Annotated in this window: 53 protein-coding genes and 1 pseudogene (1 of these 54 running past the window's edge); 21 read left to right on the forward strand and 33 right to left on the reverse strand. The window is 67.9% G+C overall.

Features of this window, described 5'->3' with window-relative positions; genetic code table 11:
• Together A5708_RS25995 and A5708_RS06145 are read right to left on the reverse strand one after the other, a co-directional pair.
• Positions 1–442 (reverse strand): annotated as a pseudogene (locus tag A5708_RS25995) (hypothetical protein); the annotation flags it as partial.
• 153 nt (positions 443–595) lie between these two features.
• Positions 596–1825, reverse strand: coding sequence for a hypothetical protein (locus A5708_RS06145; protein ID WP_065027765.1), 1230 nt, complete (start codon positions 1823–1825; stop codon positions 596–598).
• 38 nt (positions 1826–1863) lie between these two features.
• Between A5708_RS06145 and A5708_RS06150 the strand changes: the two genes are divergently transcribed.
• Together A5708_RS06150 and A5708_RS06155 are read left to right on the forward strand one after the other, a co-directional pair.
• Positions 1864–2508, forward strand: a complete 645-nt coding sequence (locus tag A5708_RS06150; RefSeq protein ID WP_065027766.1) for a TetR/AcrR family transcriptional regulator — start codon at positions 1864–1866, stop codon at positions 2506–2508.
• A gap of 107 nt (positions 2509–2615) precedes the next feature.
• Complete coding sequence (locus A5708_RS06155) at positions 2616–3101, forward strand: nuclear transport factor 2 family protein (protein ID WP_155765910.1); 486 nt, start codon at positions 2616–2618, stop codon at positions 3099–3101.
• A 3-nt stretch (positions 3102–3104) separates the two neighbouring features.
• On the opposite strand, the gene A5708_RS06160 is transcribed toward A5708_RS06155, so the two are convergent.
• Both A5708_RS06160 and A5708_RS06165 read right to left on the reverse strand, forming a co-directional pair.
• Positions 3105–3764: a L,D-transpeptidase family protein gene (locus A5708_RS06160; protein ID WP_065027840.1), complete on the reverse strand. Its 660-nt coding sequence runs from the start codon at positions 3762–3764 to the stop codon at positions 3105–3107.
• Between the two features lie 99 nt (positions 3765–3863).
• On the reverse strand, positions 3864–4541 hold the full coding sequence (locus tag A5708_RS06165; protein WP_065027768.1) for a phosphatase PAP2 family protein: 678 nt from the start codon (positions 4539–4541) through the stop codon (positions 3864–3866).
• Positions 4542–4596: 55 nt separating this feature from the next.
• Between A5708_RS06165 and A5708_RS06170 the strand changes: the two genes are divergently transcribed.
• Positions 4597–5079, forward strand: coding sequence for a hypothetical protein (locus A5708_RS06170; protein WP_065027769.1), 483 nt, complete (start codon positions 4597–4599; stop codon positions 5077–5079).
• On the opposite strand, the gene A5708_RS06175 is transcribed toward A5708_RS06170, so the two are convergent.
• Complete coding sequence (locus tag A5708_RS06175) at positions 5063–5344, reverse strand: hypothetical protein (protein WP_065027770.1); 282 nt, start codon at positions 5342–5344, stop codon at positions 5063–5065. The two genes, A5708_RS06170 and A5708_RS06175, sit on opposite strands and share 17 nt — an antisense overlap.
• A 77-nt stretch (positions 5345–5421) precedes the next feature.
• Here A5708_RS06175 and bluB point away from each other — a divergent pair, with 77 nt between their 5' ends.
• Together bluB and A5708_RS06185 are read left to right on the forward strand one after the other, a co-directional pair.
• The gene (bluB, locus tag A5708_RS06180; RefSeq protein WP_065027771.1) at positions 5422–6090 is read left to right on the forward strand and encodes a 5,6-dimethylbenzimidazole synthase; all 669 of its coding nucleotides are present in this window, start codon (positions 5422–5424) and stop codon (positions 6088–6090) included.
• A 92-nt stretch (positions 6091–6182) separates the two neighbouring features.
• Entirely contained in the window at positions 6183–7586 is a 1404-nt protein-coding gene (locus tag A5708_RS06185; RefSeq protein ID WP_065027772.1) for a sulfatase, read from the forward strand.
• A gap of 102 nt (positions 7587–7688) precedes the next feature.
• On the opposite strand, the gene A5708_RS06190 is transcribed toward A5708_RS06185, so the two are convergent.
• Positions 7689–8474, reverse strand: a complete 786-nt coding sequence (locus A5708_RS06190; protein WP_065027773.1) for a trans-aconitate 2-methyltransferase — start codon at positions 8472–8474, stop codon at positions 7689–7691.
• A gap of 164 nt (positions 8475–8638) precedes the next feature.
• Here A5708_RS06190 and A5708_RS06195 point away from each other — a divergent pair, with 164 nt between their 5' ends.
• Complete coding sequence (locus A5708_RS06195) at positions 8639–9838, forward strand: alpha/beta hydrolase family protein (protein WP_065027841.1); 1200 nt, start codon at positions 8639–8641, stop codon at positions 9836–9838.
• Here A5708_RS06195 and eccE read toward each other — a convergent pair.
• The 13 genes from eccE to A5708_RS06260 all read right to left on the reverse strand — a co-directional run bounded on the left by eccE (position 9828) and on the right by A5708_RS06260 (position 27576).
• Positions 9828–10856, reverse strand: coding sequence for a type VII secretion protein EccE (eccE, locus tag A5708_RS06200; RefSeq protein WP_065027774.1), 1029 nt, complete (start codon positions 10854–10856; stop codon positions 9828–9830). The two genes, A5708_RS06195 and eccE, sit on opposite strands and share 11 nt — an antisense overlap.
• Positions 10853–12262, reverse strand: coding sequence for a type VII secretion-associated serine protease mycosin (gene mycP / locus A5708_RS06205; protein WP_065027775.1), 1410 nt, complete (start codon positions 12260–12262; stop codon positions 10853–10855). The genes eccE and mycP overlap by 4 nt, the downstream gene beginning before the upstream one ends.
• Positions 12259–13683, reverse strand: a complete 1425-nt coding sequence (gene eccD / locus A5708_RS06210; RefSeq protein ID WP_155765911.1) for a type VII secretion integral membrane protein EccD — start codon at positions 13681–13683, stop codon at positions 12259–12261. Before eccD ends, mycP begins: the two co-directional genes overlap by 4 nt.
• Before the next feature lie 14 nt (positions 13684–13697).
• Positions 13698–14654 carry an ESX secretion-associated protein EspG gene (locus A5708_RS06215; RefSeq protein ID WP_065027777.1) on the reverse strand — a complete coding sequence of 319 codons (957 nt, stop codon included), beginning with the start codon at positions 14652–14654 and terminating at the stop codon, positions 13698–13700.
• 11 nt (positions 14655–14665) lie between these two features.
• Positions 14666–14956, reverse strand: a complete 291-nt coding sequence (locus A5708_RS06220) for a WXG100 family type VII secretion target (protein ID WP_007768835.1) — start codon at positions 14954–14956, stop codon at positions 14666–14668.
• 32 nt (positions 14957–14988) lie between these two features.
• Positions 14989–15282: a type VII secretion system protein EsxG gene (gene esxG, locus A5708_RS06225; RefSeq protein ID WP_007768837.1), complete on the reverse strand. Its 294-nt coding sequence runs from the start codon at positions 15280–15282 to the stop codon at positions 14989–14991.
• Positions 15283–15345: 63 nt separating this feature from the next.
• On the reverse strand, positions 15346–16839 hold the full coding sequence (locus A5708_RS06230) for a PPE family protein (protein ID WP_065027778.1): 1494 nt from the start codon (positions 16837–16839) through the stop codon (positions 15346–15348).
• Between the two features lie 2 nt (positions 16840–16841).
• Positions 16842–17150: a PE family protein gene (locus A5708_RS06235; protein ID WP_065027779.1), complete on the reverse strand. Its 309-nt coding sequence runs from the start codon at positions 17148–17150 to the stop codon at positions 16842–16844.
• A gap of 40 nt (positions 17151–17190) precedes the next feature.
• Positions 17191–21183: a type VII secretion protein EccCa gene (gene eccCa, locus A5708_RS06240; protein ID WP_065027780.1), complete on the reverse strand. Its 3993-nt coding sequence runs from the start codon at positions 21181–21183 to the stop codon at positions 17191–17193.
• The gene (gene eccB, locus A5708_RS06245) at positions 21180–22802 is read right to left on the reverse strand and encodes a type VII secretion protein EccB (RefSeq protein ID WP_065027781.1); all 1623 of its coding nucleotides are present in this window, start codon (positions 22800–22802) and stop codon (positions 21180–21182) included. The genes eccCa and eccB overlap by 4 nt, the downstream gene beginning before the upstream one ends.
• Positions 22799–24652 (reverse strand): type VII secretion system ESX-3 AAA family ATPase EccA3, encoded by a 1854-nt coding sequence (gene eccA3 / locus A5708_RS06250; RefSeq protein WP_065027782.1) that lies wholly within the window; start codon positions 24650–24652, stop codon positions 22799–22801. Before eccA3 ends, eccB begins: the two co-directional genes overlap by 4 nt.
• A gap of 330 nt (positions 24653–24982) precedes the next feature.
• Positions 24983–26437: a PPE domain-containing protein gene (locus A5708_RS06255; protein ID WP_065027783.1), complete on the reverse strand. Its 1455-nt coding sequence runs from the start codon at positions 26435–26437 to the stop codon at positions 24983–24985.
• 233 nt (positions 26438–26670) lie between these two features.
• Positions 26671–27576 (reverse strand): class I SAM-dependent methyltransferase, encoded by a 906-nt coding sequence (locus A5708_RS06260; protein ID WP_065027842.1) that lies wholly within the window; start codon positions 27574–27576, stop codon positions 26671–26673.
• 248 nt (positions 27577–27824) lie between these two features.
• Here A5708_RS06260 and A5708_RS06265 point away from each other — a divergent pair, with 248 nt between their 5' ends.
• Both A5708_RS06265 and A5708_RS06270 read left to right on the forward strand, forming a co-directional pair.
• Positions 27825–29000 carry a cupin domain-containing protein gene (locus A5708_RS06265; protein WP_231117828.1) on the forward strand — a complete coding sequence of 392 codons (1176 nt, stop codon included), beginning with the start codon at positions 27825–27827 and terminating at the stop codon, positions 28998–29000.
• Positions 28987–29940: a hypothetical protein gene (locus tag A5708_RS06270; protein ID WP_065027784.1), complete on the forward strand. Its 954-nt coding sequence runs from the start codon at positions 28987–28989 to the stop codon at positions 29938–29940. The genes A5708_RS06265 and A5708_RS06270 overlap by 14 nt, the downstream gene beginning before the upstream one ends.
• Before the next feature lie 5 nt (positions 29941–29945).
• Here the strand turns inward: A5708_RS06270 and A5708_RS06275 are convergent, their stop codons facing one another.
• Both A5708_RS06275 and mrf read right to left on the reverse strand, forming a co-directional pair.
• Entirely contained in the window at positions 29946–30200 is a 255-nt protein-coding gene (locus A5708_RS06275; protein ID WP_065027785.1) for a type B 50S ribosomal protein L31, read from the reverse strand.
• On the reverse strand, positions 30197–31396 hold the full coding sequence (gene mrf, locus A5708_RS06280; RefSeq protein ID WP_065027786.1) for a ribosome hibernation factor-recruiting GTPase MRF: 1200 nt from the start codon (positions 31394–31396) through the stop codon (positions 30197–30199). Before mrf ends, A5708_RS06275 begins: the two co-directional genes overlap by 4 nt.
• Before the next feature lie 105 nt (positions 31397–31501).
• On the opposite strand from mrf, the gene rpmB reads away from it, so the two are divergent.
• The 5 genes from rpmB to A5708_RS06305 are packed head-to-tail and all read left to right on the forward strand — an operon-like array spanning position 31502 to position 32859.
• Positions 31502–31738 (forward strand): 50S ribosomal protein L28, encoded by a 237-nt coding sequence (gene rpmB, locus A5708_RS06285; RefSeq protein WP_065027844.1) that lies wholly within the window; start codon positions 31502–31504, stop codon positions 31736–31738.
• Positions 31738–31902 carry a 50S ribosomal protein L33 gene (rpmG, locus tag A5708_RS06290; RefSeq protein WP_065027787.1) on the forward strand — a complete coding sequence of 55 codons (165 nt, stop codon included), beginning with the start codon at positions 31738–31740 and terminating at the stop codon, positions 31900–31902. Before rpmB ends, rpmG begins: the two co-directional genes overlap by 1 nt.
• Positions 31903–31904: 2 nt before the next feature.
• Positions 31905–32210 carry a 30S ribosomal protein S14 gene (gene rpsN / locus A5708_RS06295; protein ID WP_065027788.1) on the forward strand — a complete coding sequence of 102 codons (306 nt, stop codon included), beginning with the start codon at positions 31905–31907 and terminating at the stop codon, positions 32208–32210.
• The gene (gene rpsR / locus A5708_RS06300; protein WP_065027789.1) at positions 32210–32476 is read left to right on the forward strand and encodes a 30S ribosomal protein S18; all 267 of its coding nucleotides are present in this window, start codon (positions 32210–32212) and stop codon (positions 32474–32476) included. Before rpsN ends, rpsR begins: the two co-directional genes overlap by 1 nt.
• The gene (locus tag A5708_RS06305; protein ID WP_065027790.1) at positions 32473–32859 is read left to right on the forward strand and encodes a hypothetical protein; all 387 of its coding nucleotides are present in this window, start codon (positions 32473–32475) and stop codon (positions 32857–32859) included. Before rpsR ends, A5708_RS06305 begins: the two co-directional genes overlap by 4 nt.
• A gap of 4 nt (positions 32860–32863) precedes the next feature.
• Here A5708_RS06305 and A5708_RS06310 read toward each other — a convergent pair whose 3' ends face one another.
• From A5708_RS06310 to A5708_RS06325, 4 genes are all read right to left on the reverse strand, one after another.
• On the reverse strand, positions 32864–33601 hold the full coding sequence (locus A5708_RS06310; protein ID WP_065027791.1) for a TIGR03943 family putative permease subunit: 738 nt from the start codon (positions 33599–33601) through the stop codon (positions 32864–32866).
• A complete protein-coding gene (locus tag A5708_RS06315) occupies positions 33601–34593 on the reverse strand; it encodes a permease (protein ID WP_065027792.1) in 993 nt (330 codons plus the stop codon). The genes A5708_RS06310 and A5708_RS06315 overlap by 1 nt, the downstream gene beginning before the upstream one ends.
• 74 nt (positions 34594–34667) lie before the next feature.
• Complete coding sequence (locus A5708_RS06320) at positions 34668–36230, reverse strand: PPE family protein (protein WP_065027793.1); 1563 nt, start codon at positions 36228–36230, stop codon at positions 34668–34670.
• Between the two features lie 92 nt (positions 36231–36322).
• Positions 36323–37231, reverse strand: a complete 909-nt coding sequence (locus A5708_RS06325) for an oxygenase MpaB family protein (RefSeq protein ID WP_065027794.1) — start codon at positions 37229–37231, stop codon at positions 36323–36325.
• A gap of 81 nt (positions 37232–37312) precedes the next feature.
• Between A5708_RS06325 and A5708_RS06330 the strand changes: the two genes are divergently transcribed.
• The gene (locus A5708_RS06330; RefSeq protein ID WP_065027795.1) at positions 37313–37975 is read left to right on the forward strand and encodes a TetR/AcrR family transcriptional regulator; all 663 of its coding nucleotides are present in this window, start codon (positions 37313–37315) and stop codon (positions 37973–37975) included.
• Between the two features lie 15 nt (positions 37976–37990).
• On the opposite strand, the gene A5708_RS06335 is transcribed toward A5708_RS06330, so the two are convergent.
• The 6 genes from A5708_RS06335 to A5708_RS06360 all read right to left on the reverse strand — a co-directional run bounded on the left by A5708_RS06335 (position 37991) and on the right by A5708_RS06360 (position 45640).
• Positions 37991–39343, reverse strand: coding sequence for a hypothetical protein (locus tag A5708_RS06335; RefSeq protein WP_065027796.1), 1353 nt, complete (start codon positions 39341–39343; stop codon positions 37991–37993).
• A gap of 2 nt (positions 39344–39345) precedes the next feature.
• Positions 39346–40821 (reverse strand): condensation domain-containing protein, encoded by a 1476-nt coding sequence (locus tag A5708_RS06340; RefSeq protein WP_065027797.1) that lies wholly within the window; start codon positions 40819–40821, stop codon positions 39346–39348.
• 386 nt (positions 40822–41207) lie between these two features.
• Positions 41208–42557 carry a hypothetical protein gene (locus tag A5708_RS06345; RefSeq protein WP_065027798.1) on the reverse strand — a complete coding sequence of 450 codons (1350 nt, stop codon included), beginning with the start codon at positions 42555–42557 and terminating at the stop codon, positions 41208–41210.
• Between the two features lie 2 nt (positions 42558–42559).
• A complete protein-coding gene (locus A5708_RS06350) occupies positions 42560–44035 on the reverse strand; it encodes a condensation domain-containing protein (protein ID WP_065027799.1) in 1476 nt (491 codons plus the stop codon).
• Between the two features lie 444 nt (positions 44036–44479).
• Positions 44480–45028, reverse strand: coding sequence for a hypothetical protein (locus A5708_RS06355; RefSeq protein ID WP_065027800.1), 549 nt, complete (start codon positions 45026–45028; stop codon positions 44480–44482).
• A gap of 30 nt (positions 45029–45058) precedes the next feature.
• Positions 45059–45640: a VOC family protein gene (locus A5708_RS06360; protein WP_065027801.1), complete on the reverse strand. Its 582-nt coding sequence runs from the start codon at positions 45638–45640 to the stop codon at positions 45059–45061.
• Positions 45641–45826: 186 nt separating this feature from the next.
• Here A5708_RS06360 and A5708_RS06365 point away from each other — a divergent pair, with 186 nt between their 5' ends.
• The 4 genes from A5708_RS06365 (at position 45827) to A5708_RS06380 (ending at position 51211) form a co-directional block, all read left to right on the forward strand.
• Positions 45827–46372, forward strand: coding sequence for a TetR/AcrR family transcriptional regulator (locus tag A5708_RS06365; protein WP_196772549.1), 546 nt, complete (start codon positions 45827–45829; stop codon positions 46370–46372).
• A 14-nt stretch (positions 46373–46386) separates the two neighbouring features.
• Positions 46387–47517 (forward strand): alpha/beta hydrolase, encoded by a 1131-nt coding sequence (locus A5708_RS06370; protein WP_155765912.1) that lies wholly within the window; start codon positions 46387–46389, stop codon positions 47515–47517.
• Positions 47518–47648: 131 nt separating this feature from the next.
• The gene (locus A5708_RS06375; RefSeq protein ID WP_065027804.1) at positions 47649–49850 is read left to right on the forward strand and encodes an acyl-CoA dehydrogenase; all 2202 of its coding nucleotides are present in this window, start codon (positions 47649–47651) and stop codon (positions 49848–49850) included.
• 1001 nt (positions 49851–50851) lie between these two features.
• The gene (locus A5708_RS06380) at positions 50852–51211 is read left to right on the forward strand and encodes an ATPase (RefSeq protein ID WP_065027805.1); all 360 of its coding nucleotides are present in this window, start codon (positions 50852–50854) and stop codon (positions 51209–51211) included.
• Between the two features lie 37 nt (positions 51212–51248).
• Here the strand turns inward: A5708_RS06380 and fadD2 are convergent, their stop codons facing one another.
• Positions 51249–52928 carry a long-chain-fatty-acid--CoA ligase FadD2 gene (gene fadD2 / locus A5708_RS06385; RefSeq protein ID WP_065027845.1) on the reverse strand — a complete coding sequence of 560 codons (1680 nt, stop codon included), beginning with the start codon at positions 52926–52928 and terminating at the stop codon, positions 51249–51251.
• Positions 52929–52985: 57 nt separating this feature from the next.
• Here fadD2 and A5708_RS06390 point away from each other — a divergent pair, with 57 nt between their 5' ends.
• A complete protein-coding gene (locus A5708_RS06390; protein ID WP_065027806.1) occupies positions 52986–54263 on the forward strand; it encodes a DNA polymerase domain-containing protein in 1278 nt (425 codons plus the stop codon).
• Between the two features lie 13 nt (positions 54264–54276).
• Here A5708_RS06390 and A5708_RS06395 read toward each other — a convergent pair whose 3' ends face one another.
• Positions 54277–55668 carry a NarK family nitrate/nitrite MFS transporter gene (locus A5708_RS06395; protein ID WP_065027807.1) on the reverse strand — a complete coding sequence of 464 codons (1392 nt, stop codon included), beginning with the start codon at positions 55666–55668 and terminating at the stop codon, positions 54277–54279.
• Positions 55669–55864: 196 nt separating this feature from the next.
• Here A5708_RS06395 and A5708_RS06400 point away from each other — a divergent pair, with 196 nt between their 5' ends.
• Both A5708_RS06400 and A5708_RS06405 read left to right on the forward strand, forming a co-directional pair.
• On the forward strand, positions 55865–56449 hold the full coding sequence (locus tag A5708_RS06400) for a TetR family transcriptional regulator (protein WP_065027808.1): 585 nt from the start codon (positions 55865–55867) through the stop codon (positions 56447–56449).
• Between the two features lie 57 nt (positions 56450–56506).
• A protein-coding gene (locus A5708_RS06405) for an ABC transporter substrate-binding protein (protein WP_065027809.1) crosses the window boundary here: on the forward strand, positions 56507–56669 show its 5' portion. It continues 842 nt past the right edge of the window; the window shows 163 of its 1005 coding nt (coding positions 1–163); its start codon is at positions 56507–56509; its stop codon lies off the right edge, out of view.

Here is a 56669-nt window from a genome sequence, read left to right on the forward strand (position 1 = left end):
CGGTCAGCGACGCGATCGCGTCCGACACCAACCGCGGCGCCATGCCGCTTCGCACGAAGCCCAGATGCGTCCGCAAGGCGTCCCGCAACGCCTGCACCGTCGCGGGCTTCCAATGCGCCGGCACGGCGATGGAAATCTCCGAGCACGCCGCATCAGCACCGGCGGCAAGCACCATCGCGTCCAGCGCCTCCACCGTCAGCAGCTCCGGATCATGCGCGGAACCGTCGGGTGACACCAGCGCGACGGAATCACCGATGCGCTCGATAAAGCCCTTCATCGGTACGCCAGGCTCAGCTAGGTACGGGTTCTCTTCGGGTGCACCGATTTTCGGTGCACAGTGCGGGTAGAGGGTAAGCACGGACCGGCGGCTAACCGGTGGGCTTCCGTTACGCGCAGCGACCAGGTTCGTGGTCCCGATCGACAACCCGAGTGGGTCGTACATAGAGCGAAAACCTCGTCTATAGGGGTCGGTGGCCAGCGTTAACGATAGCCGTGGACACGCGGAAAGCCGATGCTTCGCAATGTCATTGGTATCCGCTCGATGCGCTTGCGTCACCGAAGCGGTACCGAAAACCCCTTGACAAAAAGCTTTGTGTTACAACACCGTCAGCGGCAGCGAACGCCTGGGCTCGAACTGAAACGTCGCTCCCCCACTGACTCTCACCACCGAAACCTCTGGCAGTTCGTCGGTCGGAGCGTCGGTTTCGACCAGTTCGGCCGTCCAGTCGGCGGCCGTACCGCTAACTCGGACCTTGATGCGCGGTTCCACCGCGGTGGCGATCGCCTGAAGCGGCTGCACGGATTCCGGCGAGCACAGCGAGATCCAGGATTTGTCGTCATGGGCCGGCGACGGGTGGACGTGCAGCCGGTTCGATTCCGTCTCGGCCACAACGTAGCCCGCGGGGTTGAGCAGCGGGTGCAGCTCGAGGACGCGCAGGACGCCGTCGGTGCCGCCCGGGAGTTTCAGCGCGCGGTGAATGCGCTCGGCGGCCAGACCCGCGATGCCGATCAGGCCGCGGGTGCACACGCCGATCGCCTCGTCGTCGTCGGCGGCACGCGCGCGCACCGCGATCGCGAACGACAGGTACAGCAGGTGCATCTGCAGGCACACCTCGTCGGCCATCCGGACCAGCGCCGAATGCGAGAAGGCGGCGAAGTCGAAATCGGACAGCAGCGGGCCGGAGTAATCCGCCTGTCCCTCGTCCGAGGGGTCGATGGGGTCGAGTTCCCATGCCGCAGCGCGGGTTCGGCTCACAATGTCCAGGGCAGGGATGCTCTGCGCCTCGGGGTAGGACTCGTCGATGATGACGGTCCACGCGCAATGCGGATGCCGGTCCGCCGGCGTCCTCGGCGGGCGATGAATGGGGCGCACCTGGGCGCGCGGGTTGGTCGCGATCGCGGTGGCGTCGAAGGTCGGGTCCTCGATGGTGTGGCACATGCCGAACACGTACTGCTCGCCCATCGGCTCGACGTCGAGCAGGGCGCCGCAGTGGTCGAGGTGGAATTCGCCGTGCCACCGGTCGTGCACGGTGTACCGGAAGTCCATGAATTGCGGCGGGGCACCGATGTCGAGCTGCAGGCCCTTGAAGATCGTCAGCACGTCGTTGCCCTCATAGTTCAGCGCCTTCTGCATGCGCCGGGTGTAGATCGGGCTGGAGCCCGCCCACTCCTCGATGGCGATCTGCACCATCTCGTCGCGGCCGAATGAGGAGATGCACCAGGCCATCCCGGATCGGTCGATCAGCTGCCCGATCAGCAGCAGTTCGGGAACCAGGACGACGAGTTCGTCACGGGACAATTGTGCGTATCGCGAGGGGCTGCTCACGCTACAAAAATAGACTCGGCTATGTTATAAAGTCAACAATGTCCATCGTCGCTGGCCATACCCCCGATCGCCCTGTTGGCCCCACCCGGCGAACCACCGCGCCACGCAAGCGCGGCGATGACACCCGGGCGAAAATCATCGATGAGACGGTCCGCTGCATCGTGGAGGAGGGATTCTCCGCCGCCACCGCCAAGCACGTGGCCGAACGCGCCGGCGTGACGTGGGGGGTCATCCAGTACCACTTCGGGGATCGCAACGGCCTGCTGATGGCCGTGGTCGACGACGGGGTGGCCCGGCTGGTGGACAGCCTGTCCTCGGCCGACGTCAGCGAGCTGCCGCTGCGCGAGCGGATCGAGGTCGTCGTCGACACCGCCTGGAGCTGCTACAGCAGCCCGACGTCGATGGCCGCCTTCGAGATCCTGCGCGAGACCCGCGGCGGACCGGACCCGTCGTCGCGGCGCCACCTGCTCGACATGAACTCCGCGGTCGGCCAGCTGGGACGACTGATCACCACCGATCCCGCGCATGCCGGTGTGGCCGAAGTCATTTGGGCCACGCTGCGCGGTGTGGTGCTCGCGCAGATGGTGACCGGGACCGCCATCGATTGGAGCCTGGAACGACGTGCCCTCGTCGACATGGTCACCCGCTATCTGTCCGACGGTCAGGGCGACCGCGACACTTGAACCACGCACCAGACGCGCCGCACGATGTGACCGTCATTTGAGTCTGGGCGACGCCTGCCCTTCGATGCGGGTGCGGGCGGCTTATCACCGTGTGCTGCAATGACGGAATGAGCACCCTCACCCTCGACGACCTCGCCGATATCGAAGCGATCAAGCAAGTCAAATACCGGTATCTGCGCGCGCTGGACACCAAGCACTGGGACGACTTCACCGACACCCTGGCCGAGGACATCAAGGCCGACTACGGGCCGTCGATCGGCAACGAGCTGCACTTCACCAACCGGGCCGACCTGGTGGAGTACATGCGGACGTCGCTGCCCGCGAACGTCATCACCGAACACCGGGTGACGCATCCGGACATCACCGTCGACGGCGACACCGCAACGGGCAGTTGGTATCTGCAAGATCGGGTCATGGTCGCCGACTTCAACTTCATGTTGATCGGCGCGGCCTTCTACCGCGACACCTACCGTCGCACCGATGCCGGCTGGAAGATCAGCGGCACCGGCTACGACCGAACCTACGACGCCACAATGTCTTTGGAGGGCCTGAACTTCACCCTGAAACCCGGCCGCGCCATCGCCGCCGACTGACGGCTACTTGGTGATGGCGATGACCGCGCCGGGCCGCAGCCATTTCATGATCGACACCAGCTGAGCGTCGTCCACCGCCACGCAGCCCTCGGTGGGTTTCCCGTCGGTGGTGTGGAAGAAGAACGCGGCTCCCCCACCCGGGGTCTTGTTCTTGTTGACGCCCATCACGACGGCGTGCTTGTACTGCGGGATCTGCAGGTTCTCGCTGTCGCCGGTGTTGAACGGGCACTGCGCCTTCTGGCACACCTGCATCGAGTTGAACGTGGGACTGTGGTCGTCGCCGCTCCACCAGTAATTGGCGCCGGAGACCTGGGTGTAGGGCAGTCCGGTACCGGGATTCGGCGCCGTGCCGAACGCGGAGTCCAGGCTGTACACGCCCATCGGGGTGGCCGGAACGCCGCTCTTGGCCTGCGGCGCCATGCCCGCCGAACCGACGTGAGTGGGAATGTTGGACCGCAGCGACTGCCAACCGGTGCCGCTGCGCTGGAAGATCTCCATGGTCGCGTTGGAACCGCCGGTGCTCACCACCGAAACCACCTGGGTCGCATTGCCAACCGCGTTCGCGAACCAGGGAGCGCCGGCGGCGGCACCGATCGGCGCCAGAACCACCGAGGCGAAAATTACGCACGCCGCGGCGCACAGCGAAGTGAGCAGTCGGTGCATGCACTCCATCGTCAAACGGGCACGTCTTCATGGTCAAGTAAAGCTTTAGCCCCGGTTAGGTCACCGCGCCGTGACCAAATGCCCACCGCGACAGCGCTGTTAGGGCACGGTGGCGGTTTCGGGCGAGCGCCGCGGGCCGGCGGAGGGCCTGACCGTGGGCCGAAAGATCAAGAGACACAACAGGAAATACAGGTATCCCAGTGACCAGCCGGCCAGCACGTCGGACGGGTAGTGCACGTTCAGCGCCACCCGGGAGATGCCGACCGTCAGCAGCGACGCCGCCACCACCGCCACCGCGATGCCGCGGATCAAGCCGTTCATCATCGGAAAGAAGAAGCACAATACGGCGAGCAGGGCCGCCATCGCCTCGAGCGCATGCCCGGACGGGAACGAGGTGGACGGCGCGGCGACCAGCATGGTCGCCGGACGCGGCCGGTTGACCAGGGCCTTGGCCGCGGCGGTCACGAACTCGTTGAGCGGCCCACACGACAGGACCAGCACCAGCGCGGCCCGCACATTGCGCATCACCAGCGCCAACACCGTCATCGCGATGCCCAGCGCGGACATCGGGACCGGACCCAGCGCATACGACACGCCTTCCCAAAACCGCACCCACAGCGGGTGTTTGAGCGCGATGTCGCGGGCCGCGTTCAGCAACGACCAATCCATCCGGTGCATCCAGGTCCACTGCCGGCAGTAGCCCGCCCACATCACCGCGTACACGGCGGCGGCCAACACCGCGATCCACACGGCCACCGGCGTCCTGGGACGAGTCATAATCAACCGATACCAGCCCTCCCCACGAAATCGCTCACGCGGTCATACTGTCGATATGGCCGTCTTCGTCCGTAGGTTGTTCGGCATCGGCAAACTGCCCGACGAGCTGCACGCCCAGCTCGAGTCGGAGGGCATCACCTACCTCGCCGACTACGTCGCCGTGACCCGGCGGTTCAGCGGCACCATCCCCGGCGTGCGGCTGCCGCACAGTGTCGCCAGCTACACCGGTTCGCTGGTCTTCACCTCGGAGCGGGTACTGGCGACGCTATCGATGCTGCCCCGGCTGGCCGGCCCAACCGTCAACGTGCGGTGGAACGCGCCGCAGACCGGCTCGGCGCAGGTGGAGATCTCGTCGACCGGACTGCAGGTCGACGTCGACGTGTCCCGGGTCGACGAGAAGTTCAGCGGCGAGCTGTCGCTGCACTACAAGGTCGCCATTCCCGACGACGTGCTCGGCGCCCTGCCCCGGCGGTCGCTGGCGTTCGACATGCCGCCGGACTACGTGTTCCGCGCGGTCGGAGTTACCTATAGTCCCTGATCGTGATGCGCGGCCACGGCGGCTGCCGCAGCACCGCCAGGCTGCCGATCACCGCAGCCAGCAGGCCGGTGATCACCCCGATCAGCGCGATGCGGCCCTTGTCCACGGCCGGCGTCCAGGAGGCCTGCCCGTCGCGGACGGCGAACACCCCCAGCGGTTTGGTGACCACGATGACGGTGGTGCCGTCCGGGGTCTGATAGGGCTCGCCGTAACGGCCGGCGGCGGCATCGAGGCCCAGCTGATCGAGTACTTCGGAAGGCTTCACGGAAAACCACTCCCCTTCCTGGGGTTCACCAAGTGCTCAGGCCTCGGCAGGCTCCACGCTAACGCGGATTTCCTACGATGGCTGACGTGACCGGTGAGGCATTCAGTCCGCAGGAGCGGCGGGCCGTCTATCGCGTCATCTACGAGCGCCGTGACATGCGCCGGTTCGTTCCCGGCGCGGTGGTGGACGAGGCCGTGCTGGCGCGCCTGCTGCAGGCCGCGCACGCGGCGCCCAGCGTCGGGTTGATGCAACCGTGGCGCTTCATCCGCATCACCGACGCCGCGCTGCGGCGCCGCATTCACGCCCTGGTGGACGAGGAACGTCCGCGCACCGCGGAAGCCCTGGGCGAGCGGGCCGACGAGTTCCTGGCGCTCAAGGTCGAGGGCATCCTCGAGTGCGCGGAGCTGTTCGTGGTGGCGCTGGGCGACGGCCGCGACGCGCACGTGTTCGGCCGGCGGACCCTGCCGCACATGGACCTGGCGTCGGTGTCTTGCGCGATCCAGAACCTCTGGCTGGCGGCCCGGTCCGAGGGCCTCGGCATGGGCTGGGTGTCGCTGTTCGATCCGCAACGGCTGGCGGCGCTGCTGGAGATGCCGACCGGCGCCGAACCGGTGGCCATCCTGTGCCTGGGACCGGTGCCCGAATTCCCCGACCGCCCGGCGCTGGAACTGGACGGGTGGGCGGTCGCGCGACCGTTGTCGGAGTTCGTCTGCGAGAACCGATGGGGACAACTGCCGGCGCCCTGACGCGTCGGCACTCAGGAAACACCAAGGAGGGTTGCGGTAACGTCGCCGGTCGCAAGGCAATGTGAGAGGTGACACCATTGACGCCGCGCGACATGGCGGACCAAGAACGGAAAACGGGCTTCCAGGACAACGTGCTGATCGTGCACTGGCACGACCTGGGCCGCTACCTCGGCGCCTACGGTCACACCGACGTGTCGAGCCCGCGCCTGGACCGCCTTGCGGCCGAGGGCATCCTGTTCACCCGGGCGCACGCCACCGCGCCGCTGTGCTCGCCGTCGCGCGGATCGCTGTTCACCGGCCGCTACCCGCAGAACAACGGCCTCATCGGCCTGGCCCACCACGGCTGGGAATACCGTGACGGGATCCGCACCCTGCCTCAGATACTGTCCGAATCGGGCTGGTACTCGGCGCTTTTCGGGATGCAACACGAGACCTCCTACCCGAAGCGGTTGGGCTTCGACGAGTTCGACGTGTCGAACTCCTACTGCGACTACGTGGCCGAGCGGACTGAAGAGTGGCTGCGGCAAAGCGCCGAAGGCCTTGTCGGGCAGCCCTTTCTGTTGACAGCCGGCTTCTTCGAGACGCACCGGCCATACCCGCGGGACCGCTACACGCCGGCCGACAGCGCCCAGGTGGACCCGCCCGATTACCTGCCCGACACCCCCGAGGTGCGCGGCGACCTCGCCGACTTCTACGGGGCCATCAGCACGGCCGACGCCGCGGTGGGGCGGCTGTTGGACGCGCTGGCCGACACCGGCCTGGACGCCAACACCTGGGTGGTGTTCTTCACCGATCACGGCCCGGCGTTCCCGCGGGCGAAATCCACGTTGTATGACGCCGGCACCGGCATCGGGTTGATCATTCGGCCGCCCACCGACCGGCCCGTGCCTCCCCTCGTCTATGACGAGCTGTTCAGCGCGGTGGACCTGGTCCCGACGTTGTTGGGGCTGTTGGGGATTGACACCCCGGCCGATGTGGACGGTGTCTCGCACGCGCCCGCTCTGCTGGAGCCGGATCCCCCGCCCGCGCCGGTGCGCGATCACGTCTACACCATGAAGACCTACCACGACTCGTTCGACCCGATCCGCGCGATTCGCACCAAGGACTACAGCTACATCGAGAACTACGTGCCCCGGCCACTGCTGGATCTGCCGCTGGACATCGAGGAAAGCCCGTCCGGGTTGGCAGTCGCGCCGTTCGTCACGTCGCCGCGGCCCGAGCGGGAACTCTACGATCTGCGCGCCGACCCCACCGAGACCACCAACCTGCTGGCCGAAGACGGAACCGATGCCGACGAGATCGCGGCCAACCTCGCTGTGCGACTTCATGATTGGCGTCAGCGCACCGGCGACGTCATCCCGTCGGAGTTCGCCGGTACCCGCATCTCGGCGCGATACACCGAAACGTATCTGCAGATCCATCATGCCAAGCCGACCCCCCGCTCGGCCATCGCCGCCGACCGCGGCATCGAAGAAGGCAAGCCCACGCAGCGCTAGTGGCGATCGCGATTCCGGCGGAGCCGGGCGAAGCGGGTCGCCACCCAGAGCAACAGCAGAGCAGCGGCAGCACGCTGCCGCCGAGAGGCGCCGCCGCTGGGACTACCCCGCTGACCGGCTCGCGCCCCCCACCTCGGCGACGACGAAGACCCGGCGGAACGGGAAGATCGTCGTGCCGTCGGCCCGGGGCGGGTAGGCGTCCTGCAGCAGCGGGATCAACTCCTCGCGGAACTGCTCCCATGTCTCGTCGTCCAGCCGTTCGCGCACCGGGACCAGCGCCGTGCCGGTGATCCATTCCAGCACCGGATGCTCGCCGGTCAGCTGGTGCAGATAGGTGGTCTCCCAAACGTCGACCTTGCATCCCGCGTCGAGCAGCAGGTTGGCGTAGTGCGCCGGCGGCTGAACCACCGCGCCGACCCGAAATGGTATGTCTCGCAACAATTTCGCGTACGGCTCCCGGCGGGCCAACGCGCGCACCGCGGCGTAGGACGGCGACTCGAAGTTGCCGGGCATCTGGACACCGATCCACGAACCGGACGCCAGTTGCCCCGCCCACCGCAGCAGCAGGTCGGCATGCTCGGGCACCCAGTGCAGGGCCGCGTTGCTGACCACCACGTCGGTGTCGGGTTTGGGCTTCCAGTCGCGCAGGTCACCGGTGACGGCGTCGATGCCGCGCTCCTTGGCGGCGGCCACCATCTCCGGCGAGCTGTCGATCGCCTCGACAACCGCGTCGGGCCAGCGCCGGGCCAGATATTTCGTCAGGTGACCGGGACCGCAACCGAGATCGACGACGCGACGAGCCCGCTCGGCGCCCACCCGCGACAGCAGGTCGTAGAAGGGGCGGCCGCGATGGTCGGCGAAGGCCAGGTAGACGTCCGGATCCCACATGTCGATCCTCCCGATCCTCGCGCCGCCGCTGGCGGGCCGATAGCAAACCTATAACTCCTATGGTGCGCCGACGCGACCCGAATGGTCCCGGCATACGGCCGCGACGATCGAAACCGGTCGAAACCCCTGGGAGACGCGTGCCCGCCGGGCTACCATCGGCGTTCGTGGCGTCCGACTCAGATCCGATCGACCCGCCCATCCCCGTTCCGGACGTCCCCGGCGCTGATCTACCGGCCGGCGCCGGCGGATTACCCCCCCACTCGGCGTTGTCGCCCCGCCAGCGAATGGTAGTCGAGGCATCGGCCCTCGGTGATCTGGCCCTGCGCACCTGGGTGGCCTCCCTGCTCACCACCACGGTGGCGCCGTTCGTGGTCGCCGGCACGCTGAGGCAATCCGATTCCGGCACCGAGCGCGGCAACCTCGACTTCTACGCGGAGTTGGGTGCGGCGAAAGACCCGACGCGGTCCTTCCCGCCACCCACCGAGTCGCCCCGGGTGACGTCGCGGCGGGCCAGCCCGCTGGCGGAGTGGATCGCGCGCGGCACGGTCGACAACATCGCGTTTCCCAGCAGCTTCACCGCCATCAACCCCGCCATGCGCACGCGGTGGGGCGCCTGGGAATCCAACAACACCGTGCGTGCGCAGCACTGGCGCCACGACGACGGGCCCCGTCCTACGCTGTGCGTGGTCCACGGCTTCATGGGCTCGTCGTACCTGGCCAACGGGCGGTTCTTTTCGCTGCCCTGGTACTACCGGGCAGGCTACGACGTGTTGATGTACATGTTGCCCTTTCACGGCAAACGGGCCGAAAAATATTCGCCCTTCAGCGGTTTCGGCTACTTCGCCGGCGGGCTCAGCGGATTCGCCGAGGCCATGGCCCAGGCCGTGCACGACTTTCGTTCCATCATCGACTATTTACGTCACACCGGGGTCGACCGCATCGCGCTCACCGGCATCTCGCTGGGCGGTTATACCTCGGCGCTGGTGGCCTCGGCCGACGATCGGCTGGAGGCTGTGATCCCCAACTGTCCGGTGGTCACCCCGTCGACGTTGTTCGACGAATGGTTCCCGGCCAACAAGCTGGTCCGGCTGGGCCTGCGCCTGTCCGACATCAGCCACGACGACCTGGCGGCGGGGCTGGCGTACCACTGCCCGCTGAACTACCGCCCGCTGGTGTCCCGGGACCGCCGGATGATCATCACCGGGCTGGGCGACCGGATGGCGCCACCCGACCATGCCGTCAAGCTTTGGCAACATTGGGATCACTGTGCGCTGCACTGGTTTCCGGGTAGCCACGTATTGCACGTGAGCCAGCTGGACTACCTGCGCCGGATGACCGCATTCCTGCAGGAGGTCATGTTCTGACCACCTCGACGGTGTCGGCTCTCTCGGCGCTGCCACCGGTTTGGGCGTGCCGAGCCCGGTGGGCCGGGCCGGTCAGGGTGGGCCAGTGCAGCTGCGAGAGCAGGTCGTCGGGCGCCGCGGTGTGGCCGTCCAACCGATACGTGGACAACAGGTCCAGCGCGGTCAAGGCGGGCAGGTGGTTGCCGCGTTGCGGGGTCAGCCCGTCCACCGGCGCCCCGCCGTCCGGGCCGGTCTCGGTCTGGAACGCGCAGGCCACCGCGACGGTGGGCCGGTCCTTGTCACCGGCAACCTCGAGCGCGGTGCAGGTCTCGCGCGCGGCATACGCCCGGATCGCCTCCAACGTCTCCGGCAACGCATCGTCCACCTGAATCCGGTATGCCGCAAGGTAATCGGAGGCACCTCGTTGCACTCCGCGCCACCTCTCGCGGGGGTTGGACGTCAGCAGCCGGGGAATGTCGTCGGCCGCGACCGTAGTGGCTTCCCAACCGATCTCCCGCAGATGATCGGCGAGCCGGCGGGCCGCGACCTGAGCGGTCTGGTGCAACGGGATTCGCGGCGAGCGGGCCTGCAGCGCGGCCAGATTGTCGGGCGCCGATACGGTGAGTCCGATCCAGGTCTCGCGGCGTGACGCGTCGGCGGCGTTGTCGCGGCTCGTGATTCGGATCTTGTCCGCCCGGATGCCGTAGCGGTCCAGGTAGCTCGCGATCAGCGGGAGCGGCAGCACATCGGAGTCGTCATCCGGTGCGCCGAGGCGAATCAGTGCGGTCGCCGCCGCGTCAGAGGTGGCCGCGGGGACGCCGTTGCCGCGGCCGATCATCGCCAGGCGGCGGTGCAGGATGGTGGTCAAATGCAGACCGCCCCACCAGCCGAACAACACGATTACGACGGCGGCCGCGATGCCCAGCAGCCAGTAGTCGCGGGGCGTCCGCCACGGGTAGGCCATCACCGCGGGCACAATGGCCAGCAGCGCCAACGTGATTCGAGCGCTCCCGGGAGTCGGTATCCGATGCATGCTCACGGGGTGGGGTCCTTTCGTCGGCGTGCGGCGATTGCGGTGACGGCGCCGGCCACCGCGACCAGCACGGCCAGCGCTGCGGTGCCGGCCACCGCGATGGTGCGCGGTTTGGTGTCCTTGGGCGCCGGGGCCGGCGGAACGGCCACCGGCTTCACCGTTGCGGCGCCGGGCTGGTCACCGGCGGGCAGCTGCCAGGTCAGGGCCGCCACCGGATCCACGCTGCCGGTGCCGACCACGTCCGACGGGTCGCGGGCGCCGTTGTGCGCGGTTGCGGTGATGCGGTGCAGCACCGCGGGGGCGTTCAGGTCGGGATACTTGCTGCGGACCAGCGCCGCGACACCGGCCACATAGCCGGCCGCGTAACCGGTTCCGCTGAGGGCGGCGAGTTGCTGATGCTCGTCGGGCAGGCCGTTGGCCAGGCCGCCGCCGTCGGCGTTGCCGATCGACACGATGCGTTCGCCGGGCGCCGCGACTCCCACCCATGGCCCCGCCACGGTGAATTTCGACGGCTGGCCGTCCGGGGTCAGCGACGCCACCGACAAGACGTACGGCTGCCACCATGACGGGATGGACACCGACGTGACGCCGGCCCAATTGCGTGGATCGTTCGGGCGGCTCAGGTCGGTGAGCGGATTGGACTCACACGAGGTTCCGCCGCCGGCCGCTCCGGTCGTCCCGCTGTCCCCGGCGCCGGCCACGATCACCGCGTCCTTGTCCACCGCCGCGTACCGGACGGCGGCGCCGAGCGCGGCCTGGTCGACGGGCCGGTCCACGGGCATGCAGGTGGCCGAGCCGATGTCGATCACCCGGGCACCGAGGTCGGCGGCGTGCACGATCGCCCGGGCGAGCGTCGACACCTCGGCCGACACGCGCGCCATCATCGGATCGCCGCCCGGCGTCCGCGGCGAGAACTTGGCCGACTCGGTCCTGATCGACACCACCCGCGCGGCGGGCGCCACACCGGAGAACCCGTCGTCCGGCGAGGGCTGGCCGGCGATGACCCCGGCCAGCAGCGTTCCGTGCCCGTCGCAGTCGGTCAGCCCGTCGGTGGTCTCGACGAAATCACCGCCCGGTTCGACGTTGGGCAGCCGCGGACCCGGCCGCACCCCCGTGTCGAGCACTGCCACCAGCTGGCCCTCGCCCCGCGAGAATTGCCATGCCGCAGGCAGATTCAGCATCGACTGGCTGGGCGTGATGGCACCCGTATCGCTGCCGGGAACGACGCCGGACGTGCTGCACGGTCCGCGCTGCTCCATCGGCTGCCCGGGCCCCGGCGACCCGCTGGGCGGTGGCGCGCCGGCATCGACCGTCGGCGGGCTGATCGCGGATGCCGGCGGACTCGTCCACGTCGCGGCGGCGGGCAGCAAGGCCAATACCGCCGCGCAGCAGGCTGATGCCGGCCGAATCATCGATTGAGCACCCAGCTGAACAAACCGACCACGAACGCCATGACGGGGATCAGCGACGCGTCGAGTCCGGTCGCGACGAAGCCCACCAGCCGGCGAACCGGCAGCGAATAGCTCTCCGGCGCAGCGATACCCGGGTTCAGCGCCACCACGATCCACACCGCCACAAGCACCAGCAGCACCAGCACCGCGCCCAGGGCGGCGGCGTAGCGTCCGGTCGAGGTGTAGAGCACCAGCAGCACTCCGGCGGCCAGGAAGGGCTGGGCGAGCAGCCACGCCTTGCAGGCGGCGGAGTCCCACACCCGGGCACGCAGCACAGAGGTCGCTGCGGTGGCCGCCACCACGTACCAGCCCGCACCGCTGAGCGCCTCGGGCCGCAGCGCGATCGCGACCGAACCGAGGACGCTGAGTAGCACCGCGGCGGCGATGAATCCGCTCTGATGCGCGTCGCTGATGCGGACCCGGCGCGGCAGGTCTTCGAGCACCCGCAGCGACGGCGCCGACGGGGTCGGGTCACCGGGCGCCGGGATGACCGGCAACGGGAAGCGCGCCCACAGTGCGGACAGTTGCGCCGCCTCGATGGTGACCAGCAGCGCCGCCACGATCAGCCCGCAGCCGATGGCGATCGGCTTGAGGTGCCAGAGCAATTCGGCGCCTGCGGCCAGCAGCACCGCGGCACCCACCACCGCGGTCGCGGTGAAGAAGCCGGCGATGCGTTCACGTTCGGCGCTGGGCGCCATCAAGGCGATCAGCGACCACGCGGTGACCCCCGCGGCGGCCAGCGTCAACTGGGCGGGGCCGAACCCGCCCGGCACGGCCAGCGTGAGTGCGGCGGCGATGGGAGCCAGCGCCGCGATCGAGAGCGCCATTCCGGTGCGCGCCGAGCGCGCGGTGACCAGCAGGCCGACGATCGCGGTCAACGCCGCGACCGCGCTGACGGCGACCAGTCCCAGCAGCGCGCCGGTGGCCACCCGGTAGGTGACCGACAGCCCGGTGGCCAGGAACGCCACCGCAATGGCCGCGGCCAGGGCGCCGCGCTGGATATGTGGTGTGCCCCAAGGCTTGAGCCGGGAGGTCGAGAAGATCATCGCCGCGTCGGCGATGTCCTCGACGATGCCGGGCGCGGCCGGACCGACGGGCACCGCTTGCAACGCCAGCAGGTCGCCGTCGACGACGCCGACCGTGTCCAGGCTGGCGTCCAGGCTGAACGGCGCGCCACCGATGGGGGCCAGGCTCAGCTGGGTCGCCGCGCCGATCTCGGCGGCACCGCGCCCGGTGGCACCGTCTTCCGAATCACCGTTGGTCGCGGCGGGAACCACCAGACGCTGGACGGCGGGCAGGATTTCGCGCAGCGGCAGCTCCGCGGGCAAGGCCATTTCCGTCAACCTGCTGTCCGCGAGGATTGCCACGCGAACGATCGGCATGACGGTTCCGGACGTCACCGGACCCTCGAAAAGTGTTGTGGCCGTTGCTCGAACATCGTGCTCTCTTCTCTTTTACTTTGGACGGACAGTGTTGATGGGGAAAAGTCTCGGGCTAACCGGTGTTCGGAGAACCATCCGGCGTCTGGCAGTAGGGCGGTCAACTGTTCAATCGCGACGGCGATCGCGAATGGCGTTCCGGGCGCGAAGGTCGAAACCCACTCGCCGTCGAAGGCGCGGGACGGGCTGACCAGCACCCGCCCCTCGCGTGCGTCGACGATGCTCATCCCCACCTCGCTGGTGGAGTGCCGGCCGTCGCGGTGGCAGCCGGCGACGATCTCGACGTAGCTGCGCGGTCCGTTGAACACCGATTCCACCACCCTTCGTGCCGATTGCGGAATACCCAGGTAGTCAAGGACTTCGGCGAGCGGAGCGCCCGACCGCAGTCGTTCGTCGGCTCGGGCACCGACCCGCGTCGGCAGGCTGAACTCGTCGAACCGGGCGGGCGAACGTTGCGTCAGGCCGACGGTGAGCACCGGGACCAGGGCACGCGGATCGTCGATGTCCATGGCGGTGAACGTGATCAGCTGCGCGCTGCGCAACGCGACGACCGTCAGCGACGGCTTGCCGGCCACACCGGTGCGCTGCGCGACGACGCCGCGCAGCAACTCGGCGCCGCCGCCCTCACCGCTGCCCTTGGCGGGGCCCACATACCGCAGGTCCAGCCACCGCTGGGGAAAACACACCACCTTGATCCACTCGGCGACCGCGGGGTTGACGAGTCCACCTTCTGAGACCAGACCAAGTTCGGTCAGCTCAGCCTTCTGACGGTCGAGGAACGCGTTGCGTTCCGCGGCGTCACGATAGGGCGAGGTGATCGCCAATACCCAGGGAAAGCTCCCCGCCCCAATCGTTTCCGCGATGAACCAAGCGTGATCGACCGTCAGTTCGACGGCGTTGGGTGATGCGCTCATTCAGCTGTGGACTAACCGCCCCATTTGGCGGCTTCGGCCTGGTCGCGCGCCAGCATCGACATGGTGTTCGCCTCGTGGGTGCTCGCCATCGACTGGTAGGCGCGCACCAAGCTTTCCATCGCCTGGTTCCACTGGGCCTGCCAGACCTGGTAGGTCATACCGGTGTCACCCTGCCAGGCGTTGGACAACGTGGCCTGCTCGCTGGCGATATCGGAACCGAGCCCCTGCATGGTGCCGGCGTAGCCGGACATGTCGGCGGCGTGGCTCAACATCGCCGGGTAGTTGTACATGATCTGCGACATGACAAGTCCTTTCGCGGTTGCTAGCGGTGAGATCAGAACGCGGTGTAGCCGGATGCGGCGGCGGCGTCCGCGGCCACGTAGGTCCCCGCGGCGTCCCCGAGGTTGGCCTGGGCGATGTCCAGCAGGGTGTTGACCCGCGCGGCGACCTCGACGAACCGTGCGTGCGCGGCTTGGAAGGCGGCCGAGGACTCGCCCTGGTGGAATGCCTGCGCCGACATCGCTTCCTGCTCGGCCTGGCTGATCGTGCTGCGCATCAACGCAGCCTTGGCGCTGAAGGCCGACTGTGCGGCTACCAACTGCGGAATGTGAGCGTCCAACATACTCATGTTGATTCCTTTCTGTTGCTTCCGTGGGGGTTTCGGTAATTCACGTTCATCTGGCTGAGTGCCTTACCCCCCTTTCCCCGGCTCGGTTGTGCCCGTTCCGTTACCGGCTTCGTGCTCCCACGTGCCGGGCACCATTGGCATGCGTGGGCCGCCGCCGAAGTCGTCGTCGGCCAGCTTGGTCAACCCGGACGCCTGAAATGCCTTGGGCCGCTGCGTGGTTCCGACGAACCCCAGCGCCCCGGCGCCCTGAGCGGACGCGACGGCCGCGGCCAGCTCCTCCTCGTCGCCGAAGTCGGGCGGGACACCGAAATCGGAGTCCATGTCCGCGAACTCGTCGGCGTGGTCGTGCAGCGCGGCCCGCCGACGGCGCCGGGCCCGGGACTCGGCCCGGCTCGCCGCCGCGGCGCCGGCCGCCGCCACCGTCGCCGCGGGAGCCTTGGCACCGCCGCGCCCACCGAGCGTGGGTCCGACGCCGGCGTCCGGGTCACCGCCCATGGCGATCAGGTAGGCGAAGTTGCCGGTCGCTGCCGCCGGCGCCGGCGCGGCGGGCGCACCGGAACCCGCGGCGACGGTGGCGGCCGGGGCCCCGGCCGGAGTCGCCACCGTCGGGGCCAGCGCGACCGCCGGCAGCATGGAGGGCGGCTTGTTCGACGTCAGCACGGGGGCCACGGCGGCGGGGGCGGAATCCGGCGCGGCCTCGACCGGCGTGGTGAGCAGGGAACTGAGCCCGATGCCCAGCAGCAGCGGGATCAGGAGCGGTGCGGTGAGGATCGCGCCCCAGGTCGGCCAGCCGACGGCGTTGAAGAACACCTGATAGGCGACGAAGAACAGCAGCGGCCCGTTGGCGGCCAGGAACGCCGGCAGATTCGAGGAGAAGTTCTGCATCATCTGCTGGATGTTCTGGAAGAAGTCCTGGAAGAACTTGGACAGCTGCTGGATGAAGTTCTGCCACCAATCCGCGGGGCTGTTCTGCGTGGCGTTGGACGCGAGACTGTTGACTTGGCCGCCGGGATTCACGATGGCGGGCGCCGCCATGGTGCGCGGCGCCGCCGCCAGGGCCGAGCCGGACACCGCCTGGTAGGTGCCCATGGTGGTGGCCGCCTGGACCCACATCCGCGCATAGTCGGCCTCGTTGACTGCGATCGGAATGGTGTTGATACCAAAGAAATTCGTCCCCACCAACACCCCGTGCACGGTGTGATTGGTGGCCAGTTCCGGCAGCGTCGGCATGGCCGCCAATGCGGCCGTATACGCCGTCGCCGCGACCTCCTGCTGCGCGGCGGCACCCGCGCTGTCGACACTGGCCTGCTGCAGCCACGCCAGGTACGGCAGGTGGGCCGCTACATACTGCTCGGCGCTCGGCCCCTCCCAGGCCCCAGCCTGGGCCTCCCCCAACAGCCCACTGAGTTCGGCTGCCGCCGAGGCGTATTGGGTGCTCAACGAAGTCCACGCCCCGGCGGCCGCCAATAGCGGCCCCGGGCCTGGACCGGCGCTGAGCAACGCCGAATGCACCTCGGGTGGCGAAGCCATCCAGATGGGTCCGAAGGGGGATGTCATCCTCAGGCGCCCGCGATTCCGAACGTCGCAGCGGCCGCGGTGTCGCCCGCGAGATAGCTTGCGCCGGCCTGCCCGACGCCGACGCCGGCGCGGCCAAGCTCTTCGACGCCCTGGGCGGCCATCGCGGAGTGCTCCTGGCCCTGAGCGCTGAATCCGACCGCCGTTTGCAGCGATACCGGATCGACGGCCGGCGGCACCACCGCGGTGATCGCCGGAGCCGCCGCCGCATGCGCGGCCGCCAGCCGTGCCGTCAGGGCCTCCACCGCCGCGCTGGTCGCGGCCAGACCTTCGGGAACCACTCGTAAGGTCATGGTTACTCCTTTCCGGGTCCTTTTCGGACTTGGATAAACATCAGTGGGCGAAACCGTCTGTAGCGCCCTCTATCACGGACTCCCCGACCAACGGGTTGACCAACTGCACGTACGTCGGGGCGTCGCTGTCGCCCAGCAGGATCGCCCGCCCGGCGGGCAGCCGGCCGAACCGCTGACCGCGGATCTTGCCGCTGTCCTGCGGGTTACCCGCCAGCATCAACGTGGTCGCCTGCAGGTCGTTGAACCGGCGCAGCAGCGGGTTGGTCATCAGGGCGTGCCCCGAACCGGTGGCCCGTGCGGTGACGATCACCCGCAACCCCAAATCGGCTGCCTGCGAGAGCAATCCGATCAGCGCGGTCCACGGCCGCTGCCCCACGTAGGGGCCGCTCATCGCCGGCGAATCCGGTATCTGGTCCACGTCGTCGATGATCAGATAGTGGGTGTGGCCCGCGTAGCGCCAGCGGGCCAGCTCGCCGGGTGACAGGCCGGCCGGTGGCCGGCGCGATTCGATGAGGTTGGCCAGCCCCAGCATCGCCGGGATGATGCGGTCGATGTTGGCGGTGTACTCGTTGTCGGCGAACAGCGGCTCGTCGACGAGGTGCAGCCGCCGGTCCAGCACAGTGAAGGCCACCTGATCGGGCGTCGAGTGCTCCCGCACCGTGCGAATGAGATGGCGCAGCAGCGTGGTCTTCCCGGACTTGCTGTCGCCGAACACCATCAGCAACGGGTTCTCGGCGAAGTTGACCACCACCGGCGCGAGATCCTCCTCGCGCTGCCCGATGACGACCTGCTCCGGCCCGCGATACAGCGACCCGACCGCTTCCGGCACCAGGTTGGTCGGCAGCAGCCGCACCGGCGGCGCGGTGACGCCCGGGTAGCGCGCATTGAGCGCGGCGACCTGGTCCAACTCGGGGGCGGCGAACAGGAAATGCTCTGCGGCCATGGTCAATCCGCGTCCCGGCTGGTCGTGCGGCACCGCTTCGGCGGGGCGACGCAGGGCGCCGACCACCCGGACGTTGCTGTCCCGCGGGTCGTGCAGCTTGAGCTCGAGCCGCAAGCCGAGGCCGTCGCGCATGGCCAACGGAACCTCGAGCCAGCTCGGGGTGGTGACGACGACGTGGATGCCGTACGCGAGACCGATGTTGACCAGCTCGCTGACCCTGGCCAGCAACGGGTTTCGGGTGTTGAACTGGTCGGTGTTGTCCCGGCCGAACGCGTAGAGGTTGTCGATGACCAGGAACACCTCGCCGAACCCGTCGTCGGGGGCGGAACCGCGGGAGTCCCGGAACGCCTCCCGGCGCTGCCGCGACAGCAGCAGCTGCTCGAGTTCGCCGAAGGTGCGCCGGATGCGTTCGGGCTCCAGCGCCGAGGCCACGCTGCCGACGTGCGCCAGGTCTTCGAGCGCCCGCAGCTTGCCGCCGCCGTAGTCCAGGCAGTAGAACGTGACCTCGCGCGGGGAGTGCAGGTTGGCCGCGGACAGGATGAACGTCTGCAGCGCGGTCGACTTGCCCGATTTCGGGCCACCGTGGATGACCATGTTGCCGGCCGACGAGGCGGCGTCGAACACCAGCGGATCGCGGCGCATCTCGAACGGCTTGTCGATCTCGCCGAGGGGCCACTGCCACTGCCGGGGCGGCACGCCGGCGCGGGCCAGCATGGCGGTCAACGGGATCGGCTCGTCCAGCGGCGGCAGCCAGAGCTGCGGCGCCCGCGGACCGTAGCCGGCCAGCTGGTCGCCGATGGTGGCGATCAGCTTGCGCGGTGGGCCGGTGAATTCGTCTTCCTCGGGGGCGGTGACCACAGTGTCCTGATCCGGTTCGACGCGACCGGCCGTGAACAGCTTCGGCTCCGGGATGGAAGGCACGACAAAGGATTTGGCCTTCTGAGGCGGATCGTAGATGCCGTCGACGTAGGTGCTGCGGAACTTGATGGGCGTCGCGCCCGGGGCGGGCACCAAGAAGCCCACGCCCTTGTGTTCCTTGCCGGACTCGATGTGGTAGGCGTCCTCCACACCGATGATCTGGCGGGAAACGCTGGGGCTGGCCACCTTCAGACCGATGCGGTAGGAGGTGTTCTTGTCGATGTCCTTGATCTTGCCGACATCCAGCGTCTGCGACGCGAACAGGATGTGGATGCGGAACGAGCGGCCTTTACGCGCAACGTAATCGAACAGCTCCGCGTATTCGGGGTGGTCGGCCAGCATCAGGGTGAACTCGTCGGCGACCACGAACAGCGTCGGGATCGGCGGCAGGTCGTGTCCGGCGGCGATGGCGGCCTCGTACTCCACCACCGAGTTGAAGGCGCTGCCCTGGACCTGGCGGCCCGCTTCCCGGAGCAGCGTCTCCCGGCGGGCCACCTCGCCGCGCAACGTGTCGGCGAAGCGGTCGGCCAGCGACTTCTTCTCGGCCATGTTGGAGATGACGGCGACGACTTGCGGGAAGTTACGGAAGCTGTCGGCCCCGGCCTCACCCTTGAAGTCGGCGTAGATGACGATCAACCGGTCGGCCGAATGAGTCGTCAACAGCGACAACAGGATCGACATCAGGGTCTGGGATTTGCCCGAACCCGTCATACCGATCATCAGCCCGTGCGGGCCCATGCCGCCCTCGGCTTCGTCCTTGAGGTCGAACATCAGCGGCTCACCGGTCGCGGTGACGCCGATCGGAATACGCAGCTCGTCCTCGCGGCGGCGCGGCGCCCACAGCGTGGGCACGTCCAATTGAGAGGCATCCGAAATGCCCAGCATCGTGGTGAATGTGGCACCGCGGGTGGCCGCGGAGCGCAGCCCGGTGTGGGTGGGGTTGGAGTCCCAGCGTGACAACTGGCGTGCCAGGTGCGCGGCCTCGTCGGCGCCGAATTGGTCGGCGTTGTCGATGTAGGGCTGCCAGCCGCCGGTCTGCCAGCGCTCGATGGCGACCTCTCGGCTGCCCCCGCCCGCCCGCCCCGCGACGCGCAGGATCGGCTTTTCCGGATCCGAATACTGCTCACGGTTCGGCGCCGTGGCGCTGCGCTGCACCACGGTGACACCCGCCCGGCCCAGCGCCAGCGTCGATGTGTTGAGGTCGTAGTCGGGGTCGTCGATGACGATCAGCAGGTGACGGAGCGCATCGGCCGGCTCGCCGGCGAACGCCGGACGGTCGACGAGGGCCGATCCCAGGCTGGCGACCAGGTCGTCGGCGCTGGTCGACATGCAGCGGGCCGGCCCGACCCCGTCGAGCTCACCCGGAACGTCGATGTGCGGCAACCACTTCAGCCAGGACCAGTCCGGGCTCTCCAGATTCGGGGCCACCAGCGCGATCCCGAGCACGGTCGGGTCGTGCCAGGTCACCGCCTGAGCGACCCAGGCGCGCAGCGCCGCCCGCGCCTCGTCTTCCGGGCCCAGCACGGTGATCCGGGAGACCTTGGTCAGGTCGATTCCGATCGGCACATCGCGCACGGTGCGATGGGTGTCGAGCAGGCTGCGTAATGCACTGTGCGACACCGGCTCCAGGTCGATTTCGTCTGCGGTGTCATTCACCCGCAGGGCGGTGGCGAGCGGCACGTGGTGGCGACCGGCCCGCAGCACCAGGAAGTCGGGGTCGTGCGGGTCACGCTCCCACTGGCGACGCGATCCCGGCACGGTCGCCAGCGCGGACGGCTCCGGGTGGGACCACTGCGCCGCGGCGCGCTGCGCGGTGGCCTGGGTGCGGATGTTGTCCCGGACCACCGACAGGTAGCGCAGGTAGTCGGCGCGTTCCGCGTCGACCTCCTCGGTGCGCATTTTGTTGTCGCCGCCGCGATACATGGCGGTGGCGGCGAGCAACAGCACGAACGGGAAGAACAGGGTCTGCGGGGAGATCATCCGCATTCCGGTGGCGAACAGGGCGACGATCATGCCGACGATCAGGATCACCAGCACATAGGGCATCGCGCGGCGCAGGAACGACGGCGGAATCACGCGGGGCAACTCGGGTGGCGCCTCGATGGCGATGGTGCCCTTGCGGGTCACCGGCGGCGCCAGGCGGCGGCGCGCTTCGAAGATCAGTCGGCTCATCGGGGGGCTCCCTCGGCAGATGCCACACGGCCGGGCTTCTGATCGGGCGGCAACCCGTCGTGAGCCAGCAGCGCGTCGGCGCGCGATAACGTCGGACCATTCGCGAACAGCGACAACACCGACCACGGAACGGGGACCGGCGAACCGTTAAGACCAAGGGCCTCAACCGTTTTACCGTGTCCGGCGGCTGAGCGCTCCGACTCGTTGTCGATGCCGTAACGAACACCGGTGTCAGAGACCCAGAACAACGACCCGGTGCCCGGCGAATCCGGGCCGCCGCCGACGGTCTGGGTGAAGTAGCCGGTGCCCGGCGCCAGCGCGACGCGGGTGGCCACCGAACCATTCGTCGCGGCGCCGCCGCCCACCAGGTCGACGGTGCGGATCGATTCGGCGATCGGCAGCGCGGAGCCCGACATCAGGCGCAGCGAGCTGGTCGCTGCCCCGGCAGGCTTGCTCCAATAGGCGCACGTGACAGGCGATTTGGCCGCATCGACCACGCTGACTTGCTGATCCGGATACCGCGCGGTGTCCAGCATCCGCGACACGGGCAGCTTGGCCACCGCGTCGGCACCCAGCCGCGGCGGTTGGTCCAGCCCATAGGAATTGGTGTTGCGCAGGATCGCGGCGAGCACCGGTGAGATCTGCTGCAGGCCGTCGGGCATCACCGCGTAGTAGCGCGGCGTGCCCGAAGAACTCTGCTCCAGGGCGTAGGAGACCACCACCGCGCCGATCGGAGCGGGCACGCTGAACGGGGCCGGGGCGCCGGCGTTCGGGATGCCGGGTGCCGTCAGCGACGGTGCCTCCGAGATCGCATTGAACAGGCCCAGCGCGATGGGACGGGGGGCGGGCACCTCGGAGTTGTTCTGCCCCAGGCCAAGTGCGTTGGTGATCGCGTGGTCGGTCAGGTTGATCTGCGAACGCTTGCCGTCCCACAACAGCCAGGTGCTGCCGTCCCGGTCGACCAGGATCGCCTGCTGCGACGCGAGCGTCGCCGCGCGCGCACCGCTGCTGTCCGGCTGGCCCGCGATCACCGTGACGCCGGTGCTGTGGGCGGCGTGCCCACCCTGGGCCGGCTCGCTGACGGCGTCGCACACCGTCCAGTTCGCGTCGCGCGAGGGGTTTTGCACCATGCGCTCCGGCGCACCCGGGATGCCGATCAGGTTGCCGCGCGGAAAGCGGTCCAGCTCAGAACTTTTCACCATCGTGGGATCGACCGCGTGGCCGGTGATCAGCCGGGCGGAGGTCAGGTTGAGCACCGGGTGCAGGTCGTCGCCGACACGCACGTACAGCGCGGCCGTCGAGCGGTCGGCCAGCACGGCGTTGGTACCCACCGTGCCGCTGGGCCGGATCAGTGAGAACACGAAGCAACCCGCCAAGCCGGTGACCAGCAGCACCGCGCCCATGGCCACCGCGCGCGACTGCGTGCGCAGGGGGTCGACCAGCATCCTGGTGTCGTGCAAGGCGATACCGGAGGCGATCCGGCGCATCACGAACCGCCAGCCGGTGACCTGGTGGCGGGTGACGAAACCGCGGCGGTACTCGACCTGGTCGGGGTTGTCGTTGACCGGCGTGCGAGAGGTGAACGAACGGCGTTCGTCGGACTCGTTGTTGGAGGTCATGCCGGCACCGACAGGCCAAGGCCGCGCAGCAACGGCTCTACCGACCGTTCGACGTCGTCGTCGGTGATCGTCATCAGCTCCTCGTCACTGAATTCGCCGGTTCCGGCGTGTTCCGAATGGTCGAGCCGGAACTCTCGTTCTTCTTCGGAGCGTTCGACGATGTTCCGGACGAATCGACCGTTACCGGCGATGTCCAAGTTGCGTCGCGAGATTCCGTTGGCGTCCGGCGTCGACTCGGTTGCCAGCTTGGTGAACAACGCCTCCATGTGTTCGAGCGCGGCCGTCTCGAAGATGCTGTCGCGCTGCTCGGCCATCGTGTTCGCGATCTCGACCAGCTCCGACGGTGCGTAGGAAGGGAAGTCGATGTTGCGGGTGAACCGAGAACGCAAGCCCTCGTTGGTATCCAGGAACTTGTCCAGGTCGGCGCGGTATCCGGCGATGATGACCACCAGGCGGTCGCGGTCGTTCTCCATCCGCGCCAGCAGGGTGTCGATGGCCACCAGCCCGAAGTCGTTCTTGGCGCCCGTGGCAACCAGCGCGTAGGCCTCGTCGAGGAACAGCACGCCGTCGAGGGCGCTGTCGATGATCGCGTTGGTCTTGGCCTCGGTCTCGCCGATGTGCTGGCCGATGAGGTCGGCGCGGTGGACCTCGCGAATGTTCTCCCGCTTCAAAAGCCCCAGGCCGCAATAGATCTTGGCGACAACGCGGGCGATGGTGGTCTTACCGGTTCCGGGCGGGCCGGCGAAGACCAGGTGGTGGGCGCGCTGCGCGACCGCCAGGCCGCGTTGTTTGCGGACCAGTTCCATGGCGACCGAACTCTTCAGCCGCGACACCTGGTTCTTGACCTCGTCGAGTCCGATGAATTCGGCGAGCTGGCGCTCGGCCTCGTGCAGCAGCACGGCCTTGCGTTCGTGCGCGGCGGGGTCGACGAAATCCTCGGCGCTGGGCTCGGTTTCGGGGTCCCAGGGGTCGGTGCGCGCTTCGATGCGGGCCGCCGTGGTGGTCACGATGCCGAAGCTGGTGTCGGTCAGGGCCTGTTCGACTTGCTCGTTTTCGGGATGAGCGGCGTACAGATCCTGCAGCACCTCGCTCGCCGAGTCCTCGTCTACGTGCGCGCGCAGCACCAGCGCCTTGGCCAGCGCGCCGTCGACGGCGGCCACGGCGACGGGACCCTCGGGCTCCTCCAGGTACGACAGCGACGGGGCGAACATGCCCAGCCGGGCCAGCGCGGTGCCCAGCGCGATCTTGGCGGCGTGCGAGAAGGCCTCGTCGAGATCGGCGTCGTTGACGATCGGGGTCAGCAGCTTGACGACGTCCGACCAGCGCTCGGCGCGGTAGTTGATGACGACGGACACCCACCGGGCCTCGCGCCAATTCGGGCGGCCGGCGGTCAGGCCGGTGACGATTTCGTCGGCGTCAGCAAATCGTCCCGCCGTTGCCAGCGCGGCCGCGTAGGCGAGGTGAAAGTCGTCGGGCGTCGCGGCGCGAAACTGTAGATACAGCCCGGTGTCGTAGCGGAAGCCCAGCGAGTCGGGCGCCAGGTCGACCTGGCGTTGCAGCGTGCCCGCGGTCGCGACGTTGCGCGATACCGCCTCGAGCACACGCAGGGACACGTCGCCGGCGGCCGCCAGGCCCGTCCAGGCGTCGCACTGGTCGTGGGCGACGCGGGTCAGCGCGGTGAAGCCGGAGCGCGCGGCGGTCAGATCGGCGGGGCGCTGGCGTTGGTAGACGACGATGCCCAGCGCGCGGCAGCACGTGGCGAACCGGCTGACGACGTCCTCGTCAACCCGCGCGTCCACGCGCGAATTAACGGGCTGAGCTGTGAGCATGCCGGTGTCACCGAGTTCCACGGCCGCGACTTTCCATGTATGTAGTCTCCCCTAACCTAACTGCCTGAAGTTAGCATTGCATAAGCTAACTGTCGAGACGTTTGGGCCTGTCCGCTCACCACTGCACTGTCCTTCTTTTACCGCTGTTGAGGATGTTTCCGCGAGAGATTCTCCGCATTTTCGGCATACTCACAGCCGCACGTCGGGCGGTCTCACAGCAAGGCCCCACCTTAATGAAAATCATTTTCATTATCAACTCGCTCGCGCGCCCCGAAAGCATCCGCGGCGGCCGTAGCCGTCGGAACGATCACGCAGCCAGTAGTCGGCCGACGGGCCGGAAAAGTTCCACCGCTAGTCGCTCTGCCAGCTGCCCGGCAACATCGGCATCGACGGTCCGTCGCCGAACTCGTCGCCGGCCAGCGTGGTGAGCCCCGCGGCCGCGGTGGTCGCCACGGGCGCGGTTCCGGCAAAGCCGAGCGACCCCGCGCCCCGATCCGAGGCCACCGACCACCCGGGGTCGGCGACCGGCCCGGCGTCATCGTCGTCGATGTCCATGAACTCATGGCCGCGGTAATGGTCTTTCATCGCCGCGCGACGGCGGCGCCGCGCCCGCTGCCTTTCGGTCGCCGAGGTCGCTGCCGGTGCGGCCGCCGCGGCGGCATCGGGCTCCGGCGCCTTGCGCTGAGCGCCGCTGCTCAACCCGGCGCCGGTTCCGACGCCCGGACCGCCGACGAGGTAGGGGAAGGCGCCGCCCCCCATACCGGTGGGCGGCGGTGCCCCCGCGGGGGCGGTGGTCGGGGTCGAGGCGGGCGAGGGCGCGGACGTCGGTGCGGTCGACGCCGGGGCCGCGGCGCTCACCGTGACGGGACTGCTGGCCACGGCCGGCAGATCCGTGGTGTGGGGCACGGGCGCCGGCGCCACGGCGGGGGCGGCAGGCACCGCCGCGGGCTGGATCGCGGCCAGCACGCTCAGGGCCGCGAAGCCTCCCCCGAATGCGGTCGGCGCGAAGGCCGGAACCGCCAGGAGTTGCGGGAACGCCTGAAAGAACTGGATGGCGTGACCGATTTCGTCGATGATCAGGCCGATGATGTCGTGCAGCAGCTGCAGGAACCCTTTGACGGGGTTGTGTGCGATCTCGGTGAAGTCCCGGGACAAGGTCTGGGTGATCTCGGTGACACGGTTCAGATACCAGCTGCCGTCATAGGGGTTACCCGAGTCGTTGTCGACGATGTCTTGAAAGCCGTCGCTGCTGTCGGAGCTGTCGCTGCTGTTCACGATCTGCGGGGAAGGGTCGGCCTGCGGGGCGGCGGCCACCGCCGCGCTGGAGACCGCCTGATAAGTGGACATGGTGGTAGCCGCCTGAGTCCACATTCGCGCGTAGTCGGCCTCGTTGACCGCGATCGGAATCGTGTTGATGCCGAGGAAGTTCGTCGCCACCAACGCCCCGTGCACAGCATGGTTGCCGGCAAGTTCCGGCAGCGTCGGCATCGCGGCCAGCGCGGTGGTGTAGGCGGTGGCCGCCGCCTCTTGCTGGGCGGCCATGGCCGCACTGTTGGCGCTGGCGCGCGTCAGCCACAACAAATACGGCACGTGCGCGGCAACGTATCGCTCGGCGGTGGGCCCTTCCCACGCCCCGGCCTGCACCGCCGCCAAGGTTTGGCTGAGCTCGTCGGCTACCGCCGCATAGGTCTGGCTCAACGATGTCCACGACGCGGCCGAGGCCAGCAGGCCGCCGGGCCCCGGACCGCTGGACAGCAGCGTCGAATGAACCTCCGGGGGAAATGCCATCCACACGGGCGCGGTCATGCTCCCCCGTCCACAGCGCGTGACGTCGCGGTCGATCGATTGGAAAAAACGCGTGGCGTCATGCCACAGACTCCTCGCCGGGCTGCGTCAGCGACCGCCTGGGCTGTATGGCGGCGCAAGGATGAGCCCGGTAGTAGTCGGATGGCGGCCCGGGAAAGTTCCGGCGCGTGCCGGATTCAGGGGAGACTCATGAAAAACCGGCCGTGATCAGCGATCACGACCGGCCTTCGGGGTCAGGCTCGAACGGCGCTCACCAAGGTGTTCCGCGCGACCATCGGACCGGCTTCGGTATCGGGCCCCGGCACCGGGCGGCTGATTTGGTGGAGGTAATCCGCCAGTGGTGTGCCGACCGCATTCCAGCCGTGCTTGCCGAACCATTCGGTGGCCGGCGCGTGCCGCTCGTTATAGACCAGCTGGAAGAACACCCGCCCGTCACCCTCGGCCGTGGCTGCGCGTTCTTCGGCCAGCGCGGCATCGAAGGCGTCGGGCTGCATCGGGGCGCCGTCCTCGACGGCGACGTGGCTGCCCGGGCCGGCCAGGCTGTCGATACCCGTGAACAGCTGCTCCTGGGCGCTGGCCGGAAGGTAGATCAGCAGACCCTCGGCGATCCAGGCGGACGGCTTCGCGGGATCAAAGCCGTTGTCGCGCAGCGCTTGTGGCCAGTCCTCACGTAAATCGATGGCGATCTCACGGCGTTCGGCACGCGGCTGGGCGCCGACGCGGGACAGCACCTCGCGCTTGAAGTCGAGCACTTGTGGCTGGTCGAGCTCGAAGATCGTCGTGCCGGCCGGCCAATCCAGGCGGTAGGCGCGCGAGTCCAGGCCCGCCGCGAGGATGACCACCTGCCGCACGCCCGCGTCCGCCGCGCGACGGAAGTATTCGTCGAAGTATTTGGTGCGGGCGCCCTGGAAGTTGACGAAATGCTGGCCGAAGTCCGCGGTCTTCAATTGGTGGTCGGGGTCCTTCCCGTCAAGTACGTCCGCCGCCGAGCCGCCCACGGCGCGGCAGAAAATCTCCGCGTACGGGTCCACGGCCAATGGGTCGGGCTTTTGCGCCTCCAAAGCGCGCGCCGTCGCCACGAACAACGCGGTCGAACCCACACTCGTTGTGATGTCCCAGGTATCGCCTTCGCTTCGCACCCAACCCACCCTACGCCGTCCGGTCGATACGCCTTTTCCGGTGTCGCGCAACGGTACTGGCGAGCGCGGTGGTAGCTGGCCGCGTGCTGCGCCGACGCCGGTGTGGTCAGCGAGGACCCGCTCAGCTACCGATCCGTCATACTGAGTTGCCGGCAAGGCACGGTCCGCCCTGCCTGCCCATCACGACCACGATTGCGGGAGGCCGCGCCATCGAGCTGTCGCTAGCCGGGTTGCTTGAACCCCTTTCGGTGCAGACCTTTCTCGACGAGATATGGGCACAAAAGCACTACCACGTCGCGCGATGCCGGGACGGCTACTTCGACGGCCTGCTGCCGGGCTCCTCGGCCCTCGACCACCTTCTGGAGCTTTTTCGCCGGGAGCCACCGGCGGTGCGGCTGATGCGGGGCAAAGACAAGAAGGGCGCCGACAGCTACCGGCTCGGCGACGGCGGCCTCGACGTGGCCGCGATCCGCGGCGACTTTGCCGACGGTTACACGATTGTCGTGGACGCCGTCGAGCGTTACTCGCGTAGCGTTGCGTCGCTGGCCCACGCCATCGAGGTTGAGCTGAACGTCCCGGTCCAGGTCAACGCCTACGCCACTCCCCCGGGCTCGCAGGGTCTGGTTCCCCACTACGACGACCACGACGTTGTGATCCTGCAGATCGAAGGATCCAAGGTCTGGCATCTGTATGCCGGTGTCGACATCCCACCGCACCGACTGCGGCGGGACGACAAGACGGTTCGGATCCGCGGGCTTCCCCCGCCCACGGATCTACGCCTGGAAGCCGGCGACGTGCTGTACCTGCCGCGCGGCCGGGTGCACGCGGCCGAGACGCCGACGTCGGGACCATCGGTGCACCTGACCGTCGGTCTCCATACGCCCAGCGTCCTCATGCTGGCCATCGGAGCGCTGTATTCGGAGAGTTTGCGCAACGACGCCTTGAACGCCCGCCTCCCGTTACGCCATCTCGACGACGCCGATCTGCAGGCATCGATGAGCGCCATGCTGCGCGATGCGCTCCGCAGTGTCGAGGAGCCGAGCGCGGTACAGGGAGGCCTGGACACGCTGGCGGACGTTCTCGTCCGCCGCGGCCACTGTCCGCCGATCGGGCAGATCGCCGACACCGCAGGAATCGGCGCACAGACGATTGTCGAAAAGTATCGACCGCTCTACTCGCGCGTGAAAGCGGGCCCCGACGGTGTTGCGCTGCAGTTCGCGACGCTGTCGATACGTGCCGACTCCGATCACCAAGCCGCGCTGGAATTTATCGCAAAGAGCACCGCGCCATTCCGGATTGCCGACCTCCCGGGACTTGCAGCAGCACAGCAGGTCGAGTTGGCGCGATCGCTTATCGTGAGCGGATACCTGGTTCGTCTGTCACCAACTGATCCCGAAACCGACTCGCCACATGGACCTGGCTGAGCTCGCCCGCTGGACGCCGGTGCGGCTGGACTTTTCCCGGCCTGTCCCGGAGGTTTTCTGGGCCGACCTGACGGAGGTGCGATTCGACGAACCGTTTTTCGACCGGACCGTGACGCGGTGGGCCGCATCCCCGGCCGCACGACCCCTCGTCAAAACCGGACTTGACGCGCTCGTCGCGCTCGACGGCGAGGCGTCACTCGAGCCGGCCGGCATCATCTTTCACCTCTCGCGATGCGGATCAACCTTGGTGTCACGGCTTTTGGGCACACTCCCGGGCGTTGTCGTCCTCAACGAACCGGCGCCGCTCAATCACCTGTTGGGGCTCGGCCCGCAACGGCTCAACGGGCCCGAGCTCGTGGCGGCCGTGCGGGTCCTGGTGCGAGCGCTGGGCCGACAGCGCCACGACGACGAGCGGCAGCTGGTGCTGAAGTGCTCCAGCTGGAACATCCGAAGGCGGGACATCCTTGCGGCCGCATTTGCGGACACACCGTGGATCTGGGTCCAACGCGATCCGGCCCGTGTCCTGGCCTCACTGCTGGCCAGACCGCCGGGGTGGCTTGGCCCGCAGGCACACCGCGCCGCACGGCGTTTCGGCATCGACGAGGCCGCCGTCCCGGCCATGACGCGGGCCGAATATGCCGCGCGGGCCCTCGGCGCGATGCTGGAATCGGCCGCAGCCGATCCGGCCGGGCGCCTCTGCATCGATTACGCCGACCTGCCGAGTGCGGTATGGCTCTGTGTGGCAACGCATTTCGGGTTCCACGCGGACGCTTCCGCCGTCGCCCGGATGGCCGAAGAAGCCCGGTTCGATGCCAAGAGCCCCGAGCCCCGCGTCTTCACCGGCGATATTCCCGAACAACGTCCCTTGACCGACGAGATCCGCGAAGCCGCACGGCGTTTCGCCGAGCCGGGCTACCGTGCGCTGGCCTCTCACGCATAGGACTTTCACCTGCGGCCGTAGCGGCGGTGAAACTTCTGCACCCGGCCGGCGCTGTCGACGATTCGACGGCCGCCGATCCAGAACGGGTGCGAGTCCGAGGTGACCTCGACGACGACCAGTGCATAGGTGCGCATGCCCTGCGGTGTTTGCCACTCGACGGTGCGCGAACTGGTCAGTGTCGATCGAGTCAGGAACATCGCACCGGTGGTGGCGTCCTGAAAGACGACGGGATGGTAGTCGGGATGAGTGCCGGGCTTCATGAGAAATCCCCGTCCTGCTGGGTGTGCCGGGCCGTGTTGTCGGCGGCTTCCGCCCGGTCCGCGCACGGTTCTTCGTGCCAATCGCCGAACGGGTCGTGGTAGTCGATCCAGTCGCCGGGGCGTCGCATCTCCTCGTCGGTGAGCAGCGCGCCGCGCAGGGCGTCGAGGATGTCGGCGGGTTTCGCACCGCACACCAGGATGGTCATCGCCGTGTGCCGATCGCCATGCCGGTCATCCCAGCGCAGTTCGGCGAAAGTCCTTCGCTCCGTGTCGATGCCGTCCAACTCGAGGTCGCCGAGGACTGCCAGCCACTTGCCCGCCGAGCTGACCCGCAGCCCGGCGCCGGCCGATTCCAACCACATCGCCCGGTCGGGCTGACTGGCCAGCCAGAGCCGCCCCCGGGTCCGGATGACGCCGTCGAGCAGCAGATCCAGGCACGCGTGCAGACGCTGCGGATGGAAGGGGCGCCGGGAATTGAACTCCACCAAGCTGATTGGCCCGCGCGACTCCAGCGGCGGCTGACCGGACAGCAGCGGACCGTGCGGGTCGTCGCTGCGGCCGCGGCGCGCGTCGCGATACAGATCGGTCAGTGCGCCCTCGATGCCGTCGGCGCCCACCCGAACGCGAGCGCGCGGGGACAGCCGGCGCAGCACGGCGGCGACGAACGGATTGGGCCGATCGAGCACCACCACGTCGGCGAATTCGGCCTGGCCGATCACCACCTGAGCCTCGGTGCGCCCATCGTCCAAGTCGTCCTCACCGAGCGCCTGGTTCAACCATGCCGATGAATCGACACAGCTCACCACGGCGGCGATCGATACGTCCAGGGCCGCCGGACCGTCGATGTAACCCGGTGCCACCCGCACCCGAACGTGCTTGATCGCCAAACAGATTGGCTCGGGCTCCAACCAGGGTCCCAGGTGCACGACGATCCGGTCGACGTCGTCGCGCCGGTGCAGTTGACGCAACAACACCAGCAGGTCGTTGCGGATGGTGCACGAGACGCAGCCGTGCGCGAGTTCCAGGCCGGTCTCGTTGGACGTCAAGACGCCGTCGGACAGCGCGGTGGTTGTCCGGCGCACCACGTGACCGTCGAAGCGGTGCTCTACCACCAGCGTTCCCCGGGTGCGCAACAACGCACCCACGACCGGGTCGGTGTCCCTCTGGCCGGCGACCATGATGACGGGCGTCCGCATCGTCCTCCTTATTGGCAATCATTTTCATCTAGCCCTCTCATACGGTATCGTTCGTGACGGGCCTTGTCGAAAATCATTTTCAATAAGCTGCAATGGAGGTACATGGTGTCCGCCCACTGCCAGGTGACCGGACGGCGGCCGGGTTTCGGTAACGCGGTATCGCATTCCCACCGCCGAACGTCTCGGCGCTTCAACCCCAACATCCAGCTCAAGACGTACTACCTGCCGTCGGAGGGCCGCCGGATCCGCCTGCGGGTCAGCGCCAAGGGCATCAAGGTGATCGACCGCGACGGCATCGAGGCGGTGGTGGCACGACTTCGCCGCGAGGGGCAGCGAATCTGATGGCACGCAACGAGATTCGCCCCCTGGTCAAACTGCGCTCCACCGCGGGAACCGGATACACCTACATCACCTGCAAGAACCGGCGCAACCACCCCGACCGCCTGGTGCTGCGCAAGTACGACCCCGTCATCCGCCGCCACGTCGAGTTCCGCGAGGACCGCTGAACATGGCCAAGAAGTCCGAGATCGTCAAGAACGACCGCCGCCGCGCGACCGTGGCGCGCTACGCCGAACGCCGCGCCGAACTCAAGGAGATCATCCGCTCACCGGCGAGCACCGCCGCGCAGCGGGCGGCCGCACAGGACGAGTTGGCGCGCCAGCCCCGCGACGCGAGCGCGGTGCGGGTGCGCAACCGCGACGCCGTCGACGGGCGCCCCCGCGGTCACCTCCGCAAGTTCGGGCTGTCGCGGGTGCGCGTTCGCGAATTGGCGCATGCCGGGCAGCTTCCCGGTGTGCGGAAGGCGAGCTGGTGATGGCCGGGAAAGCCGCGCGCACCCGCCGGCCCGCGCTACCGCCGGGCCGCTCACCCAAAAAGAATCTGCTGCACAGCCTGGGGCTGGAAGCGGTGGACTACAAGGACACCGCGACGCTGCGCGTGTTCGTCTCCGAACGCGGCAAGATCCGGTCCCGCCAAGTCACCGGTCTGTCCGTTCAGCAACAACGGCAGGTCGCGACGGCCATTAAGACCGCCCGCGAGATGGCGTTGCTGCCCTACCCCGGACGGCACACGGCGCGATGACGCCTCCGCGCCGCGGCACCGATCGCCCCTTCACGGTGATCGTCTGCGCTGCTTGCGCGGTCGGCCACGAGCTGTCGATGATCGACGAACTGCGTCCCACCATCCGGCGCTGTCCGCACTCCATGCTGGTCTCGGCCTCCTGCATGCTCGGACCGCTCACCTGTGCGTCGCGGCCGACCGGCGGCGTCATGGCCGTGGTGCAGCCCTGCACGAGCGATCGGTTGGCCTGCGGCGCGGCGCATTGGCTAGGCCCCATCGCCGACAGTGCCGCGGCCGCCGAACTGCGCGATTGGCTGGAGCGCGGGCAGTGGGAAAACACACCCGTCCCAGCCCCACTCAGGCAGCATGAGCGGTGGACACGCACCTTGAGCCGACGCAACTGATGGGTCAGTGCGGGTAGGCGTACGGGTTGGGTGGGGCGTCGATGCGGGTGACCGCGGTGGCCTGCAGCGTGGGAATCGCCGGCGAATTCGGTTGCCGCGGTGCGGCTATGACTTGGCCCTGAACCCTGATCCAGGTGTTGTCCGGTAGCCCCGACGCACCCCCGGCCGCCGGCCCGCGCAGGTGGATGCGGGCCAGCTGAGCGTCGGCCGCGCAGCAGATGATGACGACGCGACCGAGGTCGACGCCCTGCGCCTCGTTGAGCACGAAACCGGTGACGCTGATCGACCGGTTCGTCAACGATCCGGTCGTGTCGTGCGCTGCGCGCATCAGCACCTCGGGCAGCGAGACGTCCGGGTCCGGCCCAGGCGGCAGCGGCGGAAATGCCTTGTTCAGAACGTTATTGGATACCGACGTCACCGACGGGGCGGCGGCCGAGGGCCGCAACGCGGGCGGCGCCACGAACATCAGCACCAGAACCGCGACCACAAGCATCCAGACGATGCCGGTCCGATGGGAATGCCCGTGGCCGTGATCGGCCTCCGCCTCACTCGCCCGCGGCCCGCCCCGGCGAATGTCGCCGACGATCGCCACCAGTGCCAAACCGATGAGCGCCACCGCTGACACGACCAGCCACGGCAACAGCCCCGGCTTGACGTAACGCGTGAACACGCCCGACCCGGTGATCATGGCGATGCTGATGCCCACCAACAGCAGCACGGTGTTCTCGGCCTCGCGGCTCATCAACGGGCCCCCAACACGAAAATCCCGATTGCGCAGGCGCTCGCGGTGGCCACCACGAATGTGCAGGGGGCGAAGCGCGCGGCGAACGCCCGGCCGAACATGCCCGCCTGCATCGCGAACAGCTTGACATCGACGGCCGGTCCGACGACGAGAAACACCAGCCGGGGCACCAGCGGCACCATCGTCATGCTGGCCGCCACGAACGCGTCGGCCTCCGAACACAGCGCCAGCACCACCGCCAGGGCGGCCATCAGCGCGACGCCGAGCACGAGGTCGGTCGCCAGATGCGCGAACACCCACTGCGGCACCACCACGTGCAGCAGGGCCGCTGCGGCCGCGCCGAGCACCAAATACGATGCGGCCTGCAGGAAGTCGTGACGCGCGGCCTCGGTGAAGACCACCCATCTCGGCTCGGTCTGCGTTCCCGCGGCGGGCAGCCGACGGGTGATCCATTCCGGGCGACCCCACCGCGACCACGCCCAGCCCATGACGACCGCGGTCAGCAGCGAAGCCCCCATGCGGGCGAAGACCATCCTGGGCGCGCCCGGAAACGCCACCGCCGTGGCGACCAGGACGACCGGGTTGATCGCCGGCGCGGCCAGCATGAACGTCAACGCCGCGGCTCCGGTCGCGCCGCCTTCGCCGAACAGCCTCCGCGCCAACGGAACTGACCCACATTCACACCCCGGCAGTGCGACGCCGCCGACACCGGCCGCCACCACCGCCAAGGCCGGCCGGCGCGGCAACCAGCGCGCCAACCGCTGCGGCGATACGAACGTCGCGATCAGTCCGCTGACCACGACCCCGAGCACCAGGAACGGGATCGCCTGCACGAAGACCCCGCAGAACACGGTGCCCATCGTGGAGAGCGACGCGCTGTTGAAGACGGCATTGCGCAGGGTCGTCGCGGCCAAAGCGCAGGCCAACAGGAGCGCCACCAGCACTTCCATCGACCCCAACCGCAATCTGCGCCCGGACTTCAGCGTCTCCACCGCGTCATTATCTCAGCGCGGACCGGGACGGGGCCCAGGGACGAGCCCACGAGGCCAACGGGGCGCCCGGGGCGCTAGGCGCCCCCGTCGTCACCGTCCAGGCCCCAGGTGCCCGGCATCATCGGCAGCGTGGGTCCACCGCCGAACTCGTCGCCGGCCAGCGTGGTCAGCCCGGCCGCCGCAGTGGCTGTCTCCCGGCGGGCGGTCCCGGCGAACCCCAGCGTGCCGGCGCCCTGATCCGAAGCCAGCGAGGCGTCCCAGTCCGGGTCGACGTCGACATTCATGTCCATGAACTCGTCGCCGCGCCCGCGCTGTGTCGCGCGCCGGCGCCGGCGCGCGCGGGCCGCTTCTCGCGCGCTGGCCGCCGCCGCGGCGGCGGCGCTGTCGGGCTCCGGCGCTTTCCTCTTGGCGCTGGAGCTGGCGCTCGCGCCCATGCCCGAGCCGGTTCCCATGCCCGGGGGGCCGATGACGTAGGGCGGGAAGAACCCGGGTCCGGGGGCGGCAGCAGCCGGCGGCGCCGGTGGGGCACCGGCCACGGTGCTCGTCGTGGCGGTGGGCGCGGGCGCCGGGGCCGAGGCCGGCGCCGCGGCCGGCGCGACGGGGTCCAGGGCCGTGGCGATGGCCGGTAAGGCGGGCGGCGCCGGGGCGGGCAGCGGCAGAGGCGCCGGGACGGGCGCGGGGTGGGGTATGGCGGCCAGGCCGGCCAACCCGGCGAAACCGCCGACGGCGCCGAACGGGGCGGCCGCGAGCAGCAGCGCGGGGGCCAACAGTTCGGGCTGGCTGGTGAAGATCTCGAGGATGTGCGTCGGCCAGTCGAACAGCGCCAGCTGGACCAGGTACTGGAATGCCAGCGCGGGATTGTGCACCAGGTAATAGCCGAACTGCTGGAAATCCTCCAGGAGTTCCAGCGCACGCACCACCCAGAAGATGGGTTGCCCGGCGTTCGTGTAGGCGTCGTAGTCCAACCCGTTGACGGTGCCCTGAGCGGGATCCCAGTTGATCCCGAAGTTCTTCAGGATCCTCGCGATGAAGTCGTCGAGCCAATTGTCGATCGTCGGGTCGTGGTCGGGATCTGATGAATCATCGCTTGAGGCATCGGATTTCATGATGGGCGGCGCGGGATCGGGGTGCGGTGCCGACGTGACGGCGGCGGTGGACACCGCTTGGTAGGTGGACATCGTGGTGGCCGCCTGGGTCCACATCCGCGCATAGTCGGCCTCGTTGACCGCGATGGGAACCGTGTTGACCCCGAAGAAATTCGTCGCCAGAAGAGCACCGTGCACGACGTGGTTGGTGGCCAGTTCCGGCAGCGTGGGCATGGCGGTCAAGGCTGCGGTGTACGCCGCCGCGGCCACCTCGTGCCGGCTGGCGGCCGTGGCGCTGTCCGCGCTCGATTTCGCCAGCCAGGCCAGGTACGGCGCGTGCGCGGCCGCGTAGGACTCGCCGGTGGGCCCCTGCCATGCGCCGGCCTGGACTCCCGCCAGCAGCGTACTCAATTCGTCTGCGGCAGAAGAATATTCGGCACTCAGCTGTGACCAGGTACCGGCCGCGGCCAGCAATGGGCCGGGCCCGGGGCCACTGCTGAGCAGCGCGGAATGTAGTTCGGGCGGCGAGGCCATCCAAATTGGCGCCGTCATAGGCACTCCTCAGGCTGGAAGGGTTACCAGACTGGGGAGCTTAATGAATATGATTATCGTTTTCAAACGGGCGTGGGTTTCCGCCCCGCGCGCTACACCAGCGGACGGCCCTTCTTGATCCTGCGGTCCAGGTCGTGCAGCAAGACGTTGAAGGGGAAACGCCTGATGAACCGCGGTAGATACCGGTTCACCGTGGCCAATACGGCGATCAGCCGGTCGAAGCGGCGCTGCTTGGTCGCATCCCAGGGCAGCCGCATCTCGTCGCGGAACCGCTGCGGCAGGAAGCCCGTGGTGATCAGGAGCGCGAAGTTGTCGGAGAGGCGCTGCAGCGGGCGCGGCAGTGCCAGGCCCCGAATCCGGTTGGCCGCGATGGGAAACAGATACTCGCGCACGGCGTCGTCGATGTGCACCTTGGCCAGCGATTCTTCCCAGTAGCGGTCGAACGCCGCGCGGTCTTCGGGCCACATGTTCGACGGCACCTGCAGGGTGGTGGCCAGCGTCATGCCCTCGCGGTAGTGACGGTCGGCGTCCTCACCGTCGAGTTCACCGATGAACATGCGGTAGATGTCGAGCCCGCCCTTGTACAGGCAGGCCCCCACCCACAGCTGCAGCGCCGGATCGAAAGCGTTGTAGGACACCGGACTTTCCGGGGTCGAATAGACCTGTGCGTGAGCGCGGTTCACCGCGCGGCGGAAGGCGTCCTTCTGGGCATCGCTGCCGTTTGTCGCGACGGCCAGGTAGGTGAAGGTGGTGCGCGCACGCTTGATCGGGTGCAGGTCGACCCGGCCGCTTTCGACGCGGCTTTCCATGACGCCGTATCCGACGCCGGGCTGGGCCAGTTGCATGATCACGTTCGCCGGACCCGCCAGCAATGCGACGCCCATCAAACCTTCGTCGATGCCCAGCGTCCGTCGCCGCCGGCGCCGCTGCGGGCGGGGCGGGTCTGTGGCTCGGCGCTCGACGTGCCCGATGGGCTGGTGCACCGGCTCGTGAATTGCCATTGTCAGGTCCTCCCCGCGTTTGTTCGCTAATGTGCGAACGCTTGTTTCCTGATATTGTCGCGGACAGGCGTTAGTGTCAAGATGGTTGCCATGAGCGAGACGTCCAGCGCGCGGCCGTACCGCGGGGTCGAGGCCGCGCAGCGCCTGGCCACCCGCCGGAACCGGTTGGTCGCCACGGGCCTGGACCTGCTCGGGGCGGAGCAGCAGAACATCTCGGCGGTCACCGTCCGCGGGGTATGCCGCGGCGCCGGCCTGGCCGCCCGATACTTCTACGAGAGCTTCGCCGATAAGGACGAGTTCGTCGCGTGCGTATTCGACTGGGTGGTCGCCGAGCTGGCCGCCACCACCCAGGCGGCGATGGCCTCGGTGCCAGCCGACGAGCAAACCCGCGCGGGCATGGCCAACATCGTGCGGACCGTCACCGAGGATCCCCGCGTGGGGCGCCTGCTGTTCAGCACGCAGCTCGCCGATCCGGTGATCGTGCGCAAACGCGCCGAGTCCAGTGCACTGTTCGCCATGCTGTCCGGTCAGCATGTCGGCAACGCGCTACAGGTACCGGCGAACGAACGCATCAAGGCCACGGCGCATTTCATGGTCGGCGGCGTCGGGCAGACCATCAGCGCCTGGCTGGCCGGTGACGTCCGACTCGAACCGCACCAGCTGGTCGATCAGCTGGCGGCGCTGCTCGACGAGCTCGCCGAACCAAACCTGTACCGCCTCAACGGAACACGGGCGGACGGCTAACGCCCCACCACGAGCTCACACCCGGCTGACCGTGCGCCAGTCCGTCGTGGCGGTCAGCGAGAAGTCGCTCAACGTATTCGAAATATGTTGTCTCAAGCCGGCATCCGAGTTGTCTCCGCCCGGCTCGTAGGCGAGAACCGAGATGAAGACCTGACCGTGCGCCCGTCCGGACAACAACGCCAGCACCCCGTTGGTGCGCTGCATCGTCGCGCTCGTCACACCCGGATACAGCGACTTCATGGCGAAGTAGTCGGCGTCCGTGCCGTCCGGCCGGTTGGCGGCCGGGTCGAGTGCACCGAGGTTGGACGATACGACGGCGGTTGCGCTGCCGGTGGCCACGCTGACCAGCCGCCGGAAGATCCGCTTGGGTATCAACGGAACCAGCGGCAGCAACGCCCACCGTTCGTCGGGCACATCCTGATGCCGAACCAGCGCTCGCTTGATTGCGGCGCGGATCTCGCGCAGGTCCATTGCATGCTCGGGCTCGATCGTGATGTCGACATTCGTGACGGCGTTCGCGCGAGTGTCGTCCGGGGTGCGCTCGTTGACCGGCATCCCCACGTTGACCGACCCGTCGGCGGCGACCCGCCCGACTCGCTGGGCGAGGCGGGCGGCCATGCCCGCCAGCAGCGCATTGCTGCTCCCGCCAAGCGCGTGGGCGCGCGCGTCCCACTCGTCGGCGTCGATGAAGAGCGTCGCGGCGGGAAGCGTGACGCTCCGGTCGGGTCCGGCCGACGGCGCGGGCCGCTTTTCCGACGACGGGGCGACGGCTCCGCCACCCGGGCGGCCGGCCCGCGCCAGGCGCACGGCCGCGGCGACCGCGCGACCGATATCGGTTGTGTCACGGACGGTTTGGCGTGCGTCTTCGCGCAGTGCCCGCCACCGTCGCCGTGATGCGGCGGCGGGCCAGCGCACCGCCGCGTCGCGTCCGGATGCCGCATCCGCCACCGCCTCGCAGAGCCCGACGCCGTCGCTGACGCAATGGGTGATGACCAAGCTGACCGCCGCTCCGCCGTCGGTGAACGGGAGCACCGCGAGGCGCCACCCGGGTCCGCGCTCGGCGTCCGGCCGGGTGCCGGCCTGCTCGTTGCACCAGTCGTCGAATTCCTCACGCGGGCGTGCCGTCGCGACGATCTCGAGGCCGGGGTGATCGCCGGGCGACACCCAGCGGTGCCGGCCGAACGGCAAGGGGGACCGCTCGATCCGGCGGGCCAACCTCCCCCTGCCCAGGTGGTCATGAAACCTCTTCAGGCCTTCGATGTCGACGGGTCTGTCGTACACCCAGACGCATTGCACCAGGCTGGTGGTGCCCGTCGCCCGCTCCCCTAAAAAGAGGGTCTGGTCGGCCAGATCCAGCACGTTGCTCATGTCTAGGCCGCCTCGGTGTCGTCTTCGTCGGCGAAATCCCGCTGCTCGCCCGAATCGCCCTGGGATGCAGTGGCATCCGATGCCGCCGATGCAGTTTTGGCGACATGAGCGCATACTTCGGTCAAGGTCGCGATGTAGCGGTGCACCGACTCGCGGGCTATCTCGTTGTCCGGGTAGGAGATTGTCACCGTCGTCTTTTCGGCGTGCCGGTTGATCCACATGTTGATACCACCGGCGGACAGGTTGTCACCGTAGGTACCGAAATTCGTCTCGGCCCACAATCCGGCGAGGGGAATCTTGCGAAAGTCCAGAAAGGACAGCATCATCGGCAGCTGCGTCGGCAGCTTGATCCCCAGGTCATCCGGCGTGGCCAGCTCCAGGAGCCGCTCGAACGGCACATCGGCAAGACCCTTGGCGGCGTCGAAGGACTTCTGGGCCGCGCGGGCCGCCTCGCCGAACGAGACACCGCCGGTCGGCACGGTGACCGGGATCAGGCTGGCGAACCAGCCGACGGTCATCGTGTCGACGCCCGGCATCCGGGTGTCCCTGGCGGTGAACCCGTGATAGGTGTCGCTGCCGGTCAATTCGTGGTCGGTCAGGGCCGCACACGCCAGGACTCCCCCGATGAACCGGGCGCCGTCCGCGCGGCAGGCGGCGTCGAAGGATTCGGTTTCGGCCGCGTCCAGCAGGTCCGTCGTGACCAGGTCGCCCTTGCTGCTGGTCCAGGTATCCCCCAGCGGCAGTGGGAAATTCGGCCAGTTGCCGTCGGTGCCGCGACCGAATGCGATCCAGTCCCTGATCTCGGGCGACGTCAGATCCAGGGTCGCAGCCTTCTCGCGCTGTCGCGCGGCGTAGTCGCAATAGCTCCTGACCTCGGGGAGCTGGGGCTGATGCTGATGTGCGCCCTGCGACAGTTCCTGATACGTGAGGTGGATGTCGACGAAGATCAGCCCGGCGGACAAGCCGTCGATGTGCAGATGGTCGACACTGGCATAGAACGTGAAATAGTCGGCGTGTTCGACGACACCGAATGTGAAGCAACCCCATTCGAGCGTCTCCGGGGTGGTGGTCAGTGCGTGGGTGCGCACCTGTGCCGCGCTCATCTGCCCGAACGGCAGCGGAACCATGTCGATGTCGGCGGGGTCGTCGATCGTGCGACGCACGATTTGCCCGTCCTCGAATTCGAACCAATTGTGGTAGGTGTCCTGGCGGCGGACGTGTGCGTTGATGGTTGCTGTCATCGCCGGAATGTCACAGACGCCGGGGATGTCCCAGGCCACGACCATCAGGCGGGGTAGCTGCCTACTCATTGCGTTGCCGATGTGGGCGGCCCAAAGATGTTGATTCTGTTGGTAACTCGGAGCAAGCTCAGAGCGGCGTGCGGTGCGGGCCGCGTCGCGCGACGCGGGCGCGGGCGTCCACATCGTGAGCGGGCCGTTCGGTGGTTGCCATTCGGTGATGTTGCCGAGTGCGACCATTTGCTTAAGTCGTCCCTCCCGTAGTGCCGACATTTGTTGCGCAGCAAGGGAACAGCGAATAGGTCATCGGGCGTTGGTCGATGACCTATTCGCGCAGCATCAATTCCTTGGCAGGAACCTTGACGACGTGTCACGGCATGTTGGACTGAGTTGCCGCGTTGCTATGCGCCCCCTGTGTCGCGGGAGTTGACGCTAGTCGAATAGGCCACAAACGTACCCCTCTTGTGATAAGGGTCACAATCCCAGAGGAGCGTCCACAGTGGCCGCTTCGCCGCGAAACAGCGCGTCTACCTGCGCAATTCGGCCCGCACCCGCTCGCTCGCCGGACCGCGACTTAATGACGTCATCGCAAATATGTGCGGGCGTCCAGCGGCCCCGCCCGGGACTCACACCCGGCTGAACGTGCGCCAGCCCGTGGTGGCGGTCAGCGAGAAATCGCGGAGCACGCCGGAGATGGCTTGCCGCAAATCCCCATTCGAGTTTCGCCGACCCAACTGATAGCCGAGCACCGACACGAAGACCTGGCCGTGCACCCGTCCCGACAACAACGCCAGCGCTCCGTTGGTGCGGTGCATCGTCGCGCTGGTCACTCCCGGGTACACCGACTTCATCGCGAAATAGTCGGCGTCGCTGCCGTCCGGCCGATTCACCGCCGGGTCGAGCACACCGAGGTTCGACGACACGACGGTGGTGGCGCCGCCGGTGACCACGCTGATCAGTCGCCGGAAGAGGCGCTTGGGGATCAGCGGAACCAGCGGCAGCAACGCCCACCGCTCGTCGGGCACGTCTTGATGGCGGATCAGCGCGTTCTTGATCGCGGCGCGGATCTCGCGCAGGTCCCCGCCGATCGCCGCGGGCCTGAGCGTGACGTCGACGTTCGTGACCGCGTTGGCGCGAGTGTCGCTCGGGATGCGCTCGTTGAGCGGCATCCCGACGTTGACCGAGCCGTCCGCCGCGACCCGTCCCACCCGCTGGGCGAGCCGCGCCGCCAGTCCCGCGAGCAGCGCGTTGCTGGTCCCGCCGAGGGTGTCGGCGCGGCCGTCCCACTCGTCGGCGTCGACGAAGAACGTCGTCATCGGCAGGGTGATGGGGTGGTCGCCCGCGGTGGGCGGCGCGGGCGGCTTCTCGGCCGACGCCGATTGCACGGCGTCGCGGCCCTGCCGGAGCATTCGGACCGCCGCGCCGATGGCGCGACCGACATCGCCCGTGTCGTGCGCGGTTTGGCGCGCGTCCTCACGCACCGCCCGCCACCGCCGGCGGGCCGCCGCGGCCGGCCAGCGAATCGCGTCGCCCCGCCCGCTCGCCGCATCCGCCAACGCCTCGCACAGCCCGACGCCGTCGGTGAGGCAATGCGTGGTGACCAGGCTGACGGCCGCGCCGCCGTCGGTGAGCGGAAGCACAGCCAGGTGCCAGCCGGGCCCGCGCTCGGCGTCCGGCCGTTTGGTGCCCTGCTCAGCCAGCCACGTGTCGATCTCGTCGCGCCGCCGCGGCGTGTCGACGATCTCGAGAATGCACCGGTCCTTCGGCGCTACCCAGCGATGGCGGCCGAACGGCAAGGGAGACCGTTCGATCCGGCGTGACAGCCGCCCCCTCCCCAGGTGGTGATGGAACTCGCGCAGCCCGCCGACGTCGACGGCGTGGTCGTAGACCCACACGCACTGCAACAAGCTGGTGGCTCCCGTCGCCCGCTCGCCGAGAAAGAGGGTCTGGTCGGCCAGGTCCAGCACGTTGCTCATCGTCAGGCCGCTTCGTTGTCGTCCGCGTCCGGCGTGACCGGGTAGGGCTCCTCCGAATTCACCTGCGGTGCAACCGCAATGGGCTCGTCCGCGGTGGGCTTGGCGACGCGCACGAATGTCTGGGTCAGCGTCGCGATGTAGCGCAGCACCGACTCGCGTGCGATTGCGTTGTCCGGGAAGGACATCGTCACCGTGGTGTTCTCGGCCTGGCGGTTGATCCACATGTTGATCCCGCCGTGGGAAAGGCTGTCGCCGTACGTGCCGAACTTCGTCTCCACCCACAACCCGTTGAGGGGAATCTTGCGGAAGTCGAGGAAGGACAGCATCATCGGCAGCTGCGTGGGCAGCTTGATGCCCAGTTCGTCCGGTGTGGCCAGTTCCAGGACGCGCTCGACCGGGACGTCGGCGAGGCGCTGGGCGTCGTCGAACGACTTCTGCGCGGCCCGGGCCGCCTGGGCGAACGTCTCGCCGGCGGTCGGCACGGTGATCGGGATCAGGCTGGCGAACCACCCCACGGTCATCGTGTCGACACCGGCGGCCCGGGTGTCCTTGGCCGTGAACCCGTGATAAGTGCCCTTGCCGGTCAATTCGTGCTCGGCGAAACCGGCGCACGCCAGGACTCCCCCGATGAACCGGGCACCGGCCGCGACGCACGCGGCATCGAAAGCCTCGGTCTCGGCGGCGTCCATCAGTTCGACGGTCAGCAGATCGCCCCTGGTGCTCGCCCAGATATCACCTAGCGGCAGTGGGAAACTCGGCCAGTCGCCGTCGGTGTCGCGCGCGAATGCGATCCAGTCCTTGATCTCGGGCGACGACAGGTCCAGCGTCGCGGCCCTCTCGCGCTGCCGCGCAACGTAGGCGCGATAGCTCCGCATCTCGGGCAGCGCGGCGGAGCGGTGCCCACTCTGCGCCAGTTCCTGATACATCAGGTGGATGTCGAGGAAGATGAGGGCAGCGGACAGACCGTCGATATGCAGGTGGTCGACACTGGCATAGAACGTGAAATAGTCGGCGTGCTGGATGATTCCGTAAGTAAAGCAGCCCCATTCCAGCGTCTCCGGAGTCGTGGTCAGGACGTGGGTACGCACCTGGTCCGGGCTCATCTCGCCGAGCGCCACCGGGACGAAGTCGATGGCTTCGGGCTTCTCGATTTCGCGGCGTACGAAGATTCCGTTGTCGAATTCGAACCAATAGTGATACGTGTCCTGGCGGCGCACGTGGGCATTGATCGTCGCGGTCATCGCCTCGATGTCGCAGATGCCGGGAATATCCCACGCCACGATCATCAGCCGGGGCAGCTGCCGGTTCAGGTTCTTGCCGTGATAGGAGGCCCAGAGATGTTGATTCTGTTGATAACTCGGAGCTAGATCACTTCGCCGCGCGGCGCGCGCCGCTTCAAGCGCCGTAGGCGCTGCCATCCACATGGTAACCGGGCCGTGAGGCGGTTGCCATTCGTTGATGTTTCCGAGTGCGACCATTCGTCGAGTCCTTGTGCTGTGAGATACCGACATCTGTTGTGCGGTCTGGGAGGTGGTGAAAACGCAATTAGCGCTTAGCTTTTGATGCGTCTTGTGTTGGTCTCGCGCCTGAATTTTGCGACGTATTCTTCGGTATGTTGGGCCGAACTACCGCGTCGCTTACACCCCCTATGTCGCTGCTGTGGACGCTAGCTGACGGAGGTGAAGATTTGGCGGTTTTACGAAGACTCGCATTCTCCCGCGCGAGCGTCTCCGCGGCGGTAGCCTGTTTCGCTTACCGGTCGCATGGGTGGCGCATGCGTACCAAGAGGTAACCAATCACGGACGGGTCTGTTGCCGATTCGCCTGTCCGCGTCCAGAACTCGGGATAGCATTGTCAGGCCCGTCCACAGGGCCGCCGGCATGGCCTGGAATCCGAACGGCCCGAGCCAAACCGGGCACGCGTCACGGGAAAAGCGGCAGATGCCACAGCCGCATGCCAGGGTCCAGCAGCCACAACCGCAGCATGGTCAGCCGCATGATGCGGACCGCGCTGGTGATCATGAAGAGCGCCAGCGGCACCTCGATCAACAGCGCCGTGATCACCGAGAGCCAGATGTCCTTGGGTCCGGCGGTCATCAGGTCGAACCACGCGTCGCAGATCAGCAGGACCCCGGTGGTAAAGGCGGCGAGCACCAGCAACTGACGACGCAGGTACCCGAGCACCGCCGTCGTCAGCATGAACCCGACCAGCAGGACGTCGAAGCCGATCCAGGTGATGGGCCAGTTGTGTGCGACGTAGTTCTCCGGCAGCGTCACCGACAGATACCCCAGCCACGGGACCATGGCCATGGAGCCACCGACCATCAGGCTCAGCCGGATGCGCCGCACCCGCGCCAGGAACTCCGGATCGATGACGTCACCCAGCGGCTGCTCCAGCCGGGTGATCAGCTCCCGCCGTTGCTCGGGCGTGAGCGCCGCGATCTGCGCGTCGGTCAGAATGCCGTCGGTCATGAAAATATCCTCCGGCTCGGCCCGGTCAAATCAGTGGGCGGCGCCCACCGGGGGCCGCCGGTCCGCCGCGGTCCTGGGCACGGCCTGGGCGTCGCTGCTATCGAATTCCTTGACCCAGCAAGCGAATTCAAGGGTGATGCCGTCCGGATCCTGGAAATAGAACGAGCGCACGTAGACGCCGGGATGGACGGTCGCAGACACCTGCATGGGACTTTCGTCGTGGTTGAGCACCGGCCCGACCCGCACCCCCTTGTCCTTGAGGAGCTGGCGGTAGGTGTCGAACTTCTCGGCCGGCACGTGGAAGGCGAGATGGTTCATCGTGCTGACGGCGCTGGTGATGTCGCCGATACCCGGGATGGCGCCCGGCGACGAGATCCCCGGCACCCGGTCGGGGGCGTCGGCGAACCAGAAGAAGGCGACGCAGTCGCCGTTGCCGGCGTCGAAGAAGAAGTGCTGGCCGGCGCCGCCGGGTAGGTCCAGCGATTTGATCAGCGGCATGCCGAGGATGTTGCTGTAGAAGTCCACGGTCTTTGCCATGTCCGAACACACCAGGGCGACATGGTTGATCCCGCCGAGGTCGAATTCCGTGTTGGTGTTGTGCGGCTTGATCATCTGGTGGCTCCCCTCGGTCCCCGGCTTGACGATCCTGGCCAAGATGCAAATCTGAATCTAACATCAGTTTCAGTTTTGGCCCAGGGAGGTGCGCAGGTGTCGACCGCGGCATCCCCTGCTGGCCGGGCCGGCGCGCCCGCCGAACTTCCCACCGCTCGCGGCAGGCGCACGCAGGCCGCCATCGACATGGCCGCCCGGACCGTCATCGCGCGCAAGGGCGTCCTCGCCATGACCATCGCCGACATCGCAGCGGAGGCCGGACGTTCGGCGGCATCCTTCTACAACTACTACGACTCCAAAGAGGCGATGGTGCGCCAGTGGGCGCTGCGCTTCCGTGACGAGGCCAACGAGCGCGCGCTGTCGGTGACCGCACACGGTTTGTCCGATCGAGAGCGGGCCCATGCCGCGGCCGCCGCCCACTGGCACACTTACCGCCACCGGCTCGCCGAGGTAATCAGCGTGTCGCAGCTGGCGATGGTCAACGACGACTTCGCCCAATACTGGGCCGAGATCTGCGAGATACCAATCTCTTTCATCGCCGAATCGGTCCGGCGGGCCCAGGCCGAGGGTCATTGCCGCGACGACGATCCCCGCCTGATCGCCGAGGCCATCGTGGCGATGTTCAACCAGTTCTGCTACATCCAGCTCGGTGGGGCGCGCGCGGCGGAACCCGACGATCAGGCCTGCATCCAGACCCTGGCCAACATCTACTACCGGGCCATCTATGCGTAAGGGGGACCGCTGAATTGACTCGTCGTATCGGTGCCGGAGTGATCCGCGAGTTCATCGGGGTGCCGTCGCCCACCGCGGGGCGCGCGGGCGCGGGCGGGCATCCGTGCCAGGGGCTGTATCACCGGGGGGTGGGCCGCAAACCCACAGTGGCGATGATCGCCACGCACTATCAGATCGACTTCTCCGAGCACTATCTCGCCGACTACATGGCCACGCGCGGCGTCGGCTTCCTGGGCTGGAACACCCGGTTTCGCGGCTTCGAAAGCAGCTTTCTGCTCGACCACGCGCTGGTCGACATCGGCGTCGGGGTGCGCTGGCTGCGCGAGGTCCAGGGCGTGGATACCGTGGTGCTGTTGGGCAATTCGGGTGGCGGCTCGTTGATGGCCGCCTACCAGTCGCAGGCGGTCGAACCGAATGTGACTCCCCTGGACGGCATGCGCCCGGCCGCCGGGCTGACCGAATTGCCACCGGCCGACGGCTACGTGGCCACCGCCGCCCATCCCGGGCGCCCGGAGGTGCTCACCGCCTGGATGGACGCCGCCGTCGTCGACGAGAACGACCCGGTGGCCACCGACGCCGACCTCGACCTGTTCAACGAGCACAACGGGCCGCCCTACTCACCGGAGTTCCTCGCCCGCTACCGCGGCGCGCAGACCGCGCGCAACCACGCGATCACCGATTGGGCCGAAACGGAACTCAAACGCGTTCGCGCGGCGGGGTTTTCGGATCGCCCGTTTTCCGTGATGCGGACCTGGGCCGATCCCCGCATGGTCGACCCCGGCATCGAACCCACCAAGCGGCAACCCAACATGTGCTACGCGGGCGTCCCGGCCAAGGCGAACCGCTCGGCGCGCGGAATCGCGGCGGCCTGCACGCTGCGCAACTGGCTGAGCATGTGGAGCCTGCGGGTGGCCCAGACCCGCGCCGAACCGCACCTGGCCCGGATCAGCTGTCCCGCCCTGGTGATCAACGCCGAGGCCGACACCGGGGTGTTTCCCTCTGACGCCCAACGCATTTTCGACGCACTCGCAGGAACCGACAAGACGCAGGCCTCGGTCGACACCGACCACTACTTCACCACCCCGGGGGCGCGTGGCGAGCAGGCCGACATCATCACCCGATGGATCGGCAAGCGGTGGCGCTGATAATTCGTGCCCATTTCGTCCCGGGTGTCCGCCACGGACAGCCGGCAGCCCGTATCGTCAACCAACCGACTGGTTGTTAGCTTGGAAGGTACTGGGCCGAAACGGCCTCCTGCAGCAACGGAAGGCGACCAATGCCGATCGCGATAAATCCCGAGCATCAAGACCTGGCCGATTCCGTGCGATCACTGGTGGCGCGCGTCGCGCCGTCCGAGACGCTGCATGCGGCCATGGAAACGCCCGTAGACAACCCCCCGCCGTACTGGCAGGCCGCGGCCGACCAAGGACTGCACGGTGTTCATCTCGCCGAATCCGTCGGCGGGCAGGGGTTCGGCATCCTCGAGCTGGCCATCGTGCTGGCCGAATTCGGTTACGGCGCGGTGCCGGGGCCGTTCGTGCCGTCGGCGATCGCCAGTGCCCTGATCTCCGCGCACGACCCGGACGCGAAGGTGCTCTCCGAGCTGGCGTCGGGTGCCGAAATCGCCTCCTACGGCCTGAATTGCTGTGCGCTGACCGCCACCCGGCAGGGCAATTCGCTGGTGATCCGCGGCGAGGTCCGTGCGGTGCCCGCCGCGGCGCAGGCCACGCTGCTGGTGTTGCCGGTCGCGATCGACAGCGGTGAGGCGTGGGCGGTGCTGCGCGCCGACCAGCTCGAGATCGAGCCGGTGAAAAGCCTGGATCCGCTGCGCCCCATCGCCGATGTACGGGCCAATGCCGTCGAGGTCGGCGAGGACGTCGTGCTGACGAACCTGAGCATGGCGACGGCGCACGCGGTGATGACCACGCTGCTGTCCGCCGAAGCCATCGGCGTGGCGCGCTGGGCGACCGACACGGCCTCGCACTACGCCAAGATCCGTGAGCAGTTCGGCCGCCCGATCGGCCAGTTCCAGGCCATCAAGCACAAGTGCGCCGAGATGATCGCCGACACCGAGCGGGCCACCGCGGCCGTGTGGGATGCCGCCCGTGCGATCGACGAGGCCCGCGAAAACGGTTGGGACACAGCCGGTTCACACGTCGACTTCGCGGCCGCTGTCGCGGCGACGCTGGCGCCCGCGGCCGCCCAGCGCTGCGCCCAGGACTGCATTCAGGTGCACGGCGGGATCGGCTTCACCTGGGAGCACGACACGAACGTGTACTACCGCCGGGCGCTGATGCTTGCCGCCTCCTTCGGCCGCAGTTCGGACTACCCGCAGAAGGTCGTCGACACCGCCACCACCACCGGCATGCGCACGGTGGACATCGACCTCGACCCCGACACCGAGAAGCTGCGGGCCGAGATCCGGGCCGAGGTCTCCGCGCTCAAGGAGATGGAGCGTGATCCGCGCAGGGTCGCGATCGCCGAGGGGGGCTGGGTACTGCCGTACCTCCCGAAGCCGTGGGGCCGGGCCGCCAGTCCGGTGGAGCAGATCATCATCGCCCAGGAGTTCTCCTCCGGGCGGGTCAAGCGGCCGCAGGTCGGCATCGCCGCGTGGATCATTCCGTCGATCGTCGCGTTCGGGACCGAGGAGCAAAAGCAACGGTTCCTGCCGCCGACCTTCCGCGGCGAGATGATCTGGTGCCAGCTGTTTTCCGAACCCGGCGCCGGATCGGACCTGGCCGGCCTCTCCACCAAGGCCACCCGAACCGACGGCGGCTGGCGCGTCACCGGCCAGAAGATCTGGACCACCGCAGCGCAGTTCTCGCAGTGGGGTGCACTGCTGGCCAGGACGGATCCCAGCGCCCCGAAACACAATGGCATCACGTACTTCCTGCTGGACATGCGCAGTGAAGGCGTGACGGTCACGCCGCTGCGCGAGCTCACCGGCAACGCGATGTTCAACACCGTCTACATCGATGACGTGTTCGTGCCCGACGACTGCGTGCTCGGTGAGGTCAACCGGGGGTGGGAGGTCAGCCGCAACACGCTGACCGCGGAGCGGGTGTCGATCGGCAGCAGCGACGCGAACTTCCTGGCGACCCTGCCCCAGTTCGTCGATTTCGTTCGCGACGGCCACTTCGACCAGATCGCCCAGCATCGGGCGGGCCAATTGATTGCCGAGGGCCATGCGGCCAAGGTGCTCAACCTGCGTTCGACGCTGTTGACGCTGGCCGGCGGGGACGCTATGCCTTCGGCGGCGATCTCCAAGTTGCTGTCCATGCGGACCGGCCAGGGTTACGCCGAATTCGCGGTCTCGTCGTTCGGCACAGATGCCGCCATCGGCGACCCCGACCAATTACCCGGCAAATGGGGCGAATACCTGTTGGCCAGCCGTGCCACCACCATTTACGGCGGCACCTCCGAGGTGCAGCTGAACATCATCGCCGAACGGCTGTTGGGCCTGCCCCGCGACCCGTAAAGCTTCGCAAAAGGGCCCGAAACAGGGCCATGCCGACCTGACTACGTCAGGCCGGCATGGATCCCCCCAATACGCGGTCGGCCATCCCGAGGGTTGGCGTGTCGGTGATGGCTCCTACCGCGCGGAGATGGTGATCACCACCACCAGTTCCACCAGTGCTGGGGGCCCCAGTAGCCACCGCCACGGCCCCAGTTGCCGTGCCCCCAATTGCCATTTCCCCGACCATCATGGCCACCCCATCCGCGACCGCCGGGGCGATCGGGGATGAAGCCCGGTCCGCTGTGCGGCCCAGCACTGGCGAAGCTCGTGGTGGCTGCGGGCGCAGGAGCGGCCTGAGCCGAGGGGGCGCCGCCGAAAAGCAGCGCGCCGGCCACAGCCCCGGCACCTAGGACACCTGCGGCCGCGCCGCGTAATGATCGCCCGAAGATCATCGAAGTTCCCTTTCCAACCACTTGCCACCGATAGCAAAAACGCTAGTTGGACATTTCAGAGCAAACAAGGGTAATTCGCTATTTGTCTATTGTGAATTGGATAACAACGGCGCTGAACCCGGCCAATAGTGGGTGTGGTTGTTGGCCCGTATTTGCGTAATTCATCTATGTGCAGATACTGACGCTTGGGGGCTGTCTCGTTCTATTGACACAGCTCAACCGCCATCTACTGATCTACTGGCCTACGGATCACGTACCTACTGAAACGCGACTTTCCGCGTTAGCAGATATTCTGACTTTCCGGATTTTTCGGGAAACCCATGCCATCCCCATCTAGAGCCAGCCAAGAGAGAATTTCGGGCATACAGCTACTTGTACCTTTTTGCGACACGATCTGCGGGGTGAGCCGCCGCGGCGCCGCGCAGCTGCGTCCCTATCCGTGGCGCGGCCGACCAAGAGGGCGGGCGGCCCGGCGACGCGACTTACGCTGGCGTCGGTGACAGAATCAGTATTGACACAACGGCACCGAGCGCTGATTTACTGATTGGCACTCACGGAGGAAGAACCGAAGTGAACTTCAACAGCAGCCACAGCGGACCCAGCGCCGGAGCTTTTCGCGCCCCCAACTCGGCCGGGCCTTCCGGAGACGCCGCCCCCACCGAACGGCTCACCAGTCTCGGGCCTGGCGGCCCGCGGATAGCCAACCAGCCGGCGGTCGGCCAGCAGGGACGCACGCAGCGGACACGCCGAACCGTCGACCTGCCGGCGGCGACTCACCGGGCCCTCGACATTTGGCAGCGTGAGGCGGCCGACCGGCTGGGAGTCGCCCGGGTGACCGGGCAAGAGGTCCTCACCGCGCTCATCGACCAACTTCTGGTCGACCCCAAGCTGACGGCACAGATCACCCGCGCCATCAAAGACCGGCGCTGACCCCGCGTATCAGGCAAGGCCCGGAGATCCGGACGGCCTAGTCGACGTCCATTTCGCGCAACTCGCGCTTGAGGATCTTGCCCGTCGGGTTGCGCGGCAGCTCGTCGAGGAAGACCACCTCACGCGGCACCTTGTAGCGGGCCAGGTGGTCGCGCACGTAGTGCTTGACGGTGTCCTCGTCGAGGTCGGCGCCGTCCTTCTTCACCACGAAGGCGCGCAGGCGGTGGCCCCATTCCTTGTCTTCGACGCCGATCGCGGTGGCCTCCACGACGTCCGGATGCCCGGTGATCAGGTCTTCGACCTCGGCCGGGAAGACGTTCTCGCCGCCGGAGACGATCATCTCGTCGTCGCGCCCGCTGATGAACAGCAGGCCGTCCTCGTCGAAGTAGCCCACGTCACCCGAGGACAACAGCCCGTCGATGATCTGCTTCTTACCGCCGCCGGTGTAGCCCTCGAACGGGAAGGCGTTGCCGACGAAGATGCGGCCCACCTCACCCTGCGGCAGCTCCTTGCCGTTGTCGTCGTAGATCTTGACCTTCACGCCCTTGACGACCGGGCCGACCGTCGACGAGTTGTGTTCCAGATGCTTGGGCTCGGCGATGGTGGCGAAGGCGATCTCCGTCGAGCCGTACATGTTGTAGATGACCGGGCCCAGATCCTTCAGGCCGCGTTCCGCCAGGTCGGCTCCCAGCGCCGACCCGGATACGAACACGATTTTCAGGCTGGACAGGTCGGGCTTCTTGTCCATCTTCTCGACCGCGTCGAGGATCCGCGACAACATCACCGGGACGACGACCATCGCGGTCACCTTGTGCTTCTCGATGTCTTCGAGCACCAGCGGCGGCTTGAACTTCCGGCGCAGCACCAGCGTCGACCCCAAGAACATCGCGATCGTGCCGTGCAGGAAACCCAGCGCATGGAACATCGGTGCGGGCAGCGACGTCACTTCGCCGGCCTTGAACGGAACGTGCGACAGGATGCCGCCGATGGGCGCCAGCGTCGGCGGGGTGCTGCGGTTCGCGCCCTTGGGGGTGCCGGTGGTCCCGCTGGTCAGGATGATGATCGACGAGTGCTTGTTCGCCTTGGGCGCGGGCTTCTTGTCGCTGCGCTCGATCAGGTCGGCCAGCGTGTCGTCCTTGCTGCCGGACTTCTCGTCACTGTCGGGATTGGTCCCCAGCGCCCGTAGTTTGCCCAGCTCCGGCGAGGCTTTGCTGACGGCCTTGGTGTACTCGTCGTCGTAGATGATCAGCTTGGCGCCCTCGCGCTCCGACACCTCCTTGATCTGCGGGCCGGAGAACTCGCTGTTGAGCAGGATGATGCGGGCGCCCACCCGCGCGGCACCGAAGTAGGCGATCAGGAACCAGCGGGTGTTGCGGGCCAGGATGGCGATGCCGTCGCCGCCCTTGACGCCCTTCTCGATCAGCCCGTTGGCCACCGCGTGCGCCGCCTCGTTCAGCTCTCGGTAGGAGAATTCGCCCTCCTCGTCGATGCACGCCGCGCGGTCGGGATGGCGCCTGGCGTTGAGAGCCGGCAGCATGCCGAACTCGCCCCACTTGTAGATGTCGGCGGCCATCGCGGCGTAATTTTGCGGCGGCTCGATCCGGAACGCGCCCGACTCGAAGATCTTGCGCACGTAATGCAATTCCGCGGAGCCGCGTTCGAGGTACTGCTGAACTTTTGCGGCGGCCTGACCGGGCAGGCCGAGGAGGTTAGGCATGAAATCCACCTTATGTGACGTCCGTCTCAGTACGGCCAGAAATTCTGGCGAATTAGCATGAACCGCATGACCCGTCCGGTTTTGCTGGAGGTGGCCGGGCGCGAGGTCACCATCACCCATCCGGACAAGGTGGTGTTCCCCCGCGCGAGTGCCCGCGAAACCTCGGCCGGCCCGTACACCAAGCTCGACCTGGTCCGCTATTACCTGTCCGTGGCGGACGGCGCGCTGCGCGGTGTGGCGGGACGCCCGATGATCCTGAAGCGTTTCGTCAAGGGCATCACCGAAGAAGCGGTTTTCCAGAAGCGCGCGCCGGCCAAGCGGCCGGACTGGGTGGACGTCGCCGAACTGCGTTACGCGCGAGGCACTTCCGCTGCCGAGGCGGTGATCCATGACGCCGCCGGCCTGGCCTGGGCGGTCAACCTGGGCTGCGTCGACCTCAACCCACATCCGGTGCTGGCCGACGACCTCGATCACCCCGACGAGTTGCGGGTCGACCTGGATCCGATGCCCGGGGTCTCCTGGCGGCGGATCGTGGACGTCGCGCTGGTGGCGCGCGAGGTGCTCGAGGACTACGGCCTGACCGCGTGGCCGAAGACGTCGGGATCGCGCGGCTTTCACATCTACGCCCGCATCGCCCCGCGCTGGGATTTTCGCCAGGTGCGGCTGGCCGCGCAGACGGTGGCCCGCGAGGTCGAGCGGCGGGCGCCCGAGGCGGCGACGAGCCGCTGGTGGAAGGAGGAGCGCGAGGGGGTGTTCGTCGACTTCAACCAGAACGCGAAGGACCGCACCGTCGCGTCGGCGTACTCGGTGCGGGCGACCCCGGATGCCCGGGTCTCGACGCCGTTGCGGTGGGACGAGGTCGCCGGCTGCGACCCCGAGGCGTTCACCATCGACACCGTGCCCGCCCGGTTCGCCGAGACCGGTGACCCCTGGGCGGGAATGGACGACGCCGTCGGCGAGCTCGATCGGCTGCTGGTGCTGGCCGAGGAGATGGGGCCGCCCGAACGCGCGCCGAAAGGCTCGGGCAAGCGCGGCAGCGGAGCGGCAGGCCGGAGACAATCGAAGATGCCACTGATCGAGATCGCCCGGACCAAGACCAAGGACGAGGCGATGGCCGCGCTGGACGTCTGGCGCGACCGCTATCCCGAGGTGGCTCACCGGCTGGAGCCGGTCGACGTCCTGGTCGACGGGATGCGCGGGCCAAGTTCGATCTGGTACCGGATCCGGATCAACCTGCAGCACGTTCCCGAAGACCAGCGGCCGCCCCAGGAAGAGCTGATCGCCGACTACAGCCCCTGGGAGGGTTACGGCGGAAAGCAGAAGCCGTCAAGCTGACCCCCGGCCGCGCTTAGATCCCCACCCGCGTTATCGCGTTGTGCTTGCGCAGGTAGCAGTACCAGGTGACGGCGAGCAGGCCGAGGAAGAACACGATGTAGAACCGCAGCGCCGGTTCGATGCTGCCGAACTCCGACTTCGACCACGCGTATGCCAGCGGAACCACGAACCCGCCGAAGGCACCCACCGCCGAGATGACGCCGAGTGCCCCGGCCGCCTGGCGGCGCATGGCGACCATGGTGTCGGGATCTCCCCCGGCCAGTTCGCCCTTGATCTTGAAGATCCGCGAAATCATCCGGTAGGTCGAGCCGTTGCCGATGCCGGTCGCGACGAACAGGAACATGAAGCTGGCGAAGAAGGCCGGCAGATTCACCGCCGTCACCGACCACAGCGCCGCCGCCGCCCCGATCGCCAGCATCACGAAGCTGGCGGCCGTGATGCGGGCCCCGCCGATCCGGTCGGCCAGCTTGCCGCCGAGGGGCCGGATGACCGATCCGATGCCGGCACCCAGGAAGGCCCACGCCAGGGCGATGTCGCCGCGCCCGAAGACCGTCTTGAGCAGGGTCGGGAACGCGGCCGAGTAGCCGATGAACGAGCCGAAGGTGCCGATGTACAGCAGCGACATGACCCAGGTGTCGGGGTGCCGCAGCGACTCCAGCACCGGCTTCACGTCGGCCTTGGCCTCGGTGAGGTTGTTCATGAACAGGAACGCGCAGACCGCGGCCACCACGGCCAGCGGCACGTAGAACAGTCCGGCGCGCGACAGCGCCATCCCGCCGCCGGCGATGACGATGGGCGGAATGATCTTCTGCACCACCGCCACGCCGATGTTGCCGCCGGCCGCGTTCAGGCCCAGCGCCCAGCCCTTGTCCTTCTCCGGGTAGAAGAACGAGATGTTGGCCATCGACGAGGCGAAGTTGCCGCCGCCGAAGCCGGCGGTCGCGGCGATCGCCACCAGAACGCCGAAGGGGAGGCCGGGGTGGCTCACCGCCCACGCCAGCAGCAGGCACGGGATCAGCAGCAGCGCCGCCGAGATGGTCGTCCAGTTGCGGCCGCCGAACAGCGGCACCGCGAAGGTATAGGGCAACCTCAGGAAAGCCCCGACGCCGCTGGGGACGGCGACCAGGCAGAGGGCCTGGCTGGCGGTCAGCGCCCACCCGGACGCCGCGGGGTGCCCGTGCGCCCCGGCCGTCATCTGCACGACCACGATGCTCCACAGCATCCACACGCTGAACCCGACATGCTCGGCGAAGATCGAGAAGATCAGGTTCCGGCGAGCGATCGGCTTGCCGGTCGTCTCCCAGAATTCGGGGTCTTCGGGCCGCCAGTCATCGATCCAGTGCCGTCCCGTATGACGCTCGCGCTGTGGCGCTTGCTGCGATACGGGGCCGAGGGTCGTGGTCATCCGGTGGGACTCCTGAGTTGAACGAGCGCGAGCAGTGACCACTCGACGCTAAAGACGCACTGTTACCGGACTGGGTGTGCACAGTTACGCGGGCAATACGCAGAAATCGCAACGGCCCGGTCACGTTTGTCAGAACTCTGCAACGCAACGACGCAGCGAGCCCACGGCGTGGGGTGGATGCGCGACAATCGGCGCCATGCAGGTGACAGAGGCTCCCCTGGGCCTACGGGAGCGCAAAAAGATCAAGACCCGCCGCGCCATCAGGCGCGAGGCGTTTCGCCTCATCGAGGAGAACGGCTACGCCGCGACCACGGTCGAACAGATCGCCGAGGCGGCCGATGTGTCGCCGAGCACCTTCTTCCGCTATTTCCCGTCCAAGGAATCGCTGCTTCTCGCCGACGACCTGGACCCGCTGATCCTGGACGCGTTGAAGGCCCAGCCGCGCAACCTGTCTCCGGCGCAGGCTTTCCGCCGGGCCTATCGGGCCGTCATCGACCAACTGCCCGACGATCAGCTGGAGTTCGAGAGCACCCGGCAGCGCCTGATGTTCTCGATACCCGAGCTCAAGGCGGCGATGTACGACGAGTACTACCGCACGGTGACCGTGGCCGCCGCGGCGATCGCGCACCGGATCGGCCGTGCCGCAGACGATTTCGAAGTCCGGGTGTGCGCCGGGGCGTTGACGGGTGCCATGATGGCCGCCTTCGACAGCGCACCGAAGACCGCCGACACGATCTTTCGCGCCCTGGACTTCATGGACGCCGGCATGCCGCTGGGCTGACCGGGCTCAACAGCGCGGCGATGCGTCTGAGCGGGCGGAACGCGATACTCTCACGCGATGCGACAGGGATGGAATCGACGGGGATTCTTGCAGCTCGCAGGGGCTGTCGGAGTTACCGCGATCGGCGGCGCGACGGCGTTCTCTTCGGGGTGCTCGTCACGCAAATCGGCTCCGGGAGCAACCCCGGGTTCGGTGACGGTCACCCACCTGTTCGGTGAGA

This window comes from Mycobacterium colombiense (genome assembly GCF_001672755.1).
GTDB classification, from domain to species: Bacteria; Actinomycetota; Actinomycetes; order Mycobacteriales; family Mycobacteriaceae; genus Mycobacterium; species Mycobacterium colombiense_C.

Bases quoted from the DNA above. Each gene is read 5' to 3' on its own strand.
- A5708_RS06150 (WP_065027766.1), top strand. From the start codon at position 1,864: ATGTCCATCGTCGCTGGCCATACCCCCGATCGCCCTGTTGGCCCCACC.
- A5708_RS06155 (WP_155765910.1), top strand. From the start codon at position 2,616: ATGAGCACCCTCACCCTCGACGACCTCGCCGATATCGAAGCGATCAAG.
- A5708_RS06160 (WP_065027840.1), bottom strand. From the start codon at position 3,764: ATGCACCGACTGCTCACTTCGCTGTGCGCCGCGGCGTGCGTAATTTTC.
- A5708_RS06165 (WP_065027768.1), bottom strand. From the start codon at position 4,541: ATGACTCGTCCCAGGACGCCGGTGGCCGTGTGGATCGCGGTGTTGGCC.
- A5708_RS06170 (WP_065027769.1), top strand. From the start codon at position 4,597: ATGGCCGTCTTCGTCCGTAGGTTGTTCGGCATCGGCAAACTGCCCGAC.
- bluB (WP_065027771.1), top strand. From the start codon at position 5,422: ATGGCTGACGTGACCGGTGAGGCATTCAGTCCGCAGGAGCGGCGGGCC.
- A5708_RS06185 (WP_065027772.1), top strand. From the start codon at position 6,183: ATGGCGGACCAAGAACGGAAAACGGGCTTCCAGGACAACGTGCTGATC.
- A5708_RS06190 (WP_065027773.1), bottom strand. From the start codon at position 8,474: ATGTGGGATCCGGACGTCTACCTGGCCTTCGCCGACCATCGCGGCCGC.
- mycP (WP_065027775.1), bottom strand. From the start codon at position 12,262: ATGATTCGGCCGGCATCAGCCTGCTGCGCGGCGGTATTGGCCTTGCTG.
- eccD (WP_155765911.1), bottom strand. From the start codon at position 13,683: ATGCCGATCGTTCGCGTGGCAATCCTCGCGGACAGCAGGTTGACGGAA.
- A5708_RS06215 (WP_065027777.1), bottom strand. From the start codon at position 14,654: ATGAGCGCATCACCCAACGCCGTCGAACTGACGGTCGATCACGCTTGG.
- A5708_RS06220 (WP_007768835.1), bottom strand. From the start codon at position 14,956: ATGTCGCAGATCATGTACAACTACCCGGCGATGTTGAGCCACGCCGCC.
- esxG (WP_007768837.1), bottom strand. From the start codon at position 15,282: ATGAGTATGTTGGACGCTCACATTCCGCAGTTGGTAGCCGCACAGTCG.
- A5708_RS06230 (WP_065027778.1), bottom strand. From the start codon at position 16,839: ATGACATCCCCCTTCGGACCCATCTGGATGGCTTCGCCACCCGAGGTG.
- A5708_RS06235 (WP_065027779.1), bottom strand. From the start codon at position 17,150: ATGACCTTACGAGTGGTTCCCGAAGGTCTGGCCGCGACCAGCGCGGCG.
- eccCa (WP_065027780.1), bottom strand. From the start codon at position 21,183: ATGAGCCGACTGATCTTCGAAGCGCGCCGCCGCCTGGCGCCGCCGGTG.
- eccB (WP_065027781.1), bottom strand. From the start codon at position 22,802: ATGACCTCCAACAACGAGTCCGACGAACGCCGTTCGTTCACCTCTCGC.
- A5708_RS06255 (WP_065027783.1), bottom strand. From the start codon at position 26,437: ATGACCGCGCCCGTGTGGATGGCATTTCCCCCGGAGGTTCATTCGACG.
- A5708_RS06270 (WP_065027784.1), top strand. From the start codon at position 28,987: ATGGACCTGGCTGAGCTCGCCCGCTGGACGCCGGTGCGGCTGGACTTT.
- A5708_RS06275 (WP_065027785.1), bottom strand. From the start codon at position 30,200: ATGAAGCCCGGCACTCATCCCGACTACCATCCCGTCGTCTTTCAGGAC.
- mrf (WP_065027786.1), bottom strand. From the start codon at position 31,396: ATGCGGACGCCCGTCATCATGGTCGCCGGCCAGAGGGACACCGACCCG.
- rpmG (WP_065027787.1), top strand. From the start codon at position 31,738: ATGGCACGCAACGAGATTCGCCCCCTGGTCAAACTGCGCTCCACCGCG.
- rpsN (WP_065027788.1), top strand. From the start codon at position 31,905: ATGGCCAAGAAGTCCGAGATCGTCAAGAACGACCGCCGCCGCGCGACC.
- rpsR (WP_065027789.1), top strand. From the start codon at position 32,210: ATGGCCGGGAAAGCCGCGCGCACCCGCCGGCCCGCGCTACCGCCGGGC.
- A5708_RS06305 (WP_065027790.1), top strand. From the start codon at position 32,473: ATGACGCCTCCGCGCCGCGGCACCGATCGCCCCTTCACGGTGATCGTC.
- A5708_RS06310 (WP_065027791.1), bottom strand. From the start codon at position 33,601: ATGAGCCGCGAGGCCGAGAACACCGTGCTGCTGTTGGTGGGCATCAGC.
- A5708_RS06320 (WP_065027793.1), bottom strand. From the start codon at position 36,230: ATGACGGCGCCAATTTGGATGGCCTCGCCGCCCGAACTACATTCCGCG.
- A5708_RS06325 (WP_065027794.1), bottom strand. From the start codon at position 37,231: ATGGCAATTCACGAGCCGGTGCACCAGCCCATCGGGCACGTCGAGCGC.
- A5708_RS06330 (WP_065027795.1), top strand. From the start codon at position 37,313: ATGGTTGCCATGAGCGAGACGTCCAGCGCGCGGCCGTACCGCGGGGTC.
- A5708_RS06335 (WP_065027796.1), bottom strand. From the start codon at position 39,343: ATGAGCAACGTGCTGGATCTGGCCGACCAGACCCTCTTTTTAGGGGAG.
- A5708_RS06340 (WP_065027797.1), bottom strand. From the start codon at position 40,821: ATGGTCGCACTCGGCAACATCACCGAATGGCAACCACCGAACGGCCCG.
- A5708_RS06345 (WP_065027798.1), bottom strand. From the start codon at position 42,557: ATGAGCAACGTGCTGGACCTGGCCGACCAGACCCTCTTTCTCGGCGAG.
- A5708_RS06350 (WP_065027799.1), bottom strand. From the start codon at position 44,035: ATGGTCGCACTCGGAAACATCAACGAATGGCAACCGCCTCACGGCCCG.
- A5708_RS06355 (WP_065027800.1), bottom strand. From the start codon at position 45,028: ATGACCGACGGCATTCTGACCGACGCGCAGATCGCGGCGCTCACGCCC.
- A5708_RS06360 (WP_065027801.1), bottom strand. From the start codon at position 45,640: ATGATCAAGCCGCACAACACCAACACGGAATTCGACCTCGGCGGGATC.
- A5708_RS06365 (WP_196772549.1), top strand. From the start codon at position 45,827: ATGGCCGCCCGGACCGTCATCGCGCGCAAGGGCGTCCTCGCCATGACC.
- A5708_RS06375 (WP_065027804.1), top strand. From the start codon at position 47,649: ATGCCGATCGCGATAAATCCCGAGCATCAAGACCTGGCCGATTCCGTG.
- fadD2 (WP_065027845.1), bottom strand. From the start codon at position 52,928: ATGCCTAACCTCCTCGGCCTGCCCGGTCAGGCCGCCGCAAAAGTTCAG.
- A5708_RS06390 (WP_065027806.1), top strand. From the start codon at position 52,986: ATGAACCGCATGACCCGTCCGGTTTTGCTGGAGGTGGCCGGGCGCGAG.
- A5708_RS06395 (WP_065027807.1), bottom strand. From the start codon at position 55,668: ATGACCACGACCCTCGGCCCCGTATCGCAGCAAGCGCCACAGCGCGAG.
- A5708_RS06400 (WP_065027808.1), top strand. From the start codon at position 55,865: ATGCAGGTGACAGAGGCTCCCCTGGGCCTACGGGAGCGCAAAAAGATC.